This window comes from Pseudomonas fluorescens (assembly GCF_001708445.1).
Classification (GTDB): domain Bacteria; phylum Pseudomonadota; class Gammaproteobacteria; order Pseudomonadales; family Pseudomonadaceae; genus Aquipseudomonas; species Aquipseudomonas gorinensis.
Window position 1 is genome coordinate 1,992,989 of record NZ_CP015637.1, and the last position, 56,592, is coordinate 2,049,580.

At 61.4% G+C, this 56,592-nt stretch carries 55 protein-coding genes and 1 pseudogene (2 of these 56 only partly in view); 23 read left to right on the top strand and 33 right to left on the bottom strand.

The genetic code is table 11. From position 1 onward, the window contains the following. The 5 genes from kdpC to A7317_RS09105 form a co-directional block, all read right to left on the bottom strand. On the bottom strand, positions 1-311 hold the start of the coding sequence (kdpC, locus tag A7317_RS09085) for a K(+)-transporting ATPase subunit C (protein ID WP_069075607.1). It extends 349 nt beyond the left edge of the window; 311 of the gene's 660 nt are visible here — the first part of the coding sequence; the start codon lies at positions 309-311; the stop codon falls past the left edge of the window. A gap of 10 nt (positions 312-321) precedes the next feature. Continuing rightward, positions 322-2,028: a potassium-transporting ATPase subunit KdpA gene (gene kdpA, locus A7317_RS09090; protein WP_069075608.1), complete on the bottom strand. Its 1,707-nt coding sequence runs from the start codon at positions 2,026-2,028 to the stop codon at positions 322-324. Between the two features lie 107 nt (positions 2,029-2,135). Beyond that, a complete protein-coding gene (gene kdpF, locus A7317_RS09095; protein ID WP_069075609.1) occupies positions 2,136-2,234 on the bottom strand; it encodes a K(+)-transporting ATPase subunit F in 99 nt (32 codons plus the stop codon). A 740-nt stretch (positions 2,235-2,974) separates the two neighbouring features. After that, on the bottom strand, positions 2,975-4,138 hold the full coding sequence (locus A7317_RS09100; RefSeq protein WP_069075610.1) for a catalase family protein: 1,164 nt from the start codon (positions 4,136-4,138) through the stop codon (positions 2,975-2,977). Continuing rightward, positions 4,135-5,946, bottom strand: coding sequence for a di-heme-cytochrome C peroxidase (locus A7317_RS09105; RefSeq protein ID WP_069075611.1), 1,812 nt, complete (start codon positions 5,944-5,946; stop codon positions 4,135-4,137). Before A7317_RS09105 ends, A7317_RS09100 begins: the two co-directional genes overlap by 4 nt. Positions 5,947-6,204: 258 nt before the next feature. Here A7317_RS09105 and A7317_RS09110 point away from each other — a divergent pair, with 258 nt between their 5' ends. The 4 genes from A7317_RS09110 (at position 6,205) to A7317_RS09125 (ending at position 8,519) form a co-directional block, all read left to right on the top strand. Further along, complete coding sequence (locus A7317_RS09110) at positions 6,205-6,936, top strand: FKBP-type peptidyl-prolyl cis-trans isomerase (protein ID WP_024074379.1); 732 nt, start codon at positions 6,205-6,207, stop codon at positions 6,934-6,936. Between the two features lie 312 nt (positions 6,937-7,248). Next, entirely contained in the window at positions 7,249-7,704 is a 456-nt protein-coding gene (locus A7317_RS09115) for a YkvA family protein (RefSeq protein ID WP_024074380.1), read from the top strand. 108 nt (positions 7,705-7,812) lie between these two features. Further along, the gene (locus A7317_RS09120) at positions 7,813-8,151 is read left to right on the top strand and encodes a helix-turn-helix domain-containing protein (protein WP_024074381.1); all 339 of its coding nucleotides are present in this window, start codon (positions 7,813-7,815) and stop codon (positions 8,149-8,151) included. Next, on the top strand, positions 8,148-8,519 hold the full coding sequence (locus A7317_RS09125; RefSeq protein WP_005786715.1) for a hypothetical protein: 372 nt from the start codon (positions 8,148-8,150) through the stop codon (positions 8,517-8,519). Before A7317_RS09120 ends, A7317_RS09125 begins: the two co-directional genes overlap by 4 nt. On the opposite strand, the gene A7317_RS09130 is transcribed toward A7317_RS09125, so the two are convergent. Continuing rightward, positions 8,516-10,285: a bifunctional diguanylate cyclase/phosphodiesterase gene (locus A7317_RS09130; protein WP_024074382.1), complete on the bottom strand. Its 1,770-nt coding sequence runs from the start codon at positions 10,283-10,285 to the stop codon at positions 8,516-8,518. The two genes, A7317_RS09125 and A7317_RS09130, sit on opposite strands and share 4 nt — an antisense overlap. A gap of 118 nt (positions 10,286-10,403) precedes the next feature. Then, the gene (locus A7317_RS09135; protein ID WP_172831342.1) at positions 10,404-12,485 is read right to left on the bottom strand and encodes a carboxy terminal-processing peptidase; all 2,082 of its coding nucleotides are present in this window, start codon (positions 12,483-12,485) and stop codon (positions 10,404-10,406) included. Positions 12,486-12,623: 138 nt separating this feature from the next. On the opposite strand from A7317_RS09135, the gene A7317_RS09140 reads away from it, so the two are divergent. Further along, positions 12,624-13,586, top strand: a complete 963-nt coding sequence (locus A7317_RS09140) for a zinc-binding dehydrogenase (protein WP_069075612.1) — start codon at positions 12,624-12,626, stop codon at positions 13,584-13,586. A 143-nt stretch (positions 13,587-13,729) separates the two neighbouring features. Here the strand turns inward: A7317_RS09140 and A7317_RS09145 are convergent, their stop codons facing one another. The 6 genes from A7317_RS09145 to A7317_RS09170 form a co-directional block, all read right to left on the bottom strand. Next, positions 13,730-14,383 carry an HAD family hydrolase gene (locus A7317_RS09145; protein WP_069075613.1) on the bottom strand — a complete coding sequence of 218 codons (654 nt, stop codon included), beginning with the start codon at positions 14,381-14,383 and terminating at the stop codon, positions 13,730-13,732. A gap of 31 nt (positions 14,384-14,414) precedes the next feature. Continuing rightward, the gene (locus tag A7317_RS09150; protein WP_024074386.1) at positions 14,415-15,404 is read right to left on the bottom strand and encodes an ABC transporter ATP-binding protein; all 990 of its coding nucleotides are present in this window, start codon (positions 15,402-15,404) and stop codon (positions 14,415-14,417) included. Continuing rightward, a complete protein-coding gene (locus A7317_RS09155; RefSeq protein WP_024074387.1) occupies positions 15,401-16,201 on the bottom strand; it encodes an ABC transporter permease in 801 nt (266 codons plus the stop codon). The genes A7317_RS09150 and A7317_RS09155 overlap by 4 nt, the downstream gene beginning before the upstream one ends. Next, on the bottom strand, positions 16,188-17,033 hold the full coding sequence (locus A7317_RS09160) for an ABC transporter permease (protein WP_024074388.1): 846 nt from the start codon (positions 17,031-17,033) through the stop codon (positions 16,188-16,190). Before A7317_RS09160 ends, A7317_RS09155 begins: the two co-directional genes overlap by 14 nt. Next, on the bottom strand, positions 17,030-17,836 hold the full coding sequence (locus A7317_RS09165; protein ID WP_041160881.1) for an alkaline phosphatase family protein: 807 nt from the start codon (positions 17,834-17,836) through the stop codon (positions 17,030-17,032). Before A7317_RS09165 ends, A7317_RS09160 begins: the two co-directional genes overlap by 4 nt. A gap of 189 nt (positions 17,837-18,025) precedes the next feature. Beyond that, complete coding sequence (locus tag A7317_RS09170; RefSeq protein ID WP_024074390.1) at positions 18,026-19,102, bottom strand: ABC transporter substrate-binding protein; 1,077 nt, start codon at positions 19,100-19,102, stop codon at positions 18,026-18,028. A 351-nt stretch (positions 19,103-19,453) separates the two neighbouring features. Here A7317_RS09170 and A7317_RS09175 point away from each other — a divergent pair, with 351 nt between their 5' ends. Then, positions 19,454-20,167 carry a UTRA domain-containing protein gene (locus A7317_RS09175; protein ID WP_041160882.1) on the top strand — a complete coding sequence of 238 codons (714 nt, stop codon included), beginning with the start codon at positions 19,454-19,456 and terminating at the stop codon, positions 20,165-20,167. Positions 20,168-20,274: 107 nt separating this feature from the next. Here A7317_RS09175 and A7317_RS09180 read toward each other — a convergent pair whose 3' ends face one another. The 8 genes from A7317_RS09180 to A7317_RS09215 are packed head-to-tail and all read right to left on the bottom strand — an operon-like array spanning position 20,275 to position 26,398. Continuing rightward, positions 20,275-21,198 (bottom strand): metal ABC transporter substrate-binding protein, encoded by a 924-nt coding sequence (locus tag A7317_RS09180; protein ID WP_069075614.1) that lies wholly within the window; start codon positions 21,196-21,198, stop codon positions 20,275-20,277. Next, complete coding sequence (locus A7317_RS09185; RefSeq protein WP_024074393.1) at positions 21,198-22,097, bottom strand: metal ABC transporter permease; 900 nt, start codon at positions 22,095-22,097, stop codon at positions 21,198-21,200. Before A7317_RS09185 ends, A7317_RS09180 begins: the two co-directional genes overlap by 1 nt. Beyond that, positions 22,094-22,840 (bottom strand): metal ABC transporter ATP-binding protein, encoded by a 747-nt coding sequence (locus A7317_RS09190; protein ID WP_069075615.1) that lies wholly within the window; start codon positions 22,838-22,840, stop codon positions 22,094-22,096. Before A7317_RS09190 ends, A7317_RS09185 begins: the two co-directional genes overlap by 4 nt. Continuing rightward, positions 22,837-23,757: a metal ABC transporter substrate-binding protein gene (locus tag A7317_RS09195; RefSeq protein WP_024074395.1), complete on the bottom strand. Its 921-nt coding sequence runs from the start codon at positions 23,755-23,757 to the stop codon at positions 22,837-22,839. The genes A7317_RS09190 and A7317_RS09195 overlap by 4 nt, the downstream gene beginning before the upstream one ends. A gap of 19 nt (positions 23,758-23,776) precedes the next feature. Continuing rightward, positions 23,777-24,337, bottom strand: coding sequence for a DUF6162 family protein (locus tag A7317_RS09200; protein WP_024074396.1), 561 nt, complete (start codon positions 24,335-24,337; stop codon positions 23,777-23,779). Further along, positions 24,334-24,663: a hypothetical protein gene (locus A7317_RS09205; protein WP_024074397.1), complete on the bottom strand. Its 330-nt coding sequence runs from the start codon at positions 24,661-24,663 to the stop codon at positions 24,334-24,336. The genes A7317_RS09200 and A7317_RS09205 overlap by 4 nt, the downstream gene beginning before the upstream one ends. Then, on the bottom strand, positions 24,660-25,199 hold the full coding sequence (locus A7317_RS09210; protein WP_069075616.1) for a thiamine pyrophosphate-binding protein: 540 nt from the start codon (positions 25,197-25,199) through the stop codon (positions 24,660-24,662). The genes A7317_RS09205 and A7317_RS09210 overlap by 4 nt, the downstream gene beginning before the upstream one ends. Beyond that, a complete protein-coding gene (locus A7317_RS09215; protein ID WP_069075617.1) occupies positions 25,196-26,398 on the bottom strand; it encodes a PepSY-associated TM helix domain-containing protein in 1,203 nt (400 codons plus the stop codon). Before A7317_RS09215 ends, A7317_RS09210 begins: the two co-directional genes overlap by 4 nt. 210 nt (positions 26,399-26,608) lie before the next feature. On the opposite strand from A7317_RS09215, the pseudogene A7317_RS29875 reads away from it, so the two are divergent. The 5 genes and pseudogenes from A7317_RS29875 to A7317_RS09235 form a co-directional block, all read left to right on the top strand. After that, positions 26,609-26,713 (top strand): annotated as a pseudogene (locus A7317_RS29875) (3-isopropylmalate dehydratase small subunit); the annotation flags it as partial. Between the two features lie 429 nt (positions 26,714-27,142). Continuing rightward, complete coding sequence (gene rhtA / locus A7317_RS09220) at positions 27,143-28,030, top strand: threonine/homoserine exporter RhtA (protein WP_024074414.1); 888 nt, start codon at positions 27,143-27,145, stop codon at positions 28,028-28,030. Between the two features lie 166 nt (positions 28,031-28,196). Then, complete coding sequence (locus A7317_RS09225; protein WP_024074413.1) at positions 28,197-28,478, top strand: hypothetical protein; 282 nt, start codon at positions 28,197-28,199, stop codon at positions 28,476-28,478. A 106-nt stretch (positions 28,479-28,584) separates the two neighbouring features. Beyond that, positions 28,585-29,316, top strand: coding sequence for an SDR family oxidoreductase (locus tag A7317_RS09230; RefSeq protein ID WP_024074412.1), 732 nt, complete (start codon positions 28,585-28,587; stop codon positions 29,314-29,316). A gap of 37 nt (positions 29,317-29,353) precedes the next feature. Beyond that, the gene (locus A7317_RS09235) at positions 29,354-29,968 is read left to right on the top strand and encodes a 2-hydroxychromene-2-carboxylate isomerase (RefSeq protein WP_024074411.1); all 615 of its coding nucleotides are present in this window, start codon (positions 29,354-29,356) and stop codon (positions 29,966-29,968) included. A gap of 84 nt (positions 29,969-30,052) precedes the next feature. Here the strand turns inward: A7317_RS09235 and A7317_RS09240 are convergent, their stop codons facing one another. The 3 genes from A7317_RS09240 to A7317_RS09250 form a co-directional block, all read right to left on the bottom strand. Beyond that, a complete protein-coding gene (locus A7317_RS09240) occupies positions 30,053-31,861 on the bottom strand; it encodes an aminopeptidase P family protein (RefSeq protein WP_024074410.1) in 1,809 nt (602 codons plus the stop codon). A 49-nt stretch (positions 31,862-31,910) separates the two neighbouring features. Further along, positions 31,911-33,071, bottom strand: coding sequence for a cysteine desulfurase family protein (locus tag A7317_RS09245; protein ID WP_024074409.1), 1,161 nt, complete (start codon positions 33,069-33,071; stop codon positions 31,911-31,913). 233 nt (positions 33,072-33,304) lie between these two features. After that, on the bottom strand, positions 33,305-33,574 hold the full coding sequence (locus A7317_RS09250; protein ID WP_024074408.1) for a hypothetical protein: 270 nt from the start codon (positions 33,572-33,574) through the stop codon (positions 33,305-33,307). Positions 33,575-33,970: 396 nt separating this feature from the next. Between A7317_RS09250 and msuE the strand changes: the two genes are divergently transcribed. The 4 genes from msuE (at position 33,971) to A7317_RS09270 (ending at position 38,133) form a co-directional block, all read left to right on the top strand. Continuing rightward, entirely contained in the window at positions 33,971-34,534 is a 564-nt protein-coding gene (gene msuE, locus A7317_RS09255) for an FMN reductase (protein ID WP_024074407.1), read from the top strand. Between the two features lie 9 nt (positions 34,535-34,543). Beyond that, positions 34,544-35,683 (top strand): FMNH2-dependent alkanesulfonate monooxygenase, encoded by a 1,140-nt coding sequence (gene ssuD / locus A7317_RS09260; protein ID WP_069075618.1) that lies wholly within the window; start codon positions 34,544-34,546, stop codon positions 35,681-35,683. 147 nt (positions 35,684-35,830) lie between these two features. Further along, on the top strand, positions 35,831-37,018 hold the full coding sequence (locus A7317_RS09265) for an acyl-CoA dehydrogenase family protein (protein ID WP_024074405.1): 1,188 nt from the start codon (positions 35,831-35,833) through the stop codon (positions 37,016-37,018). An 11-nt stretch (positions 37,019-37,029) separates the two neighbouring features. Then, positions 37,030-38,133, top strand: a complete 1,104-nt coding sequence (locus A7317_RS09270) for a sigma-54 interaction domain-containing protein (protein ID WP_024074404.1) — start codon at positions 37,030-37,032, stop codon at positions 38,131-38,133. On the opposite strand, the gene A7317_RS09275 is transcribed toward A7317_RS09270, so the two are convergent. Next, on the bottom strand, positions 38,122-38,487 hold the full coding sequence (locus A7317_RS09275) for an antibiotic biosynthesis monooxygenase (RefSeq protein ID WP_041160883.1): 366 nt from the start codon (positions 38,485-38,487) through the stop codon (positions 38,122-38,124). The two genes, A7317_RS09270 and A7317_RS09275, sit on opposite strands and share 12 nt — an antisense overlap. Before the next feature lie 100 nt (positions 38,488-38,587). On the opposite strand from A7317_RS09275, the gene soxR reads away from it, so the two are divergent. The 3 genes from soxR to mrdA all read left to right on the top strand — a co-directional run bounded on the left by soxR (position 38,588) and on the right by mrdA (position 42,283). Continuing rightward, positions 38,588-39,037: a redox-sensitive transcriptional activator SoxR gene (soxR, locus tag A7317_RS09280; protein WP_024074402.1), complete on the top strand. Its 450-nt coding sequence runs from the start codon at positions 38,588-38,590 to the stop codon at positions 39,035-39,037. A gap of 238 nt (positions 39,038-39,275) precedes the next feature. Next, on the top strand, positions 39,276-39,734 hold the full coding sequence (locus A7317_RS09285; RefSeq protein ID WP_024074401.1) for a VOC family protein: 459 nt from the start codon (positions 39,276-39,278) through the stop codon (positions 39,732-39,734). A 656-nt stretch (positions 39,735-40,390) separates the two neighbouring features. Continuing rightward, the gene (gene mrdA / locus A7317_RS09290) at positions 40,391-42,283 is read left to right on the top strand and encodes a penicillin-binding protein 2 (RefSeq protein ID WP_024074415.1); all 1,893 of its coding nucleotides are present in this window, start codon (positions 40,391-40,393) and stop codon (positions 42,281-42,283) included. Positions 42,284-42,287: 4 nt separating this feature from the next. On the opposite strand, the gene A7317_RS09295 is transcribed toward mrdA, so the two are convergent. Continuing rightward, complete coding sequence (locus A7317_RS09295) at positions 42,288-42,689, bottom strand: GFA family protein (protein ID WP_024074416.1); 402 nt, start codon at positions 42,687-42,689, stop codon at positions 42,288-42,290. 98 nt (positions 42,690-42,787) lie between these two features. On the opposite strand from A7317_RS09295, the gene A7317_RS09300 reads away from it, so the two are divergent. From A7317_RS09300 to A7317_RS09320, 5 genes are all read left to right on the top strand, one after another. Continuing rightward, complete coding sequence (locus tag A7317_RS09300) at positions 42,788-43,255, top strand: SRPBCC family protein (RefSeq protein WP_024074417.1); 468 nt, start codon at positions 42,788-42,790, stop codon at positions 43,253-43,255. Between the two features lie 168 nt (positions 43,256-43,423). Further along, complete coding sequence (locus tag A7317_RS09305; protein WP_069075619.1) at positions 43,424-45,781, top strand: DNA polymerase II; 2,358 nt, start codon at positions 43,424-43,426, stop codon at positions 45,779-45,781. A 68-nt stretch (positions 45,782-45,849) separates the two neighbouring features. Then, positions 45,850-46,428 (top strand): GNAT family N-acetyltransferase, encoded by a 579-nt coding sequence (locus A7317_RS09310; RefSeq protein WP_024074419.1) that lies wholly within the window; start codon positions 45,850-45,852, stop codon positions 46,426-46,428. Between the two features lie 13 nt (positions 46,429-46,441). Then, positions 46,442-47,074, top strand: a complete 633-nt coding sequence (locus A7317_RS09315; RefSeq protein WP_024074420.1) for a glutathione S-transferase N-terminal domain-containing protein — start codon at positions 46,442-46,444, stop codon at positions 47,072-47,074. A 165-nt stretch (positions 47,075-47,239) separates the two neighbouring features. Continuing rightward, the gene (locus A7317_RS09320; protein WP_069075620.1) at positions 47,240-47,824 is read left to right on the top strand and encodes a DUF4174 domain-containing protein; all 585 of its coding nucleotides are present in this window, start codon (positions 47,240-47,242) and stop codon (positions 47,822-47,824) included. Positions 47,825-47,862: 38 nt separating this feature from the next. Here the strand turns inward: A7317_RS09320 and A7317_RS09325 are convergent, their stop codons facing one another. From A7317_RS09325 to A7317_RS09355, 7 genes are all read right to left on the bottom strand, one after another. After that, complete coding sequence (locus A7317_RS09325; RefSeq protein ID WP_069075621.1) at positions 47,863-48,870, bottom strand: acyltransferase family protein; 1,008 nt, start codon at positions 48,868-48,870, stop codon at positions 47,863-47,865. Positions 48,871-48,971: 101 nt separating this feature from the next. Then, positions 48,972-50,381, bottom strand: coding sequence for a murein biosynthesis integral membrane protein MurJ (gene murJ, locus A7317_RS09330; protein ID WP_024074423.1), 1,410 nt, complete (start codon positions 50,379-50,381; stop codon positions 48,972-48,974). Continuing rightward, on the bottom strand, positions 50,381-51,808 hold the full coding sequence (locus tag A7317_RS09335) for an O-antigen ligase family protein (protein ID WP_069077379.1): 1,428 nt from the start codon (positions 51,806-51,808) through the stop codon (positions 50,381-50,383). The genes murJ and A7317_RS09335 overlap by 1 nt, the downstream gene beginning before the upstream one ends. Positions 51,809-51,810: 2 nt before the next feature. Further along, positions 51,811-52,914, bottom strand: coding sequence for a glycosyltransferase family 4 protein (locus tag A7317_RS09340; protein ID WP_069075622.1), 1,104 nt, complete (start codon positions 52,912-52,914; stop codon positions 51,811-51,813). Next, on the bottom strand, positions 52,905-54,122 hold the full coding sequence (locus tag A7317_RS09345) for a glycosyltransferase family 4 protein (protein ID WP_069075623.1): 1,218 nt from the start codon (positions 54,120-54,122) through the stop codon (positions 52,905-52,907). The genes A7317_RS09340 and A7317_RS09345 overlap by 10 nt, the downstream gene beginning before the upstream one ends. Before the next feature lie 8 nt (positions 54,123-54,130). Further along, positions 54,131-55,459 (bottom strand): cellulase family glycosylhydrolase, encoded by a 1,329-nt coding sequence (locus A7317_RS09350; RefSeq protein ID WP_069075624.1) that lies wholly within the window; start codon positions 55,457-55,459, stop codon positions 54,131-54,133. Beyond that, positions 55,449-56,592, bottom strand: partial view of a glycosyltransferase gene (locus tag A7317_RS09355; protein ID WP_069075625.1) — the 3' portion only. Its footprint extends 47 nt past the window's final position; the window shows 1,144 of its 1,191 coding nt (coding positions 48-1,191); its start codon lies beyond the right edge, outside the window — the gene reads right to left on this strand; the stop codon is at positions 55,449-55,451. Before A7317_RS09355 ends, A7317_RS09350 begins: the two co-directional genes overlap by 11 nt.

The following is a 56,592-nucleotide window of genomic DNA, read 5'->3' on the forward strand; positions in this document are numbered from 1 at the left end:
TTGCTCGCGCCGCTGGAGCCTGCGTTGTACGGCTGCGAGACGCTTTTGCTCGGGTCTTGCGGGTCGGCGCCGAGGGTCATGCTCGGGCGGCCGTGGAAGTATTCCGGGCGGGTGAAGTGCTGGCCGATCAGCGCCGAGCCCATCACCAGGCCGTCGCGTTCAAGCAGCGAACCCCGGGCCTGGAACGGAAACAACAGCTGTGCGGCAACGGTGGTGAACGCCGGGTATGCGAGCCCCGTCAGCAGCATGAAAAAAACCGCCGAAACCAGCACTGGGCGCAACAGCCCTTTGAATATCGATTGAGTCGTCATCCAGGTGTCCTCAGTTGTACGTCTGGCCGGACAGCAACTGCAGTTGCTCCACCAGCGGGCCGAGCGCGAGCGCCGGCAAAAAGGTCAGGCCGCCCACCACCAGCACCACGAACACCAAAAGCAGCATGAACAGCGGGGTTGCGGTGGGGATGGTGCCGGCGCCAGCAGGCACGGTTTTTTTCATCGCCAGGGAGCCGGCCACGGCCAGCATCGGCAGCAGGGTGAAGAAGCGCCCGATCAACATCGCCAGGCCGATGGTGGTGTTGAAAAACGGCGTATTGGCGTTCAATCCGGCAAAGGCCGAACCGTTGTTGGCGGTGCCCGAGGTGTAGGCGTACAGCACCTCACTGAAACCATGCGGGCCAAGGTTATTGAGGCTGGCCATGGTGTCGGGCCAGAGGGCGGCGAGGGCGGTGAAACCAAGGATGCTGATGGGGGGCGCGAGTACCGAGAGCATCACCAGTTTCATCTCCCGGGCTTCGATTTTCTTGCCGAGGAATTCCGGGCTGCGGCCAATCATCATGCCTACCAGGAACACGGTCAGCAGGGCGTATTGGATCAGGTTGATAAAGCCCACGCCGTCGCCGCCGAACACACAGTTGAGCATCATCTGTGCCAGGGGCACGAAGCCGCCCATGGGGGTCAGCGAGTCATGCATGGTGTTGACCGAGCCGGTGGTGGCCGCCGTGGTGGTGGCGATAAACAGGCTGCTGTCGGCGATACCGAAACGCAGTTCCTTGCCTTCCATGTTGCCGCCGCTTTGTTCCAGCGACAGGGTCTGGTTGGCACCTGCCTGGGTCAGCCGCGGGTTGCCGTTTTGCTCGGCGCCGTAGACCAGTGCGAGGAAGCCGATGAACAACACCAGGAAGGTGCCGAAAAACACCCAGCCCTGACGGCGCTGCAACAGCATGCTGCCAAAGGTGTAGGTCAGCGCGGAGGGGATCAGCAACATGCTGAGGATGTGCAGGGCGTTGGTCAGCGGTGTCGGGTTTTCGAAGGGGTGGGCGGCGTTCATGCTGAAGAAGCCGCCACCGTTGGTACCAATATGCTTGATCGATTCAAAGCTGGCCACCGCACCGACAATCAGTTGCTGCTGCGCACCTTCCAGCGTTGTCGCCAGTGCCTGGGAGGCGAAGGTTTGCGGCATGCCCTGCCACACATAGACCAGCGCCATGCCCACGCACAGCGGCAGCATCACGCGGTAGAGCGTGCGGGTGAAGTCGACCCAGAAATTACCGATATCGCCCGAACTGGAACGGCTCAAACCGCGAATGAAGCCGGCTGCCGCGACCACGCCGGAGGTGGCGCCGACGCACATCAGAAAGGTGATGACCGCCATCTGGCTGAAGTTCGACAGGCTGGTTTCACCCGAATACGCCTGCCAGTTGGTATTGGTAATAAAGGACACGGCGGTGTTGAACGCCAGGTCCGGGGTTTGTGCGGCCAGCCCCAAGGGGTTGATCGGCATCACCGCCTGCAGGCGCAGGATGAAATAACCGAGCAGCATCATCGCTGCGTTCGATAACAGCAGCGCCGAACCGTAGCGAGCCCAGTTCATGCTCTCCCGTGGGTCAATGCCCAACAGGCGATAGGTACAGCGTTCCGGCAAGGCATGCTGCGTCCCGGTAAACACCCGGGTCAGCCATTTGCCCATCAATACGGCGAGCCCCGTCATCAACCCCAGGACCAGCGCAAATTCCAGCACAGTGCTTAACATGTCGTGGCTCCGTTCAAATCTTGCCCATGGCGACAATGGCCATGGCAGTCGCAACAAAAAACACCAGGGAGATGCCAATAAACATCAGGTCGTACATGGCGAACTCCCTAGAATTTTTCTGCGCGAATAAGGGCATAGCCCAAGTAAGCGAACAGCCCCACGGCACAGAAGCCGCTGGCGATATAGATGAACGTGAGTGTGAGCACGGTGTAACTCCCCTGAATGAATAAGCCGCAATGGCGGACGCGGGGGAGGTTAAGCGCTGGGGTATCAAGCTCGGGCACTGATTAGTGGCCCCGGTATTAAGACGGTATATAGACGAGGTTTTGCCGGACGAACGAAAACAAGGGATAGCCCGCCGCCCGGGTATCCCTTGAAAAACTGGGGTTCTGCTGATTTTGATGGCCTGCTTATTTGGCCTTCTTTTTCTTCTCGCTACGGGTGGCGAGGTGTTCGAAACAAAACGCGGCGGTGCCAAAGAGCGCAATCATTGACAGGACAACCATGCCTAAAGTTGAACTTTCCACGATGACTTCCTACGGGGGGTGGGGGGTAGGAAGTGACGGTAGAGTGTCCGGGGTTAGTTGCTCAATAGAGGCGACATAATCGTTATGGCGAATGGGCAAACTATACGAACTCTTTACGAAAAGCAGAACAGCACAGCCTCTGCCTGATCTAATGCAATCTAAATGCGGGAGGCTCCCCTACCCCTGTGGCGAGCGGGCTTGCCCCGCGTTGGGCTGCGCAGCAGCCCCAATAAGAGCGCTGCAGTGTGCCAGGCAGCTCCGGGGCTGTTTTTTGGGGCTGCTGCGCAGCCCAACGCGGGGCAAGCCCGCTCGCCACAACAACCCGGTCGTTTAATGGGGAGGTTTCAATTCTTAATAATCAATAAGTTATTTTTGAGGGGCGTGCTCCCACCACTTGACGGAGTCCTGCCCCCCCAACCTTACAAGTTGCGGCTGTGCCGATAATCACTCACCGCCTCATACACGGCTTTACGCAAGCGATTGATCCCCCCGATGGGCCGGTGCGCCTCTACCCCAAACCACGGGTTGAACGACTGGTTGTCGCACGCCAGGTTAAGCGCGGGTGTATCGAAATCCTGTGGCGGGATCTTCACCTTCGCCACGGTTTCATAGGGCGCATCGCTTTCCTTCCATTCGATGCTGGTGTCTTCGATCGGCATGTACTTCTGCGGGTTCTGCCGCTGGATCTGCAGCACGAAACACGCCGGTACGCGATCGGTGGACAACTGCTGGTTCAAGGCACTGCGCAGGAAATTCGGCAGGTCCTGGTTCTGTTTCGGCAGCACGTATTCCGGGCAGCTCTGCGGGTCGGGCGCGACACGGAACTTGGCGTTGGCCGCACCGAACTTATAGGGCGAAACCGAAAAGTAGGTGGTCTGCGTTGGGCTGGCCGGCGCGAGGGCCAGGGTCGCCAGGGCGATAAACAGGTGGCGCACTTGCCAACTGCGTGGGTCGGCCTTGGGGAAGAACGCCAGGACTTTCTTGCCGTCGGCCTGGGCGCCGATGTTCTGCGCGTATTCAGCCACATCGCTGACAAAGAAGTTCGGGTGGCTGAACATCACGAAGTCCTGTTCGGCCCGCGCCTGCTGGTCCGCCAGCAGCTGCTTACCTGGCACATCGAGCAGCTTGAGCGCCATGCCGCGCGCATCGCGGATGCTGTCGAACTGCGGGTAGGCGTTGCCGTTGGACAGGCGCATCATCGCCTGCCAGGTCTTGTCCGGCTCAGCGAAGACGCCCTGGCGCAATGCCGGATCGAGGTCGGCGGGCACGCTGACTTCGGCCTTCACGCAACCATGGGCCTTGGCATGGGCATCGCGCAGGTAACGCGTGCCTTCGCGGTGCTGGTCAACGATGCGCACAGCGGTCTGGATAATGCCTTGGGTCATCACCGCTTCACCGGGCGGGATCTGCTCATCCGGCGACACCGGGCCGCTGTGCTGCCAGGCAAACCACGCCGTGCTCGCCAGCCAGCCGAGCAGGCCCAGGCCCACCAGCCACAGCAGGGTCTTGCCGAGAAACGCGCCGATGCGCAGCCACAGGCGGGCAAGCAGGGAAGGTTGGTCGTATCGAGATCGGATCATCATGGCAGTTGTTGCTCCAGCGGGCCGCCCAGCACTTTCAGGTATTCCAGCAGCGCCCAGCGTTCCTGCGGCAACAAGCCACGGCCGATGACGCCATTGCCACGTTGGCCGGCACGGAATTCGTGGCCGCTGTTGTGGTTGCCGGTGATTTTGGTATCGAACAGGAAGGCATTCTTGAAGGCTGCGGTCTCAAAGCCCAGGTGACGCGGGTCGTAGTTGAAGGTGCCTTTATAGAAGGTGGTACTGCGTTCGTCCTGGGGCGAGAGCAATTGGTAGATCGTCGGCACGGAGCCGTTATGCAGGAACGGTGGGGTGGCCCATACGCCGGCTAATGGCCGCGCCTTGTAGGCGCGCAACTCGCGCACGCCGATAGGCAGGCCGTAACCGTCCAGGCGCGGCCGCTCGGCCGGGGTCACACCGGCAGCGCGGTAGGCGTGGTCCTCAACGAAGGCGGTGACGTAGGCCAGGCCCTTGGCCACCGAGACTTTTTTCAGGTCCAGTGGTTCGGTGGGCGTGGGGTGCAGTTCGACATTGAGCTTGGCCAGTTCCGCAGGGTCCCATTGCAGGGCGCTGAGGTCATAGCGCTGGTCGGCAATGTTGCTGGCGGTGCCCGGGTCGGTCCCGATGTAGTCCACCGGGAGCATCTTCAGGTGCTGCACCGGGCGGCCCTGTTCCTGGGTGACGGCCGGCACATGGCAGCCGGCGCAGTTCTCGGTGAACAGCGCGCGGCCTTGGGCCGCGAGGGGCTTGTCGATGGCGCCGAACAGATCTTCCGGCCAGGTGGGGGGCTTGAGGCGTTGCAGGGTTTCTTCGATCAGGTTCAGGTCGCGCACGCGCACGCTGGACGGGTAGCGCGCATCGCCCTGGAGCGGCTGGCCGGCGCCGTCGAAGAACGTCAGGGTCGCGCCCACGCCGAGGGCTTCGCCGATATTGCGGGCCATGGGTTGCTGGGCTGAACCGTTCCATTGCACCCAGTCGAAGGTCCAGATATCCCACAGTTGCGGGTAGTCCACAGGTGCGTTGGCAACGCGGTAATTATCCGGAGAAATGGCATCGCCGAAGCTGGCGTTGGCGATGCGGCCAAAGGCGTCGGTGCGTCCCGGGCCTTCTTCGGTGGGGTAGAGGCCGCGATGGGTGTCATTCCAGGCGACTTTGAGGAACCGGTTCAGCGACTGTTTGAAGTCCTGGCGCAGTTGCTCCTTGTTGTGATCGTCGTAATCGTGACCCAGCACGTGGCGGGCGAAACGCTCGAATTTCCACGGGTTGTAATACGTTGCCGCAAGGCTGGCCACCAGGGCCTGGCCGAAACTGCCGCCGCGCAAGGTGGGCACGCTGGAGGGCAGCACGTGCTGCGCGGAACCCCCGTCGATACGCAGGGCCTGGCCGTTGAAGTGAAGCTCGCCGGTGTGGCAGGCGGCACAGGTGATATCCAGGTATTCGCTGGGGTCGTCGGCGTTCTTGTGTCGGGCGAAACCCACGGGCAGGTTGCCGGGGTTCTGCGCGGTGGGCACTTGCTTGGGGTCTACCAGGAAACCGAAGCGCGCCAGGTACTCGGGCGTGGCAAAGCGCTGATCGGAAAACGGCAACTCCAGGGCAGTGAACCAGTCGTAATGCAGGCCCTTGACCTGGGTGCCCTGGGGCGTGAAGTAATAGGTCTGGCGGTCGGCGGCACTCCATTGATCCTGGTAGTGCACCTGCTTCACGGGGACGTAGTCCGGCAACTTGGGATTGACGGTGTAATAGATCACCACGGCCAGCAATAGGGCAAAAATGGCGAATATCAGCAGTAAAACACGGGAAAAAATGCGCAAGATGGCTATCCTTGTCTCGGCCTTGTCGAGGGGTTGCGTTGTTATGCCACTACGCCACAAGTGCGGCAAGTGGCCATGAGGCTGGTAGTAGGCGGACCCACGATCCATCGCGGGGGCCCATCATGAATGAAAATGCTTTTAAACACGTGAACTTATCAGAAGTTTCCTGCTCACATGCCGGTAGCCATTGGTCGTGGCCGCCTGATAAGCTCGCGACTTTATTCAAATGCCCTTTTGGCGCATGAACAAGGAAATAGCATGAAACAGCATCGGTTGGCGGCGGCGGTGGCCCTGGTTAGCCTGGTACTTGCGGGTTGTGATTCGCAGACCAGCGTAGAGCTGAAAACCCCGGCGCAGAAAGCTTCCTACGGCATCGGCCTGAACATGGGCAAGAGCCTTGCCCAAGAAGGCATGGATGACCTGGACTCCAAAGCGGTAGCCCAAGGCATCGAAGATGCCGTTGGCAAGAAAGAACAGAAGCTGAAAGACGACGAACTGGTTGAAGCGTTTGCCGCACTGCAGAAGCGTGCTGAAGAACGCATGGCCAAGATGAGCGAAGAGTCGGCAGCCGCCGGCAAGAAATTCCTCGAAGACAATGCCAAGAAAGACGGCGTCGTCACTACCGCTTCCGGTCTGCAGTACAAGATCGTGAAGAAGGCCGATGGCCCTCAGCCTAAGCCTACCGACGTGGTGACCGTTCACTACACCGGCAAACTCACCAACGGCACGACCTTTGACAGCTCCGTGGATCGCGGTAGCCCGATTGACCTGCCGGTCAGCGGTGTGATCCCTGGTTGGGTCGAAGGCCTGCAACTTATGCACGTTGGCGAGAAGGTCGAGTTGTACATCCCGTCCGACCTGGCTTACGGCGCCCAGAGCCCGAGCCCTGCGATTCCAGCCAACTCCGTGCTGGTATTCGACCTGGAACTGCTGGGCATCAAGGACCCGGCCAAGGCTGAAGCCCCTGACGCACCAGCCGCCAAGAAGTAATCGGCGCCTGAACACCCAACGCCCCGTCTCGACGGGGCGTTGTCGTTTCTGCGGTTCCCCCATTCACGGCTCCGCCAATCCAAACGAACGTCCGCAACGTGAAACAGTCTGATATAAGGTTCGAGTACGGCTATCCGCACGCAAGCGCCAAGTCAATGAATTCTTGGGTTTTTTTCATGTGCGCAAAAAACGCCCGATCTGACTGCAAGCCTTGTAAACCGTGGCTTTCAGCCAGGAAAACGGGCTCTGTTCACAAGGTTATCCACAATTTGTGTGGATAACCTTTTCTGTTGCCTGGAACTGGAGTGACGAATGAAACCACCCTTCAATTTCACCCGCTTCCTGCCCATGGCCGCTCGCCTGCTCGGCCGTGGACGGTTGCCGACCCTGCTGTTCGCCGTTGCCGCCAAGGGCTCAAGCCAGGGGAACCGCTTGGGCAAACTCAAGGATGACCTCAAGCTGCTCCAGTCCCTGTGCCTGGCCTACTGGCGCGGCGAGTACCGTGCGATCAGTCCCAAGGCGCTGGTTTCGGTGGTGGCGGGGCTGATGTACTTCCTCAGCCCGGTTGATGCGATCCCGGACTTTATCCCCATGTTCGGCATGCTCGACGACATTGCGGTGCTGGCATGGGTCATGAAGACCCTGGAAGGCGAACTCAGCGCTTTTCGTGCCTGGCGTGAGGCGCAGCGCCCGGAAAAGCTCGCCGTGGTCGAGCGGCTGCCTGCGACACCGGCCTTGCTGGCCAATGAAAACCCGCAAAAAAACTGACGACAGTGCTATCCCCCTGCGACCTTTGTGGCTGTTAGGATTACACTCTTAAGAAGGTGCTTAAGGAAAGTGCTTACTTAGTAAGTGTTGTTATCCTACGGGGCGGTCATGGATATTCAGATAATTTCACGGAATGGCGAACCCGAATATGCGGTGTTGCCATGGGATCAGTACCAGGCGCTGCTAAAAGCTGCCGGTCAGCAACAGCCTACGTCACCTTCGCCTTCTACTGCCCAAGCCGCTGTCGCCCAGGACCTGCGCCCGCTCGCTGACCTGCGCGGCTTGCGCGAAGCCAAGGGCCTGGCCATCGAGACCCTGGCGCGTACCGTGGGTATCAGCCCCTCGTATCTTGGATTGATCGAAAGTGGTGAACGCCAGCCGGATGCCGCGATCCGCCGCAGCCTGGCCTGGGAACTGGGCGTTGCAGGTTGGAGGGACGAGTCTTGAGCTTACGTATCAGCCGTCAACACTGGGATGGGTTATTGAATGAACTGGACCAGGCGCGCCGCCAGCGCCATCTGCTGACCTACCGCGCACTGCTGGAGCGCCTGCAATTTCCCACGCCGGCCATGCAAACCCTGGCCGCCGCGCTGGAACACCTGGCTGCGCTGGACGCCAAGGCCGAGCAGCCGTTACGCAGCTCCCTGGTGATCAGCCAGGGCGCCAGCCGCCTGCCGCGCACCGGCTTCTTTGAGTGCGTGGAGCGCCTGGGGCGTTTCAGCGGGCCATCCGATGGGGTGGCCGCCGCCTCCTGGCACGCCTCGGAAGTGGTGCGCGTATTCGAATACGAGTACCCGGAGTCCGCCGAGGCCTAAAGCGCCTGTGGCAGTAAATCCAGGCTGTCGATCACATGGATGCTGTAGCCGGCCACATCCTTGGCGTGGTGTTTGGCCTGGGATGCCAGTTCGGCCAACTGGCTGGCATCGAGTTGTCCACAGGCCTGTGGATATAAATGCACCACGCCGATGGACAGCGACAGCAACGCAAACTCCTGGCGTATACCTTGGCGGTTCAGGGCCACGAAGCAGCCTGCATCCAGGTGCTCGGCGCGGTAGAAACGTCGGCATTGGGTGTGAAAGTCGTCCAGCAGTTGGTTGAGCCGCTTGCGCCAATCCTGCGGCCCCAGCACCAGCAAAAAGTCATCGCCACCGATATGCCCGACGAAGTCGCGGCTGGGGTCGACCCGGTCGTTCAGGCATTGTGCCAGGCACAACAACACCTCATCCCCACGCCCGTAGCCGTAGATATCGTTGAACGGCTTGAAGCTGTCGATATCCACATAGCAAATCACCGACTCCCGTTGCTGTTGCAACAGCCGCGTCAGGCACTGCTGGATCGGCACATTGCCCGGCAACAGGGTCAACGGGTTGGCGTAGCGCGCTTGCTGGATTTTCAGTTCGGTGATCAGCTTGAGCACGTCGATCACCCGGCCCAGGCCCAGGTAGTCGCCGTTGAGCGTGATGATGAAATCCTCTTCGATGCGTTGCCGGGCGCGGCTGGTGAGCAGCCGGCTGACTTGCTGCAAGGATTGGCTCAGTTCCACCGCCAGAAAATCAGTGCTCATCAGGCGGCTGATCGGCTTGCGCGCGAAGAGGTCGGTGGCAAACGGCTTGAGCAGCGCATCGGACAACGAATGCCGATGCACGATACCGACCGGATGGCCACGCCCATCCAGCACCGCCAGCGAATTGAGGTTGGCCTGGCGCCGGAAAGATTCCAGCACTTGGGCGGTGGCGGTGTCCTGATCCACCGCCGGTTGTTCGTTGAGCAGCGCGCTGAGGTCGCTGGCTTCCTCGCTGAGGGCAATATTGGCGTTGTCGGGCTTGGGCAGCATCAGGCGTGCTTCTTGCGGCGGGTGTTCCTGCGGGCGGCAAAGCAGGTACCCCTGGACCAGGTCGACCCCCATCTCGGTCAGCACCGCCAGCTCCTCGGGCAATTCGATGCCCTCGGCGATCACCTGGGCACGAGAGGCCCGGGCGATCTGCAGGATGGAGCCGACAAACTCACGTTTGAGCGCGTCCTGATGAATACCGTCGATGAAGTGCCGGTCGATTTTCACGTAATCCGGGCGTAACTCCGACCACAGCCGCAGGCTGGAATACCCGGCACCCAGGTCATCAAGGGCGATGGCGAAGCCCATGTCACGGTAATGATGCAGGGCGGTTTGCAGCACGTCGAAATCGTCGGTGGGTGTCTGCTCGGTGAGTTCGATCACCACCTGGCTCGGTGGAATGCCGAAGTCGCGCAGCAGTTGCAGGGTGCGTCCTGGTTGGTGCGCCGTTTCCATCAGGGATTCCGGCGAGATATTGAGAAACAGCTTGCCCGGCAGCTTCTGGTCGCTGAAGCGGCGGCAGGCGCTCTCGCGGCAGGCCATTTCCAGTTCACTGAGGCGCCCTGCGTGGCTGGCCACGGCGAACAAGGCGACAGGGGAGTGCAGCGGGCTGTTGGACGGGCCACGACTGAGGGCTTCGTAGCCGAGGATGCGCCGTTCTGACAGGCAGATGATCGGTTGGAACAGGCTGTGCAAACTGCCTTGAGCCAGGATAGAGCCCAATGCATTCAGCTGTTCGGTCATGGTCATGGCGATCTCGATCGAAAAAAAAGGACCGCAGGCATTAAGCCTACGGTCCTTCATTTCACGACAGAATGATGTCTATATGATGACACTCTGCTGAGCGATCACATTAAATCGCCATCATTTACTGCTTGGCCACCTGCTTGCTGACTTTCAGGTAGTCCAGCAGGATCCGGCCTGTCTCGGCCAGGTAGGCGTCGTCTTCCGGCTTGGTTTTATCCGCCTCGGTCGGCAGCGCATCTTCATCTTCTTTCTTCAGCTCCTTGAGTGGCTCTTCGCCCTTGGCCTTGCGGCGGACGTTTTCCAGCACCAGTTGCTGATTCTCGATGTCGCTGTGCTGCTTGCGGCGATCCACTTCGTTGAGGCTGACGGTTTTCTCTTCCATCAACTTCTTGGCCAAAGCCAGTTTGTCGCGGATAAACACGAACTCGGCATCCTTGGCGGAGCGGATGTCGTGGTCGGCCTTCAACTGCGCCAGGAACGGTTTGAACGGGTCTGACGCGGGCTTGATCGCGGGACGGATGGTGTCCCACGGCATGGCCTCAGGCAGTGCGCTCTCGCCGATTTCCTTGGTATCGATGATCGATGGGAAGTCGATGTCCGGCAGTACGCCCTGATGCTGGGTGCTCTGCCCGGAAACCCGGTAGAACTTGGCCAGGGTCAGTTTCAGCTCGCCATGGTTGAGCGGCTGGATGGTCTGCACGGTGCCTTTACCGAAGGTCTGGCCGCCGATGATCAACGCGCGGTGATAGTCCTGCATGGCGCCAGCGAAAATCTCCGAAGCCGAGGCCGAGAGGCGGTTGACCAGCAACGCCATCGGGCCTTTGTAGAAGGCGCCCGGGTTCTCGTCTTCGAGCACGTCGACACGGCCGTCAGCATTGCGTACCAACACGGTCGGGCCCTTGTCGATAAACAGGCTGGTCAGCTCGGTGGCTTCCTGCAGGGAACCGCCGCCGTTGTTGCGTAGGTCGATGACCACGCCGTCGACTTTTTCCTTCTGCAGCTCGGTAAGGATTTTCTTCACGTCGCGGGTGGTGGACTTGTAGTCCGGGTCGCCGGCACGGAAGGCCTTGAAGTCCAGGTAGAAGGCCGGGATTTCAATCACGCCCAGCTTGTAGTCCTTGCCATCCTGCTTGAGGTTGAGGACTTTCTTCTGCACGGCCTGGTCTTCGAGCTTCACCGCTTCGCGGGTGATGGACACGATCTTGCTGGTCTGGTCGTTCGGCGCATTGGTGTGCGGAATCACTTCCAGGCGCACCACGCTGCCTTTCGGCCCACGGATCAGCTTGACCACTTCGTCCAGGCGCCAGCCGACCACATCGACCATCTCTTTGTCGGCCTGGGCCACACCGATGATCTTGTCGGCCGGAGCCACTTGCTTGGTCTTGTCTGCCGGACCCGCCGGCACCAGGCGCACGATCTTGACCTGGTCATTGTCGCTTTGCAGGACGGCACCGATGCCTTCCAGCGACAGACTCATATTGATATCGAAGTTTTCCGCGTTATCTGGCGACAGATAATTGGTGTGCGGGTCGTAGGACATCGCAAAGGTATTGATGTAGGCCTGGAAGATATCTTCGGCACGGGTCTGGTCCAGGCGCGCCAACTGGTTCTTGTAGCGCTTGGTCAACAGTTCCTGGATGGCCTTGGGGTCTTTGCCGGCGATCTTCAGGCGCAGCACTTCGTCCTTGACGCGTTTGCGCCACAGGTCGTCGAGCGCGGCAGTACTGGTCAGCCAAGGGGCGTCCTTGCGATCCACCAGAAGGGATTCCTTCTCGGTGAAGTCGAGCTTGTCGACGCCTTTGTTCAGCTCCGCCAAGGCGAAGTCCAGACGCGCTTTGACGCGGTCCAGGTAGCGCTTGTAGATGGTGAAGCCGGGTTGCAGGTCGCCGCTCTTGAGGAAGTCGTCGAACTGGGTCTTCCACTTATCGAACTCAGCGATATCGCTGGCCAGGAAGTAGCTGCGCGACGGATCCAGCAGCTTGAGGTAGCTGTCATAGATGATCACCGAGCGCGCGTCGTCCAGCGGCGGCTTGCTGTAGTGATGGCGCTTGAGCAACTCGACGACGTTAAGGCTGGCAATCACCTCATCGCGATCAGGCTGAAGATTGTCCCAGCTATTGGCTGCGAACGTATTGGTCGACATCGACGAGAGGCCGAGACCAATGAAAAGAGCGAGGGCGGTGCTGGGGAACAAATGCTTCATGCTGATTCGACGCGGGGGCAATTGATAACGCATATTAGGCCGTCTTTGAAGTCGCCGGTTCCATATGGGCCGGTCGCATAATGCAAAAAGCCCGACGCTACAGCTACGGGCTCAGTCCAGACTCACTATGGAGGCACTGTGAAAGCATTGCAAGGCGTTGAAGGTCATGTGGAGTGGGTTGAGGCGCCAAGTCCTACGTGCGATGTAGGCCAAGTTCGCATTCGCGTGGCGGCTGCGGGGCTCAATCGCGCCGATTTATTGCAGCGGGCGGGGCTCTATCCGCCGCCGCCGGGCGTCAGCCATGTGCTGGGCCTGGAGTGTTCCGGGGTGATCAGCGAAGTCGGGGCCGGCTCGTCCTGGCAAGTGGGCGACCGGGTCTGCGCGCTGCTGGCCGGTGGCGGCATGGCGGAAGAAGTGGTGGTGGATGCTCGCCATGTACTGCCCGTGCCCGAAGGCCTGTCGCTGGCCGAAGCGGCGGCGTTGCCTGAGGTGTACAGCACGGCGTGGCTCAATCTGTTCCAGCTGGCAGGGCTCAAGCCCGGTGAAAAAGTGTTGCTGCACGCGGGCGCCAGCGGCGTGGGTTCGGCGGCGATCCAGCTGTGCAAGGCGTTTGGCAGCCCGTGCTGGGTCAGCGTCGGTTCGGCGCAGCGCCTGGCCTACTGCGAAGACCTCGGGGCCCAGGGCGGTGTGGTGCGCACCGACGGTATCGAAGGGTTGCGCGATTTCGGGCCGTTCGATGTGATCCTCGACCCGGTCGGCGGCAGCTACGCGGCGTTGGACCTCAAGCTGCTGGCCCTGGACGGGCGCTGGGTGTTGATCGGCCTGATGGGTGGCCGCGAGGCGCAGCTGGACCTGGCACAGGTGCTGGGCAAGCGTATTCAGTTGTTGGGCTCGACCCTGCGCAGCCGTGATGATCAGTTCAAGGCTGACCTGTTCAGTGATCTGAGCCAGCAGGTGTGGCCGCTGTTCGCCGAAGGGCGCTTGAGCCCGCAGTTGGCCAAGACTTTCCCGATCAAGGATGCCGAGGCGGCGTTTGCCGAGTTGGCGACCAACCAGATTGCCGGGAAGTTGGTGTTGGTGATTGACGAAAGCCTGACCTGATCCGGGATTGAAATAGGGTCAAGGTGGGTGGAGGCTCGCTCCCGATGGCGGTGGGTCAGTGAAGAATTCTTCATCTGGCACACCGCCATCGGGAGCAAGTCGAATCGTCGCACCGCCCCACCCACATTTGGATTTCGGTCGAATCAGACCCAGTGGTGGATCGGCCAGCCGGCCTTCTCGGCGTGCTCGCGCAGCACCGGATCCGGGTTCACCACCTGCGGGTGATCGACTTTCAGCAGTAACGGCAGATCATTGCGCGAATCCGAATAAAAGTACGCCCCTTCCAGGGTTTCTCCTTCCCGTTCCAACCAATCCAGCAAACGCGTGATCTTGCCTTCGCGGTAGGTCAGCACACCGACGGTACGGCCGCTGTACGCGCCATGGCCGACGTCCAGATCGATCCCGAGCACCTCATCGATACCGATACGCGCCGCAATGGGCGTGACCAGGTGGGTGCCCGATGCGGAAATCACCAGGACTCGGTCGCCGTTCGCCCGGTGGCGGGCGATGGTTTTGGTGGCGTCGCTGTAGATCAGCGGCTCGATCACATCTTCGACCCACGGTTCGACCAGATGCTCGATTTCCTCCGGCGTGCGGCCAATCATCGGCTCCAGGCTGAAGTCCATGAAGTCTTCCATGGCCAGCTCGCCCCGGCTGTAGGCGTCCATCAGTTCGTTGTTCTTGCGCATGAACGACTCCGGGTCGACCCAGCCGAGGCGGCCCATCTGCTCGCTCCACAGGGTGGCGCAGTCACCGTGGATCAGCGTGTCGTCCAAATCAAAAATTACCAATGCCATCCGTCATGCTCTCTCAGTCAATCGTTGTTGCTCAGGCTACTTCACACAGCGCACTGGGGTCGATGGAAAGTGCCAGGCGCTGGCCGTCCGGGTGCAGGTCGTCCGCCGAGCGGTTGAGCACGTCCACCACCAGTTCCACGCCACGGGCTTCGATGCGGTAACGGATCACGTTACCCAGCAGGCTGTGGCTGCGCACCAAGGCGTCGAGTTCGCCGCTGCGGCTCAGTTCGATGGCTTCGGGGCGAATCGCGATACGCCCACTGATCGGGCGTTGCAGCAGTTGGCTGGCCTTGTCGGCATCGAGCAGGTTGTAGTTGCCGATAAACCCGGCGGCAAATACGTCCACGGGTGCGGTGTAGAGGGTTTCGGCGTCGCCGCTTTGCACGATCTTGCCCTGGTTCATCAGGAAGATGCGGTCGGACATGGTCAGTGCTTCCTCCTGGTCATGGGTCACGAAAATCGTGGTCAGCCCCAGTTCGCGCTGGATCTGACGGATCTGTTCGCGCAGGTGCTTGCGAATGCGTGCATCCAGTGCCGACAGCGGCTCATCGAGCAGCAACAGGCGCGGGCGCGTGACCAGCGAGCGGGCCAGGGCTACGCGCTGGCACTGGCCGCCGGACATCTGGTGCGGATAACGTCCGGCCAGGTCCTTGAGTTCCACCAGTTGCAGTACTTCCTGCACGCGCTTGTGGCTGTCGTCGGCATTGACTTTCTGCATGCGCAGGCCGAAGGCGACGTTCTGTTCCACGGTCATGTTGGGGAACAGCGCATAGCTCTGGAACACCATGCCGATCTGCCGCTTCTGCGGGCTCAGCGGTACGATGTCCTGGCCGTCGAGGAGAATCTGGCCGCTGTCCACCGAGGTCAGGCCGGCGATGCAACGCAGCAGGGTGGATTTGCCGCAGCCGGACGGGCCAAGCAGGGTGACGAACTCGCCCTTGGCGATCTCGCAGTTGATGTCGCTGAACACCGGAGTGCCGGCGTAGCCTTTTTGCAGGTGTTGGACGCTCACGAAGCTCATTGGCTTTTGTCCTTGTTCAAGATATTGGCGGCCCAGGTCAGCACCAGCACAAAGAAGAAATAGGAAATCACGACGGCACTGGTGAAGTGGCCGCTGCTGTTACGCATGTTGTTGAGGTACACCTGTAGGGTCTCGTAGCGTGTCCCCACGAGGATATTGGCGAACACGAACTCACCGAACAGGAACGAGAACGACAGCAGCAGGGCGACCATCAAGCCTTTGCGCAGGTTCGGCAGCACCACCAGGATCGCCGCCTGCCAGGTGCTGGCGCCGAGCAGTTGCGAGGCGTCCATCAGGTCCCGCAGGTTGATGGCTTGCAGGTTGTTGGTGATCGCGCGGTACATGAACGGCAAGGCCACGGTGAAGTAGCAGCCGATCAGAATCCACGGCGTGCCCACCATCGCGAATGGGCCGGAACCATACAGTTGCAGCAGGCCCACCGACGACACCACCGGCGGCACCGCGAAGGGCAGCAGGATCAGGATATTCATCAGCGCATCGAGCCGGGGGAAGTGGTAATGCACCACAAACAGCAACGGCAAAATCAACACCACCGACAGGATCAGCGCACCCACGCATACCAGCAAGGATTGCCCGAAGGCCATCAGGAAGCGCGGGTCACTCCACAACTGCACATACCATTTCACCGTGAAGCCGGCGGGCAGGATGGTGGCCGACCAACTGCTGGCGATGGAATAGACGAAGGTGCCGATCAGCGGCAATACCAGGATCGCGAACAACAGGTACACCACTACGCGATGGTAGAGGGCGGCAGGGCCGGCTTCAGCGCGAGACATGGTAGCTCCTCTTGAGCAGCAGTTGATGGACTACCGTGACCACGGTCATCAGTGCCACCAGCACGACGGCCAGGGCACTGGCCAGGTTCGGGTCGAGTGACACGTCGCCGGACACCAGGCCCGCGATGCGGATCGGCAGCACGTTGAAGTTACCGGTGGTCAAGGCATAGACGGTGGCATAGGCACCCAGGGCGTTGGCCAGCAGGATCACGAACGTGCCGAGCAGCGCCGGCGCCAATACCGGCAAGCCGATATGCCGCCAGAACTGCCAGCCATTTGCGCCCAGCAACGCCGCCGATTCGCGCCAGTCTTCGCGCAGCGCATCAAACGCCGGGTAGAGCAGCAGTACGCCGAGGGGGATCTGGAAGTAGGTGTAGAGGATGATCAACCCGGTCTTGGAGTACAGGTTGAAGTCCTGGATAAGCCCGGCCTGCTTGAGCATCAAGGTGATGCTGCCGTTGAACCCCAGCAGGATGATGAAGGCAAACGCCAAGGGCACGCCGGCGAAGTTGCTGGTCATGTTGGCGAAGGCGGTGACGAAGTTACGCAGCGGCGAATCGACGCGGCGCAGGGAGTAACTGCCCAGGGTGGCGATGATGATCCCGAAGATGCTGGAGTAGAAGCTGATCTCCAGGCTGAACTGGATCGCTTGCCGGTAGAACTTCGAACTGAAGATGCGCGTGAAGTTGTCCACGCCCCAGCCGGACTCTTCCGTTTGCAGGCTGTTGATCAGCACCCACACCAGTGGGGCAATCTCGAACACGATGAAAAACAGTGCGAATGGCACCAGGCATAGCAACGCCAGCCATTTGCCGCGGGTCATAGCGTTCATTTAAGCAGCTCCCGGCATACCGGTTTGTCGTGGGGGACGCCCAGCAGTTCGCAGACGGTGCCGCACAGCTCGGTCTGTTTCGGTGCGGCGCCGGCGTCCAGGCTGAAGGCGTCGCCGATGACGAACAGCGGCACTTCGCGTTCTTCCGGCAGCAGGCCATTGTGGGAACGGTCGTTGTTCATGCCGTGGTCGGCGGTCACCAGCACCTGGTAACCGGCATCGAGCCAGGCTTGCAGGTAGTCGGCCAGGATGATGTCGGCCGCGCGTGCGCTGTTGCGGTACTGCGGTGTGTCGAGGCCGTGCTTGTGGCCGGCGTCGTCGATGTTCATCGGGTGCACCACCAGGAGGTGCGGCGCGTGCTTGAGCCGCAGGCTCTCGGCGTCGGCAAACAGGTGTGAATCCGGGTAATGGTCATTCCAGTAGAAATGCCCGTGCTGGATCGCCAGCGCCTTGTCGTCGGTATGACGGTCACGGGCGGCGATAAAGGGCGTGCGGTTATACAACTCGCTGACCCAGTGATAGGCCGCTGCCGCCGTGGTGAGACCGGCGTCGGTGGCGTAGTGAAAGATACTGCGCTGGTTGGACAGGCGTGAAACGTTGTTGTGCACGATGCCGCTCTGGATCGGTGGCACGCCGGTGAGGATGCATTCATACAGCGGACGGGACAGGGCAGGCAGTTCACATTCCAGCTTGTAGAGGGCTGCGCGTCCTGCGCCGACATAGGCCTGCAAGTGCCCCATGGCGTGCCTCGCAACCTCAAAGTTGAGGCCGTCGAGCACGACAAGGATGACAGTGTGCTTCATGGGGGAGAACGCTCCGCGGCAATAGACTTGACTCAATTTCCCTGGAGGAACGAGGTCAAAAGTGTGGGAGGGGGCTTGCCCCCGATAGCGGTGTGTCATTCAACGGATTGGTTAGCTGATCCACCGTCATCGGGGGCTAGCCCCCTCCCACATTGGATCTCCACTGGAGCTCCAATGTGGGATAAACCCTTACTTCATTTCTACGATGACCTGCTCATTCCACAACTGCGGCAATTTCTTGGAAGTCGCTTCCCAGGCATCGGCATCCTTGATCGGCTGCGGGTTGGCCTTGGTGTACTGCTCGCCCGGGATCAGGTTCTTGGCGATGTCGGCCGGCAGTTTCAGGTCGGTTTCGGCACGGATCGGACGTGCGTTGCCACGCGCCAGGTTGAGTTGGCCGGCATCGCTGAAGATGTATTCGCGGGTCAGCTTGGCGGCGTTCGGGTGCTTGGCGTATTTGTTGATGATGGTGGTGTAGCCGGATTTCACTGAGCCGTCCGATGGGATCAGCACCACGTAGTCAGCCGGGTTGGCCATCTTGGCCTTGTAGCTCAGGCCGTTGAAGTCCCAGACCACACCCACTTCGACTTCGCCTTTTTCCATGGTGGCGATGGTCGGGTTGGACAGTGACAGGCGGCCTTGCTGGGCGATCTTGGTGAAGAATTGCAGGCCAGGGGCGATGTTCTTCTCGTCGCCTTTATTGGCGATGGCGGCGGCCAGCACGCCGTTGGCGGCTTGTGCCGCGGTGCTTACGTCACCGATGGAGACCTTGTATTTGCCGGTCTGCAGGTCGGCCCAGCTGGTGGGGATTTCAGACCCGTGCAGCAACTTCTTGTTCACGATAAAGGCGATGGTGCCGGTGTAGGCCAGGGCCCAGTGACCGTCTTTGTCTTTCGCCCAATCCGGAACCTGGGCCCAGGTGGACGGTTTGTACGGCTGGGTGACTTCCTGTTTCACCGCGATCGGGCCGAAGGCCGCGCCCACGTCGCCGATATCGGCGCTGGCGTTGTCTTTTTCGGCCTTGAACTTGGCGATTTCCTGGGCCGAGCTCATATCCGTGTCGATGTGCTTGAGGCCGTAGGTCTTGGCCAGGTCTTCCCAGGTGCCTTTCCAGTTGGCCCAGTCATCGGGCATGCCGACGCTGTTGACGGCGCCTTCCGCTTTCGCGGCGGCTTCAAGGGTTTTTAAATCGGTATCAGCGGCCATGGCGGCGGTGCACATGGCAATGGTCGAGCCTAACAGTGATGCCAGGAAAAGCTGTTTCATCCGAAGCTCCTTTGGGCGTTTTCAACGCGGCGTTTTATACGAACGTTAGCGGTGGTGTTGGTCTAGGTCAGCAATACCTGAGCCAATCTAGGCTCGATGGATGACAGTTTCATGTCGATGTCGTTTTTAAAGCGCTGATGTCGCACAGTGCAGACTTAGCGTAGACCATGCTCAAGTGCCCGCAGACTCTGGACTTGGCCGATGTATTGCAGGGTGGGGCAGGGGGCACGATGCGGACTGTCATCTGTCGGTCATCTGTAATGCCTAGGCTGGCACGTAACAACAGAAGCCCAAATAACGCGCGGTTTATGCACCTGAACGGTGCTGGTCTAGTCCAGATAGGTAACGTTGATGCGTGATGAGGCAATCAAGGCGGTGACATCCATCGGCCTGGCGCTGCAAGAGCAGATCGACCACGGTTTGTTGCCGCCTGCAAGCAAACTGCCCGCCGAGCGCAAACTCAGCGAGTTGTTTGGTACCACTCGAATTACCGTGCGGGAAGCCTTGTTACAACTGGAGGCCCAGGGGCAGATCTATCGCGAGGAGCGTCGTGGCTGGTTTGTCTCGCCACCCCGGCTGGCCTACAACCTGATGCAGCGCAGCCACTTTCACGCCATGGTCAATGACCAGGGACGCGTGGCGTCGACCGAGGTCATCAGCGCGCGGCTGCAACCGGCGTCTGCGGCAGTGTGTGCGTGGTTGCAGCTGCCGGCCTTGTCCAGCGTGATCCAGATTTGCCGGAGCCGACGGATCGATGGGCGGCTGGTGTTGTATGTGGAGCACTACCTGAACCCGCACTATTTCCCGGGGATTCTGGAGTGCGACCTGAATCAGTCGATGACCGAGCTGTATGCGCGCAAGTACGACCTGCACTACGGGCGGGTGCGTTTCGAGATTGTGCCAACCTCATTGCCGGTGGAAGCCGCCGCGGCGTTGCGCGTGTCGGTGGGCAGCCCGGGCCTGCGGATTGCCCGGGTCAACTATGACCAGCACCAGCGCTTGATCGACTGCGACCTAGAGTTCTGGCGGCATGATGCGATTCATGTCGGCGTGGATGTGGTGTGATCGGGAGCTTCCTGTAGGAGCGAGCTCGCTCGCGAAAAACCTGAGGGCGCCGAGGTGGATCAGGCTGTCCGCGTTAGCGTTGACGTCTTTCGCGAGCAATCTCGCTCCTACAGTGAGTGCTTTGTGAGTGCCTTGATCACTTGATCCACATTGGTTTCCAACTCCGATACCGGGTCCGCGCCGTCGACGTTCAACACCAGCAACTTCGAGCCGCCTGCCGTGACGGCGGCGTTCACGGCGTCACTCGGCTGACGATGATGCAGCACCACGGCCACGTCGTTTTCCTTCAGCTCGGCACTGAGTTTTTGTAATGCCTCAGGCGTCCAATCCGCATCGGGCCGGGCATCGGTGCTGAGCAGTTCCAGATTCAAACTGCTGATCAGATACCCAAAGTGATCGCTCAAGCTCACCACGCTCAGGTTGTCCGCCTGGGCCAGTCGCGCTTCGCTGTCGGCAGTGAGCTTGAGCAGGCGTTGCTTGAGGGCGGCGAGGTTGGCGTCGATCTTTGGCTTGGCGGCGGGGGCCAGGCGGCTGAGGTCGGCGGCCATTACGTCGGCCATGCGCCCCATGTTATTGCTCGATTGCCAGGGTTGGCTGTTCAAGCCGTCGGTGACGCCCGGTTGCACGGCGATCCCCGGCAAGCCGCCGTCCACCGGGCGTGCGGCGTCCACTTCGACAATACGGATATTGCTGCGCCGCGCCACGGGGTAGAGCGGATCATCGGCCCACAGCGAGCGCAGGCCGATGGCGGCGTCGGCGTCCTGGGCCAGCGTATTGAGCGCCGGTGCGCCACGGCCGGTGAAGTAGGACACCTGGCGCGAGCCTGGCAGGTTGGCCGGGGCGGCACGTTCCAACTGCACGTCGGTGCCCTTGAGCAGCACCGCTGCCAAGCCATAGGTGATGGGCAGCGAGGCCAGGACCTTGATGGGTTTGGCCGCGTGCATGGCCGGCCTGGCGACGTCGGCGGCTATCAGCGGCGGGGTGATCAAGCAGGCGATGGCCAGGGTCAGGGGGGGGAAGAACGCGCGCATTATCCAAGGTTCCCTTTGAGACTGGGCACGGTGCCGCGCGCAATGGCGGCACAGGCGAAGGCGATACCGGCCACGAGGATGATCGCGGCGCCGGAGGGGATCGGCAGGTCGAAGATGATGGGCAGCAGGATCCCGCAGAGGGTGCTGAGGGTAGCGATCACCACTGAGATCCAGAAGAATCCCTTGAGCGATTGGCTCAACAGGCGGGCCGCCGCGGCCGGGATCACCAGCAGCGCACCGACCAGGATCGCGCCGATGACCTTGACTGCCGCCACGGTGATCAGGGTCACCAGGATCACGAACAGGTAGTCCAGGGTCTTCACCGCCACACCGCGTACCGCGGCCAATTGCGGGTTGAAGCTGGCGAGCATGATGCGGTTGTACAGCGGCAGCGCCAGGGCCATTACCAGCGAACCTACGACTGCCAGTACCAGCAGGTCATTGCCGTTGACCGTCAGTACCGAGCCAAACAGCACGTTCTCCAGGATATGCACGTTGATCTTGCCTGCCAGGATCAGCAGCAGGCTCGCGCCCAACGCCAGGGACACCGACAGGAACACCCCGATCAACGTATCCGGCGCCAGGCCGGTGCGGTTGCGCAGGTAGTTGAGCAGGATGCCGAACAACAGGCAGTAGCCAAACAGGCTGCCGTACGGTCCGGTATAGGGTTCTCCGAGCAGGATGCCCACCGCAACGCCGGTCAGCGCCGCATGGCCGACCGCTTCGGAGAAAAACGCAAAGCGCTTGACCACCACCAGCGTGCCCAGGCCGCCCAGCACCGGGCCGATCAGCAGGCCGGCGAGCAACGCGTTGACCACAAAACCATAGGCCAGGGCTTCCGGCAGGTAACCGGAAGAGGCCCAGCCCTGGACCATCAAGCGAAACGCTTCATAACTCATTGCGCCGGGCTCCGAGGGTGGGTAGAGAACAGGGTCAGCAGGCGATCCGGGGTCAGAGCCTCCTTTGGCGTGGCGTCGAACAGCACACGGCGGTTCAACCCGGTGACGCGGTCGGCCAGGCGACCCACGGCCTCCAGGTCGTGCTCGATCCACAGCACGGTGATCCCGGCCAGGCGCCAGTCGCTCAGCAGCCGTTCGAACACTTGGATACCGGCTTCATCGAGGGCCGACATCGGTTCGTCCAGCACCAGCAAGTGCGGGGCCGGAATCAGCCCTTGGGCCAGCAGCACGCGCTGACGCTCACCGCCGGACAGCGCACCCATGCGGCGCTTGCGCTTGTCTTGCATGCCGACCCGTTCCAGCGCCTCGCCGATGGTGCCGGCGTAATGCTTCGACAACCCAAGGAACGCCGGGCGCCGCTGGCACATGGCAGCCATGAAATCATCCACGGTCATCGGCAAGCCCCGGTCGAATTCCAGGGCCTGGGGCACATAACCGATGGTGCCGGGCACCGTTGGCCATTGCAGGCTCAAGTGGCCCTGATGCGGCGTCTGCCCCAGCAGGGTCTTGATCAGCGAGCTTTTACCGCCGCCGTTGGGGCCTACCAGTGCGTGGATGCTGCCCGGCTGCACCTGGAAACTCACGCGATCGAGAATCGCCGTGCGGCCGAGGGTCAGCGTCACCTGGTCGAAGTCGATCGTTGGCCCGACGCTGGCCACTTTCAGGTGTTCCGCCACCGTCATGCCCCCGACTCCTGGATCGCCCGTACCACGGTGTTGAGGTTGCCGGTCATTTCCACTTCGTACTTCTCAGCGCTGTATTCACCGTAGGAAATATGCGAAAGCGGGTAGAGCTTGACCCCGGATTCGCGTTGGATGGTGTCGACATAGGTGGACGGGAAATCCATTTCCGAGAAGATCACCTTCACGTCCAGCGCCCGCAGTTCATCGATGGTTTTCTTCAACTGGCTGGGGCTGGGTTCGATCCCGTGGGCCGGTTCGACCACCGCGGTGATTTCCAGGCCGAACTCGCGCAGCAGGTAGTCGTAGGCCGCGTGCACGGTGGCGACACGCAGGTCCGGGTTGGGCGCGCGGGTCAGCTTGGCCAGGGCGTCGGCGCGCATCTGGCGTAGGCGTTTGCCGTAGGCACGGGCGTTCTGGGTGTAGGTCTTGGCGTTGTCCGGGTCGAGCTTGCCCAGCTCGCGGGCGATGTTGTTGACCTGGGCAATCGAGGCACTGATCGACAGGAAGGTGTGCGGGTTGACCACCTTGCCGGCACCGCGCGCCGCATTGCCGGTGGCGGCCAGCAACGGCACGTTGGCGTTGGCCTCGATCACCGGGATAGCCGGGCGCTCGCTGGTGGCAATCATGCGGTCGGCGAAATCGTCATGGCCGACGCCATTGAGCACGATCACATCCAGGGTGCCGATGCGCTTGATGTCTTCGGCGCGCGGCTCGTAGGCATGGGGGTTGAAACCGGCCGGAATCAGCGGCACCACCTCGGCCTTGTCGCCGACGATATTCGCCACGTAGCTGTAGTAAGGGTGCAGGGTGATGCCGATCCGCAGGCGTTTGGCGGCCTCGGCGTTAGCGAGGGGCGCGAGCATCAGGCTGAACAGGCCAACCAGCAACAGGCGTAACAGGGGAGATGAAATAGACATGGGCAATCGATCTTCTCGTTCAGTGACGGTGCTGGCGGGTGACGCCGGCATCGAATTGCGCGACCACCTGCTGCCAGCCGGCTGCGATCAGCGCCTGGTCAGTGAGGTCGGAAGGGGCGGCGAGGTCTGCGCGGCGGTTGAGCCAGATGTCCGGCTCGGCGCCGTGCACGCGCATCAGCAGCGAGCCACTGGTGGTCGGCGCCTGGCTCAGTCCCAGGTAGGCCGTATTCGCCAGCAACTGCCAGCGATGGTCGCCACGACTGACCGAACTGGCGTCGCGGGCAAACGGCGCAAAGCCTTCTTCGGCCAGTTGTTCGGGGCCAGGCAGGGCGCTTTGCTCTTGTTGCAGCACGTGGATTTCATCCAGCGTTACCCGCAGGTCGGCGTAGATGCCTTGTTCGGCGGCGCTCAGGTCACGGCGGGCATCCAGTTGATGGCTGGACACGGCGGCCACCACCTGGGTTTCACCGTGCAGGGCCACCACCGTGCCGGCCACCGCGAGGATGATCAGGCACAGCAGCAGGACGTAGAGGGTTTCATGGCCGGCACCGGCGGGGCGTACAACCTGTGTGGTACTCATTGAGGCTGGATATCCGCTTGGTCGATTTCCACCACGTGGCCGGGGCCCGCATCAAACAGCACATAGAACTCGGCCGCGGGCTTCTTGAAGGTCAGGGTCGAGTCCTGGCCGAGCTTGCCGGGCAGCAGGATGGTCTCGTCGTAGCCGATCACGTCCAGGGTCACGCCGGGGGCGCCACTGCCGTCGGAAAAGCCGCCGGTACACTGGATCTGCTCACCGGGGATTTCCTTGCATTCGCACATCGGGTTGTGGGCCAGGGCAACCGTACTGAAGCCGGCGCTCAGCAACAGAACGCCACAGGCGCGGGTCAGGCGCATCAAAGTCATGGTTTAACTCCTTGCTTGTTCAGCCAGGCAATGGTTGCAGGCGAGGCCTGGCTCAAAGGAACGGAACCCTGGTGCATCGTGCCGTCCCAGCCTTCCATGGTGACCCACAGTTCGGCGTCGACCGGCGTGCGCTCAGGGATGGGCAGGGCGGCGCCCATGCGGTAGGGCGTGCCGAAGAAGATCACCCCGGCGGCCCGCAGGCTGCGTGGCTTGCCGATACGCAGGTAGGTGGCCTTGACCTGCTCGGCGCAGGTCGCGCACAGGGCGGCATTGAAGGACTTCATCGGGCCGGCCGGGTCCGGGCGCGGGCCTTCGTTGCGGAATTCGGCGAGCTTCAGGCTCCATGGCCCGACCTGCACGTCACCGACCACCCGTTCGCCAAGGCCGGTGTCGCCACGAAACAGCGCGGCATCGGCAAAGTACTTGGGCATAAAGCCCAGGGGCACCAGTAACAGCAGGACGTTGATGTGGAAACGCCATTTCAGCCAAAAGGCCCGCAGCGGTGAAGGCGGGGGCGCGGCAGCGGGCTTGCTCATAGGTTGGCCTCCGAGGTTTCGGCTGGCATGGCCGGGATAGACGCCGGCGCACGTTGGGTCTTGGCTTCGCGCTTGAGGGCATTGAGGGTGGCCAGGGCGGTGCGCTTGGTCCAGATCAGCAGGCCGCTCAGGACCATCATGCTCATGATCAGGCCGAAGAACGCCCAGATCAGCTTGATCCACAGCCCGCCAAAGTCGCCGGTGTGCAGCGGGCGCATGGATTCGGTGACGAACTCCAGCTTCGAGCGGTCGGACAACAAGTGCGCGGCGGCGATTTCCCCGTCATAGGGGTTGATCTGCGCGGTCTGGTACATCAGCGGGTACCAGCCGCGCCCGCCGATCTGCAGGTGGCTGTAGGCATTGAGAGGCAGGCTGACGAAACTCGCCTCCAGGCCGGGAATACGCTGGGTGGCGATCTTGATCGCCTCGTCCACCGGAATCATGGGGGCCGGTACACCGGGTGCAGACAGCGGCACCTTCTCGCGGGCAATCACCGGGATCACCGGTTCAGTGGAAATCGAAATCTGGTTGTCCCCCAGGATCGCCCGGATCAAGAACCAGATACCGGTGATGGAGATCACCGCAATGAACCAGATCGACCAGATACCGCTCAAGCGATGGAAATCACCCCAGAAGATCCGCGCACCGTGGCGGATACGCAGGGTCGGGCGCAGGAAGCCTTTCCAGAACCGCTTGTACACCACCAGCCCGGTGACCAGCGACGCCAGCAGCGGAATACCGAGCGCCGACACCAGGTACCAGCCCCAGCTGTAGCCATTGGTGAACGGCACCAACCACCAGCCGTGCAGGGCACGGGTAAATTGCTGGAAGTTGAAGGCCGGGCTGATCCCCTGGATGACCCCGGTGTACGGGTTGACGTAGACCTCGACGGAGCGCCCGTCGGGGTAGCTGAGGTTGACACTCAGGGCAAAGTGCGACTCATCCGGGCGGCTGATCGACTGCACGATCACCTCGGGCGCGTCACGCTGGATGGCGGCGATCACCTGGTCGTAACTCAGCAGTTCGGCGTCGTCCGACGGCTGGCTGGCACGGATATCCGGGTTGGCCAGCCAGACGATCTCCTGGCTGACCACCGCCAGGGTGCCGGTGACGCAGACGATCAGTACAAAGAACCAGATGGGCAACGCGAGCCAGCTGTGTACAAGAAACCAGAGTTTTGAGCGTGACTTCTTCGACATGTGAATGAGGGTCTTGATCGGAGGGGGCATTGAAGGCCCGGAAAAGGCCGGTCGTAGCTTTTGCTGACGCGACAGGCTGTATCTAAGTTAAGACGGATGAGAATGAGAAATCCCTAAGCGGGATATGAAAGAAAATGTTTCAGGTTCACATTCAGGGCGCTTTATCGCCTCCATCGAACACGAAACATGTTCCAAGCCATCACCCAGGCGCCCTTGCTGCTGGGCCTGGATGCAGTTGGCAGCACCTTGCAGTGCAGCGAAGCGATCAAGGCATTCGAACGCGGCCACCTGCAAGCCAACCCGTGGCTTAACTGACCCACGGCCAAACAAATGTGGGAGGTCCCGCTCAATATCCGACTTAGCGCTGTCGCGCAGCAAACTGGAACCCCTGTGGCGAGCGGGCTTGTTGTGGCAAGCCCTAATGCCGTTCAGTTAAGGCTTTTTTGTAGGAGCGAGCTTGCTCGCGAAGAACTTACAGGCGCCGCGTGTCGAATCTTGCGTAACTCTTTGTTTACCAAGGAGTTTTCCGTTTCGACTGCGCCGGAAGTGGGGCGAATTATAGACTTCCAGAATCTGCCGTCAACTCTTTATTTGGAATTTCTATCAAACCACCGAAAACACCTGACATTCCTTCTATATAGGACGTGTGGCAGCGATAGTTGGGCAATATATTGCTCATTACTCAACAGTTCAGCATCATAGCGACCTCTGCTTCTCTACTATGACCTTGGACGACACACCTCAATGACCACCCCACCCCGCAGCCTGGCCTCGGCATTGTTTCCAGTAGGCCTGCTGTTAATCGCCATGGCCTCCATACAGTCCGGCGCTTCGCTGGCCAAGAGCATGTTCCCTATCATCGGCGCACAAGGCACCACGACCCTGCGCCTGATTTTCGCCAGCGTGATCATGCTGCTTCTATTGCGCCCCTGGCGCGCAAAGCTGACGGCCAAGTCCCTGCGCACCGTAATCGTCTACGGAATGGCGCTGGGCGGCATGAACTTCCTCTTCTATATGTCCTTGCGCACCGTCCCCCTGGGCATTGCAGTAGCACTCGAATTTACGGGCCCCCTCGCCGTGGCTATCTATGCATCACGGCGAGCGATGGACTTCCTGTGGATTGCCCTCGCGATCATTGGCCTGCTCCTGCTGATCCCGATGGGGGAAGCCAGCAGTGGCATTGACTTGATCGGCGCGGGCTACGCATTGGGTGCGGGCGTCTGCTGGGCGCTGTATATCCTGTTTGGCCAAAAAGCCGGCAACGACAACGGCGTACAAACCGCCGCGCTGGGCGTCATGATTGCCGCCCTCTTCGTCGCACCGATTGGTATCGTCCATGCCGGTACTGCATTGCTGACACCCGCCCTGATCCCTATCGCCATTGGCGTCGCCATTCTGTCCACCGCCTTGCCCTATACCCTTGAAATGGTCGCACTGACCCGACTACCCGCCCGCACCTTCGGTACGTTGATGAGCATCGAGCCCGCGTTCGGCGCGCTTTCCGGCCTGTTTTTCCTGCATGAGCACTTATCCCTCGCCCAATGGCTGGCCATCACCTGCATCATCCTGGCCTCCGTAGGCGCCACATTGACCATGCGCAATGAATCCAAACCACTGGTGCCCGCCGACTAATCATCTTTCGAGGTAGCTCTGGTATTTGCCGCTCATTTAGGCCATGTTTAGTCGGTAAACCAATGTCATTCATGGAGAATTTCGACAAGGACAGCCCGAACGCTACAATCGAGAGCGAGTAAGGCCAGCTCCAGGCTTTTTTGCGGAGCGGCTATTAAGGATAGGAATGAAGCGAATTTTGATACTGTTCATGGTCGTGGCCATTGCTGGCTGTGCCGCGACCACCAAGACAGAAGTGAAGCGGGGCAAAAAAGGGCTGCATATCAACTGTTCGGGCCTGTCGTCCTCCTGGGACCAGTGCTACACCAGTGCCACCAATTCTTGCGGAGCCAAGGGCTACCGGGTTATCGCCAAATCCGGTGACAATTCCGAGGAGCCTGGGGACTACCCCTTCGGCCTCAACCCTGCTGGCTACACCAGCCGCAGCATGATCGTCATCTGTAAGTAGTCACCCGAGCAGTCCCCGACTGCTCCGATCAAATTCCTGACACAAACCTGCCCTTTGCGATGCTGTGGCTACACTCCTGCTTGATCACCGAGCCAAAGGAGTTCCCATGACGCACAACAAGAAAATCGTTTTGGTAGTGGGTGCGGGCGATGCAACCGGCAGCGCCATTGCCAAACGCTTTGCCCGCGAGGGGTATGTGGCCTGCGTCACCCGTCGCAGCGCCGACAAACTGCAGCCGCTGGTGGACAGCATCCAGCTGGCGGGCGGCCAAGCCCATGGTTTTGCTTGCGATGCGCGCAAAGAAGAAGGCGTTATCGCACTGATCGAACAGATCGAAAGCGAACTGGGCCCTATCGAAGTCCTCGTCTTCAATATCGGCGCCAACGTCCCCTGCAGCATCCTGGAAGAAACGGCGCGCAAATACTTCAAGATCTGGGAGATGGCGTGTTTCTCCGGTTTCCTGAATGCCCGCGAAGTCGCCAAACGCATGGTTACGCGCAACCGCGGCACCATCCTGTTCACCGGCGCCACGGCAGGTCTGCGTGGAGCTGCAGGGTTTGCCGCGTTCGCCGGCGCCAAGCACGGAATTCGCGCCCTCGCCCAAAGTATGGCGAGGGAATTAGGCCCCCGAGGTATCCACGTCGCCCACGTGGTGGTGGACGGCGCTATCGATACCGCGTTCATTCGCGACAATTTTCCGCAGAAATATGCCCTCAAGGATCAGGACGGCATTCTCAACCCCGACCATATCGCCGATAACTATTGGTTCCTACATAGCCAGCCACGGGACGCCTGGACTTTCGAACTGGACCTGCGCCCCTGGAACGAGCCCTGGTAGTCACGCCTCCCATAACAATAAGCAGCGAGCAGCAACCATGAATAAGCCCCTGGAGTTCTTCTTCGACCTCGGCAGTCCCGCCACTTACCTGGCGTATACCCAACTCCCTGCCCTGTGCGCCGAAACCGGCGCACTGCTGGTGTATCGGCCAATACTATTAGGGGGCGTATTCAAGGCGACCGGCAACGCTTCCCCGATCACCGTCCCCGCCAAAGGTCGCTACCTGTTGGATGACCTGGCGCGATATGCCCGACGCTACAAGGTTGTGCTCAAGTTCAGCCCGCACTTCCCTATCAATACGCTGGTATTGATGAGGGCAGTTACCGGCATGCAAATGCACCAACCTGAACGCTTCCAGGCCTTCATCGACTGCCTGTTCCACGCCCTCTGGGTAGAAGGCCGTCATTTGGGAGACCCCGCCGTCGTGGCCACAGTCCTCACTGAGCAGGGTTTCGATCCGGAACAAATATTGGCCCTGTCCAACGATGAAGTCGTAAAAGCCGCCCTCAAGGACAACACCGAACGAGCCGTTCAACGCGGGGTGTTTGGTGCGCCCAGCCTGTTTGTAGGAGATCAGTTGTTTTTCGGCCAAGACCGTCTGGAGTTTGTACGGGAAGCCCTTGGCAACATTTCGATCGTCGACCGCCCTTGAACGTCCCCTTGCGAACCCGTCTTAGGCGGCAACGATTGAATGGGGGCTCGGCATTGCGCTGTCGCCCCCCTGAACCGCAACCGATCAAATAGCGGCAGTGCGGACCTGCAACCACTCCAGCGCGGCACCGCTTAGCAATGGGCTCAAACGCTCCCGCACCTCGGCGTGGTAGGCGTTGAACCACTGGCGCTCATCAGCCGTCAACAACGATGGCTCCAGGCAACGTGTATCGATGGGGCACAAGGTCAGGGTTTCGAACGAGAGGAACTCACCAAACTCGGTCTTGCCCGCTTCACGGTTCAATACCAGGTTCTCGATGCGCACGCCCCAACGGCCTGGGCGATATGTACCGGGCTCAATCGAGGTGATCATGCCAGGCTGCATCGCGGTTTGCGGTGCGGTCGCGGCCTGATAGGCGATCACCTGTGGGCCCTCATGCACATTGAGGAAATAGCCTACGCCGTGACCGGTACCGTGGCCGTAGTCCACGCCCTCAGCCCAGATCGGCGCCCGCGCGATCGAATCCAACAGCGGCGAGAGGATACCCTTGGGGAAATGCGCACGGGACAGGGCGATCACACCTTTGAGTACCCGGGTACAGTCGCGCTTCTGCTCCTCGCTCGGCGTACCGATGGGCACCATCCGCGTGATATCCGTCGTGCCGCCCAGGTACTGGCCGCCCGAGTCGATCAACAGCAGGCCATCACCTTCGATCAGCGCGTGCTCTTCTTCAGTGGCATGGTAATGCGGCATGGCGCCATTGGCGTTGAAGGCCGCAATAGTGTTGAAACTCAGTGAAACATAACCCGGGCGACGGGCGCGTGCAGCCGTTAAATGTTCGTCGATGGTCAGCTCGGTAATGCGTTCACGCCCCAGGGCGCTGTCGAGCCAGGCGAAGAATTCGCACAACGCCGCGCCATCCTGTTCCATGGCCTGGCGGATATGTTCAGCATCGGCCAAGCTCTTGCGAGACTTGGCCAGCGTGGTCGGGTTCAATCCTTCGACCAACTTGACCCCCGCATCGAGATGCTCAAGCAAACCGGCAGTCACACGTGCTGGATCAACCTGCAAACTGGCGCCCGGCGGCACAGCACGCAATGCATCAGCCACTTCGCTGTAATCGCGTAGCGTCACCCCATCCCGCGCCAACGTGGCACGCAACTCGGCATCGACCTTGCCCAGTGCCACGAACAAGGTGGCCTGCTGCTGATTGACCAGGGCAAAGGACACAAACACCGGGTTGAACGACACATCGCCGCCGCGCAGATTGAACAGCCACGCAATGTCGTCCAGCGTCGCAATGAAGTGCCAGTCGGCGCCCCGCTCTTTCAAGCTGCTGCGCAGTGCGGCAAGTTTCTCGCCACGGCTAACGGTGGCCTGGGGCGGCAGATGCGGGTAGATCGGTTGATTCGGCAACGGCGGCCGGTCTTGCCAGACCTCATTCAACAGGTCGATATCGGTACGCAAGCGCGCGCCACGCTCCGCCAGCTTGCTGCCCAGGGTTCGCGCCGAGGCCACGGCCATGACCGCACCGTCGACCGCCACCACACCGCCTTCCGGGGTTTGTTCGGCCAGCCATTCCAACGGACCGGGTTGGCCGGGTTGCAGTTTTACCAACTCGATACCGCTGCCCTTGAGCTCCTTGCTCGCCTGTTCCCAGTAACGGCTGTCAGCCCAGACACCGGCGAAGTCCGCGGTGACAATCAGTGTCCCGACCGAACCATGAAACCCCGACAACCACTGGCGACCCTGCCAGTAGCCGGGCAGGTATTCGGACAAGTGTGGGTCGGCCGACGGCACCAGCAGGGCGTGAATGCCCTCGCGGCTCATCAGTTCACGGGTATGCGCAAGGCGCTGGGGCACCGTTCCATGGGTCAAAGGCTGCGTACTCATTGTGTCTCCTGCTAACCACGAATAATTGTTATGTGCTGCAAATGGATAATCAGACCGCCCAGAACGCCGGTGCACTGGCAAGGGCGGCCTTGATCAATTGCACAGCCTGGTCGATATCCTGTTCGGTGGTAAACCGGCCCAGGCTCAGGCGAATGGTTCGAGCGGCGGAGCGTGCATCATGGCCCAGGGCCAGAAGGACGTGGGACGGTGCATTGCTGGCCGAGTTGCAGGCCGACGTCGCCGAAAAGGCGATACCGGCACTCAGGGCGGCAGAATTGAATTCGCCTTCGCCGAACGTCAGGCTGAGGGTGTGCGGAATACGCTGCGCCGGGCTGCCATTGAGGCGTACGCCTGCCACCGGTGCCAACTGATCCAGCAGGCGCTGGCGCAAAGCCACGATCCGGGCCTTCTCCTCCGCAAAAGACTCCGCCGCCAAGGCAAACGCCGCCCCCATGCCCGCGATTTGATGCGTCGCCAGGGTGCCGGAACGCAAACCGCCCTCATGGCCACCGCCATGAATCTGCGCAGATACCTTCTGCTGGGCCCGAGGCCCGACATACAACGCGCCGATGCCCTTGGGACCGTACAGCTTGTGGGCGGAAAATGACATCAGGTCCACCGGCCATTGCGTCAGGTCGATAGCCACCTTGCCCGCCCCTTGCGCCGCGTCCACATGCAGCAACGCACCCTGCGCCCGCACTCGCGCGCCAATCGCCGGAATGTCATTGAGGGTACCCAGTTCGTTGTTCACCAGCATCAGCGACACCAGGAAGGTGTCCTCACGCAAGGCTTCGCTGACCGCCTCGACACTGATCAAGCCATCGGCATCCGGCACCAGGTAGGTCACGGCCACCCCGGCGTCCTGCAACTGCCGCGCGGTATCCAGGGTTGCCTTGTGCTCGATCTGGCTGGTGATGATATGCCCGCCCGCCACGCCACGCGCCTGGGCCACGCCCTTGATCGCAAGGTTGTTGGATTCAGTGGCTCCGGAGGTCCAGACGATCTGTCCTGGCTCGGCGCCCACCAGCTCGGCCACCTGGCGACGTGCCTGTTCAACCGTTTGCCGGGCCGCTTGGCCGAACGCATGGGAACTGGACGCAGGGTTGCCAAAGTTGGCATTGAAGCCCAGGCACTCGACCATCACCTGGATGACCCGCTCATCCACCGGCGTGGTGGCGGCGTAGTCGAAATACAGCGGACGTTTATTCATGACGTTAAAGACTCGCAGAGCAGGTTCCCGAGAGCAGCGTCTCAGGGGCATCGACCGGAACAGAGGTGGTCAGGTTTACCTGGTCAAATGCCATTAGAAAAGGATGACTTTATGTAAATGTGCGTAGGAACGCTCCTGAAATTCAGCTTAACAGGCTGAAGTCGCTCCATGGCAAACAAAAAACCCGAGATTCCTTAAGGGAAACCTCGGGTTCTTCAGCACGGCGCAGCCACTCAACTGGGGCGCCCATGCAAGGTCACGCTGCGCTCGGCATTCATTTCACCCTGGCGATCAAAACCGAAGGGCTTCTGTGGCTGGCCGGTCAGTGCGGCGCGCTGCTGTTGGTATTCATCAAACGACAAGCCGCGACGGCTCAGCGCTTCCAGAGCCAATTGCTTGGTTTCTTCAGCGGTGTAAGGACGTGATTCCGGTGAGGGATGTGTCGCACAGCCGGTGAGGAAGGAAGCGACAAGTAATACGCAAACAGCGAGTGACTGGTTCATGGCGAAGGCTCTGCGAAGGAGGTGTAAGTCAATGAACACAGGCTACTCCCGCCCCCGCACAGTGAAAAATCATCGTCCGTGATAGTCGCTATCACCCGCCGCGACACCCTCGATAACCAGGCCAACATATTCTTTTACGATCTATTAATATGGAAATACGTTCATTTACGGAATAAAAACAACCCACTATAACTAGCTGCACGCCGGGCCCCAGTGTTCGCCAGGCAACTGTTGCGCAGGCAACAGTCATTCAACAATTCACCAGGCAGACAACAGCAACACTTTTCAGCAGTGAGCCTGTAACCCGCAGCCGGCAAGGCCTGCGCCCATTGGTACAGCTCTTGCTCAGCCCACGTACTTCACTCGCAATGAACCACTGTTGAAAAGGAACTGTTCATGACCCGTCCCCTGAATGTCGTTGCCCTCTCCGGCGGAACCTGGCGCCCGTCCCGTACCCTGGTGCTGACCCAAGCGGTACTCGCCGAACTGGCCAGCCTGCTGCCGATCCAGACCACCCTGATCGAACTGGGCGACATTGCCCGGCCACTGGGCGGCGCGCTGTCGCGCGATGAGCTGCCAGCAGAGATCGAAGCGCAACTGGTGACCATCGAGCAAGCCGACCTGCTGATCGTCGCCGCACCGGTCTATCGCGGCTCTTATCCCGGCCTGCTCAAGCACCTGTTCGACCTGGTCGGCCTCAACTCGCTGATCAACACGCCGGTATTGCTCGCAGCCACCGGCGGCAGCGATCGCCATGCACTGGTCCTCGATCACCAACTGCGGCCGTTATTCAGCTTCTTCCAGGCCTTGACCTTGCCGATTGGCGTGTATGCCACCGAAGCCGACTTCACCGACTACCAAATAACCAGCGAGCCCTTGAAGGGCCGTATTCGTCTTGCTGCAGAACGCGCGGCGCCCTTGTTTGCCGCGCACTCCACTTCTCTGCTGAAAATCGCTTAAGGATCTGTCATGGATGTTTTCTGGTTCCTGCCAACACATGGCGACGGTCATTACCTGGGCACAACCCAAGGTGCGCGGCCAGTCACCCTCAACTATCTGAAACAGGTCGCCCAAGCGGCTGACAGCCTTGGCTACTACGGCGTACTGATTCCAACCGGCCGCTCGTGCGAAGACTCCTGGGTCATCGCCTCGGCGTTGGCCCCCCTGACAGAACGCCTGCGCTACCTGGTGGCGATTCGTCCGGGCATCATCTCGCCCACGGTGTCGGCGCGCATGGCGGCGACCCTCGATCGCCTGTCCAATGGCCGCTTGCTGATCAACGTGGTGACTGGCGGTGACCCTGACGAAAACCGTGGCGACGGCAGCTTCCTCGATCACAGCGAGCGCTATGAAGTCAGCGACGAATTCCTCAAGATCTGGCGCCGTGTGTTGCAGGGCGAATCGGTGGACTTTGAGGGTAAGCACCTGCGCGTGCAGAATGCCAAGGCGCTTTACCCGCCCGTGCAGAAGCCGTACCCACCGCTGTATTTCGGCGGTTCTTCGGACGCCGCCCATGACCTCGCCGCCGAACAGGTGGACGTGTACCTGACCTGGGGTGAACCCCCGGCCGCCGTCGCGGAAAAACTCGCGGATGTGCGTGAACGGGCCGCGCGTCATGGCCGCACCGTGAAGTTCGGCATCCGCCTGCATGTGATCGTGCGCGAGACCGAAGAAGACGCCTGGAAAGCCGCCGACAAACTGATCGAGCACATCAGCGACGACACCATCGCCGCGGCACAAAAATCGTTTTCGCGCTTTGACTCCGAAGGTCAGCGCCGCATGGCCGCCCTGCACGACGGGCGCCGCGACAACCTGGAAATCGCCCCCAACCTGTGGGCCGGTGTCGGCCTGGTACGCGGTGGTGCCGGCACCGCGCTGGTGGGCAACCCGCAGCAAGTGGCCGAGCGCATCAAGGAATACGCAGACCTGGGCATCGAGAGCTTTATCTTCTCCGGCTACCCGCACCTGGAAGAGGCGTATCGCTTTGCCGAGTTGGTGTTCCCGTTATTGCCGGAACCTTATGCCAGCCTGGCCGGGCACGGCATCACCAACCTGACGGGGCCGTTCGGCGAAATGATCGCCAACGATGTACTGCCCGCCAAGCCCTGAGATCAATGAAGCCTGCCTTAGGTGGGAGGCGGCTTGCCCCCGATTGCGGCGGGTCAGCCCCGTAACTGGCAACTGACACACCGCTATCGGGGCAAGCCCGCTCCCACCTTTGGCCTTCATTGCCAAATAGACATTGAGGAACACCGCGTGACAGCCAAACCCCACAGCGTCCTGCCCTCCCCTTTGCAGACCGCCAAGTTGCTGGCCGCCGATTTCGCCCTCACCGCCGTCGAACGCGACGAACGCGGTGGCACGCCGAAAACCGAACGGGATGCCCTGCGCCAAAGCGGCCTGCTGGCCCTGAGTATTCCCACCCAATACGGTGGCCTCGGCGCACGTTGGAGTGACACCCTGGGCATCGTGCGCGAGTTCGCCAAGGTCGACAGCTCAATCGCCCATGTCTTCGGCTTCCACCACCTGATGCTCGCCACCGTGCGCCTGTTTTCGCGCCAGGACCAATGGCAACCCTGGTTCGAACAGACCGCGCGCCAGAACTGGTTCTGGGGCAACGCCCTCAACCCGCTGGACACACGCACGGTAGTCAAGGATTTCGGCGGCTGGCGCGAATTTTCCGGCAAGAAGAGCTTCTGCTCCGGCGCCAGCGATTCAGAAATGCTCATCGCCTCGGCCGTGGATGAAAGCGCTGGCGGCAAGTTGCTGATCGCCGCCATCCCCAGCGGGCGCAGCGGCATCACCCTGCACAACGACTGGAACAATATCGGCCAGCGCCAGACCGACAGCGGCAGCGCCAGCTTCGAACGGGTACGCGTGGAGGAATCGGAACTGCTGCTCGACCCCGGCCCGCTGAGCACACCCTTCGCCTGTCTGCGCCCACTGATCGCCCAGCTGACCTTTACCCATATGTTCCTCGGGATTGCCGAAGGGGCCTTCGAAGAAGCACGCCATTACACCCTGACCGAAACCCGTTCGTGGCACAAATCCAGCGCCGAGGACGTGCGCCAGGACCCTTACGTGCTGCACCACTACGGTGAGTTCTGGGTGGCCCTGGAAGGTGTGCGCCTGCTGGTGGAACGCGCCGCCGAATTGCTCGACCGCGCCTGGGCCAAAGGCCCCGGCCTCAGCGAAAACGAACGCGGCCAACTGGCCATCGCGATCGCCACCGCCAAGGTTGCCGCCAGCCGCCAAGGCCTGGAGCTGTGCAGCCGCCTGTTTGAAGTCACCGGCGCGCGGTCCACCCATGCTTCGCTGCGCCTGGACCGCCACTGGCGCAACCTGCGCACGCAAACCCTGCACGACCCCGTGGACTACAAACTCCACGAACTCGGGGACTGGGCATTGAACCAATCCCTGCCGACTCCCACGTTCTATTCCTAAGAGAGGTGCCCATGCAGCTTTTAACCCTACCGCCCTCGCCCGCCCTCGCGACCTCGATCCGCGCCACAGCCCAGGTCTTCGAAGACCCGAAATCCCAGGCGCTGCTCGACCATATCCAGCAAGTGGCGCCCAGCGAAGCCAGCGTGCTGATCATCGGCGAGACCGGCACCGGTAAAGAGCTGGTGGCGCGCCATATTCATAACCTCAGCGCACGACGCAACCGGCCGTTCGTGGCGGTGAACTGCGGGGCTTTCTCTGAATCCCTGGTGGAGGCCGAATTGTTCGGCCATGAAAAAGGCGCCTTTACCGGTGCCCTCAGCGCCAAGGCCGGCTGGTTCGAAGAGGCTGACGGCGGCACCTTGTTCCTCGATGAAATCGGCGATTTGCCGATGGCGATCCAGGTCAAATTGTTGCGGGTATTGCAGGAACGGGAAGTGGTGCGCCTCGGTTCGCGCAAAAGCATTCCCATTGATGTGCGTGTGCTCGCCGCGACCAACGTGCAACTGGAAAAAGCCATCAATGCCGGGCATTTCCGCGAAGACCTCTACTACCGGCTCGATGTGGTCAGCCTGGAACTCAGCCCGCTGCGCGAGCGGCCCGGCGATATCCTGCCGCTGACCCGTCATTTTATCGAAGCCTATAGCCAGCGCCTGGGCTATGGCCCGATCACCATCAGCCGCGAAGCCGAGCACAAACTCAAAAGCTACAGCTGGCCGGGCAACATCCGCGAACTGGAAAACGTGATCCACCACACTCTGCTGATCTGCCGCAATGGCGTGATCGAACGCGACGACCTGCGCCTGTCGAACATGCGTATCGAGCGTCAGGACGACAGCCAGCACAACACCGACAACAGTGCCGAAGCCTTGCTCGAACGGGCCTTTCAAAAACTGTTCGAAGAACAGGCCGGCGCCCTGCATGAAAAGGTCGAAGACGCGTTACTACGCGCCGCCTACCGGTTCAGCCATTACAACCAGGTCCATACCGCCAACCTGCTGGGTCTGAGCCGCAACGTCACACGCACGCGCCTGATCAAGATCGGCGAGTTGGCGGTAAACAAGCGCCGCCCCGGCGAAAACGTGCAAGGCGAGCGCATGCTGCACCTATCCATTTAGGCGACAGTGCAACGCGTTGTCATGGCTGCGCTCGAAACTGCGCAGCACCTGGAACGAACCGAAGGTCACGGCCGTGGCCTGGTGGGCGCGAATCAATGTCCAGAAATCTTCCTCTCCATGCTCGAAACACTTGAAGGCCGCCTCGCCGTCTTCACGCGAGCGCCATTGCAGGTAATTGAGCACCCGTCGTCCGTCATCGCTGACTTGCACACTCGCATTGATAAAGCCGCCATGGCCCTGGGCCAGACGTTCGCTCTGAATAGTCAGGGCTGCCACCAGGGCAGATTGTTGCCGGGGTTCGATCTGAAACTCGATCAATTGAGTGAAGCTGCGATTTTTCTCTGATACCTGCATGAACACTCCCCTTTCTCTGTAGGCAGAATCTTGCGATTCGATGCCACGCAGGGTAAAACCTCTAGTTAAGTCAAGGTCAAGCGCTTCTCTGGAGTTTTTCATGCTCAACAAGGAACTCACCGTCGGCCAATTGGCCGCGCGCAGTGGCGTTGCGGTCACGGCGCTGCACTTCTATGAATCCAAAGGGTTGATCAAGAGCAACCGTAACGCTGGCAACCAGCGCCGTTACCCACGGGATGTATTGCGGCGCGTGGTGGTGATCAAGATCGCCCAGCGCTTGGGCATTCCCCTGGCGACGATTGGCCAGGCATTACAGACGCTGCCGGATGGTCGTACGCCGACCACTGAGGATTGGGAGCGTTTGTCGGCGCTGTGGCGAGAGGATCTGGATGAGCGCATCAACAAGTTGATACTGCTGCGCGACAAGCTCAGTGGTTGTATTGGCTGCGGGTGTTTGTCGCTGCAAGCGTGCCCGCTGCGTAATCAGGCTGACCAGCTCGGTGAACATGGGCCTGGGGCCCAGCTGTTGGAACCCACGCCGCAATCCTGAGTTGGGAATGCGCCCCCCCTTTGATCGCCATGGGTTTTAGAAACCCGGTGCGATATCACTTTCGTCACGCGTCAGGATGAACTGGCGCAGTTCACCGCGATTGAACGCCTTGCCGCCACGGCATGCACAGGTCGCCGATGCTGTCCGGCCGACACCTCGTCGGCTGCCTGCAAGCCACGATCGGCGTGGCCTATAGTGAAAAGGCCGTCCCTCCACAACCACAATCAAGGAGAACGATATGAGCGTTAAGCCTATTCCCGAGGGCTACCACAGCGTCACGCCTTATATGGGCATCGACAAAGCGAGTGATGCCATCGATTTCTACAAAAAAGCCTTTGGCGCCACACAGGTCATGCGCCTGGATATGCCCGATGGCAAAGTCGGCCATGCCGAGCTGCGCATTGGCGACTCGGCGATCATGCTGGGCTCACCCTGCGAGGAAATGGCCCTGCGTAATCCGGGCGAGCACACCAGTGTCGGTTTGCACCTGTATGTGAACGATGTGGACGCGCAATTCAAGCAAGCCGTGGCGGCAGGCGCCACCGTAGTGTCCGAACCGAAGGACCAGTTTTATGGCGACCGGTCGGCGAGCGTGAAGGATCCGTTCGGTCACCTGTGGTTCCTGGCCACGCGCAAGGAGGATTTGACCGAAGCACAGATCCGCGAACGTGCCATGGACATGTTCAAGCAAGGCTGAAGTCTATGAGGCGATACAACTTGCTCCTGATAACGGTGGATCAGTTGACATTTAATTGACTGATGTACGGCCATCGGGAGCAAACCTCCTCTTATAAAACAAAATAACTTATTGATTATTAAGAATTAAAATCCTCCCTTAAACGACCGAATTTTTGTGGCAAGCGGGCTTGCCCTAATGCCATTCAGTTAAGCGTACATCGCCTTCTGTAGGAGCGAGCTTGCTCGCGAAAAACGTCAACGGTAGTGAAACGATGCATCGCCGATGGTAGTGTGGGGTTTCCCCATGTGAGAGTAGGTCATCGTCAAGATTAAATTCCGAAACCCCATTTGCGAAAGCAGATGGGGTTTTGTTTTGGGCGGTCGAAAAGCGCAGGCGCAAGCGTGCTCACGCAGGACGACAACGCTGACGCGCACCCTCGGGTTGGCATCCCACCATCCTGATGGCATGTTGGCCCGAGTGACGCCTGGCTGTTGGAGCATAGATACCCATCTGAATTTTGACTCAACTACACAAAACAACTCTTCCAGAGTGCCGTTGGGGAAATCGATGCAAAGTGTTTCTTCATTTTTGGTATGGTGCAGCACATTTTCACAAGGATTGATTTTTCATCCGCAGGACGCGGCGTCGACCTTCTTCAACGAGATGCTGTAGAAATGCCTGAACCCATACCGATTAAAGATCACGAAAAAGAAAACCGTTTGGTCAACAAACGTCTGCTCGCCTGCGCGCTGTTGGTGATTGGCATCACCTGTGCCTTGGTGGGCCGCATGTATTTCCTGCAGGTAGTGCAGTTCGACTATCACTCGACGATTTCTGAAAACAACCGGGTCCATGTCCTGCCCATTACGCCCACCCGCGGCCTTATTTATGACCGCAACGGGGTTGTGCTGGCTGACAACCGTCCCAGCTACAACCTGACCATTACCCGCGAGCGCACCACGGATCTCAAAGGTGAACTCGACGCCATCGTCAACCTGCTGCACCTGCCCGCCGAAGACCGTGCCGTGTTCGATAAGGCACTCAAGCAAGCACGCCACCCCTTCGTCCCTGTCACACTGTTTTACGAGTTGACGGAAGAGCAGATAGCCGTATTGGCGGTGAATGAATTCCGGCTTCCCGGGGTCGATGTGGAGCCACAGTTCGTTCGCCACTACCCGCTGGGTGCGCACTTCGCTCACTCCATCGGCTATGTCGGCCGTATCAACGAAAAAGAATCCAAGGCCCTGGATTCGGTGGAGTACCGCGGTACGCAATCCATTGGTAAAACCGGCATCGAGCGCTTCTACGAGTCTGAACTGCATGGTCATGTCGGCTATGAAGAAGTCGAGACCAATGCTCAGGGCCGGGTATTGCGCGTGCTGAAGCATACGGACCCGATCCCCGGCAAAAACATCGTCCTGAGCCTGGACGTCAAACTCCAGGAAGCGGCTGAAGAAGCCCTGGGCGATCGTCGTGGTTCGGTGGTCGCCCTTGACCCGCAAACCGGCGAAGTACTGGCCATGGTCAGCAAACCGAGCTTCGACCCGAATCTGTTCGTTACCGGTATCAGCTTCAAGGAATACGCCGCGCTGCACGACTCGATCGACCGGCCACTGTTCAACCGCGTATTGCGCGGGCTCTATGCCCCAGGCTCAACCATCAAGCCGGAAGTGGCGATTGCCGGTCTCGACAGTGGCGTCGTCACAGCCCAAACCCGCGTCTTCGACCCCGGTTACTACCAACTGCCGGACTTTGACCATAAATACCGCAACTGGAACCACAGTGGCGACGGCTGGGTGGACATGGACGCGGCCATCATGCGTTCCAACGATACCTACTTCTACGACCTTGCCCACAAGCTGGGGATCGACCGCTTGCACGACTATCTGGCCGAATTCGGCCTTGGCCAGAAGGTCTCACTGGACATGTTCGAAGAGTCCGCTGGCTTGATGCCATCCCAGGCCTGGAAGCGTGCAACAAGGCGCCAACCCTGGTTCCCGGGTGAAACCGTGATCCTCGGAATCGGCCAGGGCTATATGCAGGTCACGCCGCTGCAACTGGCTCAAGCCACCGCGTTGATCGCCAACAAAGGTGTGTGGAACCGACCGCACTTGGCCAAGACCATCAATGGCGTGCCGCCGGTGGATGAGAACCCCATGCCCAACGTGGTCCTCAAGGATCCGCGCGATTGGGAGCAGGTCAACCACGGTATGCAATTGGTAATGCACGACCCGCGCGGTATCGCCCGGGCTGCTGCGCTTGGCGCCCAATATCGTATTGCTGGTAAGAGCGGTACCGCGCAGGTAGTGGCAATCAAGCAGGGGGAGCGCTACAACCGCAACAAGACCCTGGAGCGCCATCGCGACAACGCCTTGTTCGTCGGCTTCGCACCAGCGGAACACCCGAAAATCGTGATCTCGGTGATGATCGAAAACGGCGAGGCGGGCGGACGTGTGGCAGGCCCTGTAGTGCGCCAGATCATGGACGCCTGGCTACTCGACCAGGAAGGCCACTTGAAGCCGCAATATGCGACCCCGAGCAAGGCACCGGGCGACCCGCACGTCTGACGAATCAGGTCTTCCACTCATCCCACTGTTCCACGCCCTCATAAGTCAGCCACGGCACATCATGGGCCGTCCAGATGTGCGAGGTGGGCCTGACGCCCGGATCATCATCCAGCGTCGCCACCCGCACAATCACATGCGGCTGAAACTCACGTTCAGCGATCAGATGTGAGCCGCAGCGCGAGCAGAAATGCCGGTGCTTGCCCGGCGAAGACTCAAACGACGACAGCAGGTCCTCACCTTGCGTCCAGCGAAAATGCTTGCGCATCACGCCGGCTGTGGCCACGAACGCAGCCGCGTGCACTTTGCGGCAGCTGTCGCAGTGGCAGTGGCTGATGGGCATGTCCAGGCTGTCCACTTGATAGCGCACGCCTTTACAGAAGCAACTTCCATTCAACGGGTCAGTCATAACCTATGGCCGGGTCAAGGATGGGGTCATCATCATCGCGCACAACCGAAGTTTGCGCATTGGTCGATGTCGCCTACTGTCAATGGAGGAGGTGACTTATGCATGTATTAGATCGCATAGAACGAAAAGTCCTGCTGAACGCTTCACGTAAACAAGTGTGGGCGGCACTGACCGATGCCGAACAATTCGGTCGCTGGTTTGGCATTGCCCTCAAGGGCAAGACCTTTGTTGCCGGGGAGACCATCGAAGCACCGATTACCTATCCTGGTTACGAACATGTGGTGTGGAAAGCCAAGATCGAGCGCATCCTGCCGCAAACGTTGTTCTCTTTCTGGTGGCATCCGTTCGCGGTCGATAAGACTGTCGACTACGACCAGGAGACACCCACCCTGGTGGAGTTCACGATTGAAGACCGCGCGCCTGGCATTCTGCTGCGGGTCGTTGAGTCGGGCTTCGACGCCATTCCCGAGGCTCGCCGTCAGAAAGCCTTCAAGATGAACTCCCGTGGATGGGATGAGCAGATGGGTAATATCGAAAACTATCTCAGCCAAGCCCGGCAGGCTTGACCCAAACGGGCATCATGGGCGATGCCCGTTTCCAGCTTCTTGTAGACGTCGATGGCTGCCGACACCGTGGCCACCCTCTGATCACCGGTTGTTCGCCGCAAACGTTCGGCGTTTAGACGTATGACAGGTAGAATCACGCCCTGAAAGCGATTCCTGAGGTGCGGTACGGTGGATTTACAGCAGGGTTTTGTCCTGACCCGGCATTGGCGCGACACCCCTGGGGGCACGGAGGTCAGCTTCTGGCTGGCCACGGACCTTGGGCCACGGTTTATCCGCCTCCCCGTGCAAACCTCGGTGATGTTCATTCCCGAGGCCCACCGCAAGCCGCTGGATTGGTTGCTCAAGGATGAGCGCGATATCGAGTTGCGGCCGTTGCAACTGTGCGACTTCCATCACCGCCCGGTCCTGGGCCTGTACACCCGTCAGCATCGTCAGGCGATGGATCTGGAAAAACGCTTGCGCACCGCCGGGGTGGATGTCTACGAAGGCGATGTACGGCCCCCCGAGCGCTACATGATGGAACGCTTCATCACCGCCCCGGTGTGGTTCGGCGGCACGCCGGATGCCAGCGGCACGCTGCTCGACGCGCAGATGAAACCCGCGCCGGACTACCGCCCCTCGCTCAAGCTGGTATCCCTCGACATCGAGACCACGGCCCAGGGCGATCTCTACTCCATCGCCCTCGAAGGTTGCGGCGAACGCCAGGTGTACATGCTCGGTCCACCGAACAACACCGACGCAGTCGACTTCAAGCTCGACTACTGCGAGACCCGCGCCCAATTGCTCGAACGCCTCAATCAATGGCTCGCCACCCATGATCCCGATGCCATCATCGGCTGGAACCTGGTGCAGTTCGACCTGCGCGTGCTCCACGAACATGCCAAGCGCCTCAATGTGCCGCTGCTGCTTGGCCGTGGCGCCGAGCCCATGGCCTGGCGCGAACATGGCAGCCGCAATCACTATTTCGCCGCGGCGGCGGGGCGCTTGATCATCGATGGTATCGAAGCCCTGCGCTCCGCTACCTGGAGCTTTGAATCCTTCAGCCTGGAAAACGTCGCGCAAACCCTGCTTGGCGAGGGCAAGGACATCTCCACGCCGTACCAGCGCATGGACGAAATCAACCGCATGTTCGCCGAAGACAAGCCCGCCCTGGCGCGCTACAACCTCAAGGACTGCGAGCTGGTCACGCGGATTTTCGAGAAGACCGAGCTGCTCAAGTTCCTGCTCGAACGCGCCAGCGTCACCGGGTTGCCGGCCGATCGCAACGGTGGCTCGGTGGCCGCCTTCACGCACTTGTACCTGCCGCTGATGCACCGCCAGGGTTTCGTCGCGCCGAACCTGGGCGACAAGCCGCCCCAGGCCAGCCCCGGCGGTTTTGTCATGGACTCGCGCCCCGGCCTCTACGAATCGGTACTGGTGCTCGATTACAAAAGCCTCTATCCGTCGATTATCCGCAGCTTCCTGATCGATCCGGTGGGCCTGATCGAGGGCCTCAAGCACCCGGACGACAGCGAGTCCGTGGAAGGCTTTCGCGGTGCGCGCTTTTCCCGCACCCGGCATTGCCTGCCGTCCATCGTTGCTCGTGTTTCCGAAGGTCGCGAAGAGGCCAAGCGTGAACACAATGCGCCGCTGTCCCAGGCGCTGAAAATCATTATGAACGCCTTCTATGGCGTACTCGGCTCCAGCGGTTGTCGCTTTTTCGATACACGGCTGGCCTCGTCGATCACGATGCGCGGCCACCAGATCATGCGCCAAACCCGCGCGCTGGTCGAAGCCCAGGGCTATGAAGTGATCTACGGCGACACCGACTCCACCTTTGTCTGGCTCGGCAGCGCTCATTCCCAGGCCGATGCCAGCCGCATCGGCCGGGCACTGGTGCAGCACGTCAACGCATGGTGGCGCACGCATTTGCACGATGCGTTCGGCCTGCAAAGCGCCCTGGAACTGCAGTACGAAACCCACTTCACCCGCTTCCTGATGCCCACCATCCGTGGCGCGGAGGAGGGCAGCAAGAAGCGCTACGCCGGCTTGGTGGTGCGCGCCGATGGTAGCGAGGAGATGGTCTACAAGGGCCTCGAAACCGTGCGCAGCGACTGGTCGCCCCTGGCCCGGCAATTCCAGCAGGAACTCTACCAGCGCATCTTCCATCGCCAGCCCCACCAGGACTATGTGCGCGACTACGTGCGGCGCACATTGAACGGCGAGCTCGACGAATTGCTCATCTACCGCAAGCGCCTGCGCCGCCAGCTTGATGACTACGAACGCAACGTTCCGCCTCACGTGCGTGCTGCGCGCCTGGCCGACGACTACAACGACCGCCTGAACCGCCCACGCCAATACCAGCGCGGCGGCTGGATCAGCTACGTGATCAGCGTCAATGGCCCCGAACCACTGGAAGTGCGCCAGGCGCCGATCGACTACGACCACTACGTTACCCGCCAGTTACAGCCGGTGGCCGATGCTATTTTGCCGTTCGTGAATGATGATTTCAGCACCCTGGTCGGTGGGCAAATGGGCCTGTTCTAAAACACTTGCCTCGTCCGGGTGAGAGCCTGCACTCTTGTTCTCTGACGACCATCCGACGGCGCCGCCCCATGACCCACATCACCCTGACCGGCCACACGGTCGAGCTCTTGCCCCTGCAGCGTGAACACGCGGCCGCCTTGCTCGACGCAGCCGCCGACGGCGAGCTGTGGAACCTCAAGGTCACCCATGTACCGGGCCCGCACACGGTCGATCAATACATCGACACGGCCTTGGCCGGACGTGATGCCGGCACGGTTATCCCATTTGCCGTCGTGCGCCGGGACACCGGCCGGATCGTCGGCAGCACGCGGTTCTGGAAGGTTGACCGGGCCAATCGCAAGCTGGAAATCGGCCATACCTGGCTGGCGCAGTCCACCCAAAAAACCGCGATCAACACCGAAGCCAAGCTCTTGCTGCTGACTTACGCTTTCGAAGTCCTCGATTGCGTGCGCGTGCAATTCACCACCGACGAACTCAACGAAAAATCCCGAGCCGCGATTCTGCGCCTGGGCGCCGTCCAGGAAGGCATCGTGCGCCACGAACGCATCATGCCCGACGGGCGCAAGCGCAACTCGGTACGCTTCAGCATCATTGATTCGGAATGGTCGCAGGTGAAGGCCAACTTGCAGGCAAAGCTGCTGCGATAAGGAGGAAGCACCTATGTACACGCTCTATGGCACAGACGAGTCGGGCTCCTGCATGATCGAAATCGCCCTGCAACGTTGCGCGGTGCCCTGGCAACGGGTGGACGCCAGTTCCTGGCAGGACGGTGCGGGCAGCGAAGCCCTGGCGCGCATCAACCCGCTCAAGCAGATCCCCACCCTGGTCACGCCCGATGGCCAGGTGTTGACCGAAAGTGCGGCGATCCTGATCCACCTGGGCCTGGAGTATCCCGACTCGCACCTGCTCAGCGGCGACCGTGCCCAGATCATCAGGGGCCTGGTATACATCGCTGCCAATTGCTACTCGGCCATCGGCATCCTCGACTACCCACAGCGTTGGCTGGGGGATGCGGACCCGGCAGCACAAGCACAATTGACCAGCGGCACGCGTCGCTACCTGCACCATGCCTGGGTGGTGTTTGCCAATCAGTTCGCCGGCCAGTTGTTTGCCCCGAACCAGGCGCCGAATGCCCTGGGCATCATGGCGGCGGCGGTGTCGCGCTGGGACGAGGCGCGGGAGGCCCTGAACTCCCTGGCTCCAGGCTTTGCCCAGACCCTCGTGCGGGTGGATGCCGACCCCATTGTCGCGCCTGTCTTTGCGCGACATTGGCCCGAGTGGAAGGTCTCGTAATGTTTCCGCAATCAAAGGAAACAATGAGCATTGAACAGGCCAAAACCCTTGCGTAGCGGGCGCCCTGACCTACGCTTTCTTAAAGTGACGTAGGAATCATCCTTGAATTTGACTGTCGCAGACATGAAACTCAAGAACCCTGCATGGAATTCAAAGGAGGTGCGCATGCTCATCCGGTCGCTGACCCTGGCTACCTTGATGGCTTTTACGGGGCCGCTGTTGGCTGCTGATGATATCAACCCGCTCAAGCAGGACTTGGGCAAAGCCCGGCCACTGGTGGTGGTGGAGCTTGATTCCGGTAATGCCACCTTGGCAGACCTGAAGAGACAACTGGACGAGCCTGCCACCAAGCAGTCGTTTGAAGAGCGCAACATGGTGTTCTACACCATCAAGTTCGGCAGCATCGGTGCCGAAGGGGAGAAGTTCGCCAAGGATCCCAAGGACAACAAGAAGCTCACTCCACCTGAAACCAATGCGCTGATCCGTGCCCTCAAACTGGGTGCCGGCAGCGGCACCAAAGTGATCCTGATCGGCAAGGACGGCGAGAAGAAAGTCGAGAAGACCGTGCCACCGGATACCCTCGACCTGAAGGCGTTTTTCAGCGCCATCGACCAGATGCCCCAGGCTGAAAAAGAAGCCGCTGCCGTCGCAGAGCCCGAACCTGTGGCGCCCACTCCGGCCAAGGGCACCAAGCCAGCCAAGCCAGCCAAGCCCGGCAGCAAGCCTGCTCCGCAACAACTGGATGACTGATCCAAAAAACCTGTGGGCGCTCGCGCCTACGGGTTTTTTTACGCCTTGCGCAGGGCAAACGGAAAGTAGAAAAACCGCAAGAACGCCACCCGCTTGATCACTTCCCCAATCAGCAACGGCGCCCCCACCGCCACCACAAACCCCACGCACGCCGCAAAAAATGCAGGCAGGCCCAGGCGCTCCATCAGGTCGAAGGTCTTGTGCTGGATTTCCCCATGGAAGATCAACAGGATCAGGGTCGACTGGCCGATGTAGGTCATCGCCCGGGTGATCAACGGCGACACCATCAGCACCCGCGCCAATGCCCAGCACAGGTAGACGCCAATCACCGCCAGCAAGCTGGTCCATAGCCAGTGGTCGTAGCGCCGTTGCGCCAGGTCCATGGTGTCGTGGCTATAAATGAACACCGCTGCGAACAGCACCACCGAAATCAGCAGCGTCAGCAGCGAGCCCTGATGCCTGCGTAACCTGTCGCGCAGCAGGTAACCGTAAATGAAACACGTGCTGCTGATCAGGGTGATATCGAGGCTGAACGGCAAGCCGGGCAACACCCAGGTTTGCCCTCCGACGTTGACTGGCAGTTGCCAGAAGAAGGGCAACATCCAGATGCCGATCAGCAAGGGCACCAGCATCAGCACGCAGCTCACCGCCAGCGACAGGCGTTCGATCAGCCGCAGCACGACCCAACTGAACAGGATCGCCACCCAGAAATGCGGCAGGAACCACAACGCTTGCCAGGGGATAGTGTCCACCGAGGCATACAGCACACCGCCGATATCCGGCAGCAGTGGTTGGCCACGCAGCAGGTCGCGCACGATGACGTAGGTCAGCAGGGTGAAGAAAAACGGCTTGAGCAGGCCGTCCGCCTTGCGGACCGCCATCTGCGTGAAGGCTTGCTCCGGCTTGAAAAATACCCCGGACAAAAAGAAGAACAGCGGCAGCACGAACGACGCCAGGATCGGGTATAGCAGGTCCGGGGACGAGGCGACGAACCAGCCATGGGCGTAGACGATTATCAGGATGCCAATGCCCTTGGCGATATCCATTTGAATCCAACGATGTTTCACCTGACCACCCCCTATTCATAAACCCCACATTCCTGGGAGCGCTTCGCACCCTCAGGCAAGCGTGCTCGCCACAATTGGCGTCATGCCTTGCGCCACGGCTTGAGCCACAGGCCCATGGCCAACAACACTGTGGCACCGGCCAGGGTGCCCAGCGCCAATTGCAGCCACACGCCGTCAATCCGAAACAGCCACAGCGCCGCCAGCCCCATCACCAGCGTACTGAGCAACCCGTGTCGCACCCACGGCAAGGCGCCGAGCAACCCCTGGCGCTGCATCAGCAACAGCGCGGTGCCGATCACCCCGGCCAGTGCCGCCAACGGAATACCCGCCAGTCCGAACACAAAGGGCAGGGCACCCAGCAACAGCACATTGACCAGGCTGCCAAGCACCTCGCAACGCAGCGGCTGGCGCGTATCGCCAGCGGCATAGGCATACCGCGCAAGCAAGGCGTTCCATGCCCCGAACACCAGCGGCGCGGCGAACCATGCCAGCAACCAGGGCAGCGGCGAGTCGGCCGATTGCCTGGGCAACAGCAACGCCACCAGACTCGGCGCCGCGGCCACCAGGCCGACGCCAGCGGGCAGGGTCAACATGCTGGCGGTTTCCAGGCCGCGCTTGAGCAGGGCCAGGCGCTCATCGCCCTGGCGCCGGCTCATCATGCCCAGCAGCACCTGGTTGAGGCTCATCAGCGCAATCAACGGCAGGTTCATCAGCTTGCGTGCCAGGTTGACCCACGTCACCGCGCCTTCGCCCAGCAGCGACGCCACCAGCCGCTCGATCAGCGCCAGGCCCTGGCTGGCACCATTGCTCAGCAATAATGGCCCGATGCGCTGGCCCAACTCCCGCAGCGGTGCAACCGACAACTGCCAGCGCCACGGTCGCCAGCCCTGGCGCCACACCGAGGGCAACAGCGCCAACGGCATCAACAGGCTGCCCGCCAGGCACGCCAGGGCCAGCGTGTGCGGCTGCGTCGAGGTGCCTGCCAGGGCTAGATAAATCACCGGCGGCAGGTTGAACAGCAGCGAGCCCAGCCCCGCCAGCACAAAGCGCTCGCTGGCCTGCAACGGAATACTGAACAACCCATGCAACATCAGCCCAGGCACGCACCAGGCGACAATCTGCAGGTTACTGCCAGCCAGCGTCGTGGCGCTCGCCGCCAACCCCGGGCCCAGTACCTGCACCAGCCAGGGCGCCAGCAGCGTCAGCAGCAGGCTGGTGCACAGGGCAATCAGCAGCAGCGCTGGGAACAATGCCGCCAGCCAAGCCAGCCGCTCAGCGGCCTTGCGCGCCAGGTACAGCGGCAGTGCGGCGGCACTTAACACGCCCCCGGCCAACGACATGCGCAACGCCTCGGGCAAGAACAGCGCGATCAGGAACGCATCGCTGCGCTCCCCTGCGCCCCAGGCCGCCACCAACAACCATTCGCGGGCGAACCCCAGGCACAGGCCGAGCAAGGTCGCCAGGGTCAGCCACGCCGCAGAGCCGAGCATCAGGGACGCACGCCATCGAGCAGCGGCTTGCGATAAGCCACGCCCTTGAGCGGCGGCAGGCGCGCCGGAAACAACCGGCGCGCCTCCAGCACATTGATCCCCACCATCAGCCAGAACAACGCCACCATCACCACCGCAAAGCTGAAGTAGTGGTCAAACAAGCCGCTGACCAGCGCTGAGAGAATCCCGGCGGTGGTGCCTAACCACAGCGCATTGTCCTTGGTCAGGCGGATCGGGCCTTTTTCCGGGCGAGCTTCGCGCCACCAGCGCACGGTCACGGCGACAAACAGCAACATGCCCACCAGGCCGATCTTGTAGATGTAGTTCAGCCACAGGTTGGAGATCCCCAGCAGGTGCGTGCCCGGCACCGGTGGGTCGACCTTGAAGCCGATACCCAGCGGGTACGCGGCAACCGCCTGGGGGAACAGGCGGTATTCATCGAAACGCACTTCGGTACTGGCGTTGTCCGATGAGAAAATCGTCGCCAGGCGCTCCTGCAACGGCGGATACGCCATCACCAGCGCCACCGTCAGTGCCGCGCCGATCATCAACAGGCGGCCGGTATACGGCACGCGACGCGTGGCCATCCACATCAGCACCAACGCCAGGCTGACCATCGCCCCCCGACTGCTGGCCAACAGCAACGCGGCCGCGCCCAGGCACGCCACAGCCAGGCCCAGTGCGCGTTTCCAGCCTCGTTCAGTCATGCCATAGCAGAACGCCAACGGCAGCAGCAACGCCATGATCCCGCCGATGGCATTCGGGTGAGTCCACGGCGAGCCCATGCGCGATGACATGGCCTCCAGGCCGAACTTCAACATGTCGTAGTTGGCGTAGTTGAACAGCCCCAGGAGCGGCGCAATCCCCGCCCCCGAACGTGTGCGCACGAACACCGCAATCGACAGCACCAGCATCGCCAGGGTGCCCAGCAGCAAGGCGATCACCAGGGATTCACGCTGCTTCTGGTCCACCAGCAATTTGGCGGCAAGGAACACCCCGGACAGGTTCAACAGCCAACGCAGCCAGTTGGCCAGGCCGCTGGCATCGGCGTGGGTGATGACCTGGCCGACGATAAACGGGAACACGCTGAACAGCATCAGCCCCAGCAGCATCTGGTCGGTGGGCCGCCGCGCCAAACCGGGGGGGTCGGGCAGGCGCGACAGAAACCCGTGCCACATCACCGCGCCCCAGGTCAGGGCCAGGATCGCCTCGCTGACGGTGGTGCGAATGCCCAGGTTGACCGTCGAGTACGGCATGAAGGTTGCCATCGCGGCGAACAGCAGCAGGCCCCAGAGCGGAAAACGCAAGATGGTCACCGCCGCCGCCAGGCCGATCACTGCGAGAAAGGCCTTGGCCGGTGACAACAGCAGGGCCAGGGCGCCGAACAGCACGCCAAAGAGGACGGCGACGAGACCGGTCAGGTTCAGCCTCACGTCAATTCCTCGATCAATTCGGCGAGGCGCTGGCGATAGGCACGCTGATTGAAGCGCGCAGCCCATTGACGCCGCTGCTCGGGTGGCTCTTCATCGGGCCGCTCGGCCAGCGTCACCATCAACTGCACCAGCGCCGGTGCATCGGTGGGCGAAAAACGCGGCGCCGACGGCGGGGTGATTTCATCCAGTGAGGTACCGCTGGCCACGGCCACCGGCGTGCCGACGCTCAGGGCTTCGATCACCGGCAAGCCAAAGCCTTCGGCATAGGACGGCTGCCACAGGCGCGACGCCTGGCGGTACAGCGCCTGCAACTCGGCATCCGACACGCCGCTCAAGGCGCGAACCCCCGGCAAGCTGCGCTGGGCCTCGGGCAAATGATCGAGGCTGCCCACCAGTACCAGCTCAGGCACGCCAGGGGATTGGCGGCGCGCCTGCAGCCAGGCGTCCACCAGGAACGGTACGTTCTTACGCAGTTCCCGGGTGCCCACCAGCAGCCAGTAGCGTTCGGGCAGTTGGCGGGCGGCCAGGTCCGCCGCCCGTTCGGTAAAGCCATCGACCTGGTTGGGCAGCACACGAACCTTGCCCGCCGCGTTGGGAAATAACCGCACGGTTTCATCGGTGCTGTACTGCGACGGTGTCCACACCCGGTCAGCGCTGTGGACTGCGTAGGCAATCGACAGGCGATCGCTGGTCTTGTAGATCAGCGCCTTCAAGCGGTTGGCGTGGTAGTTGTCCAAGGTGATCTGGAACAGGTCATGCAGCAGCACCACCGTGCGCAACCCCCTGGGCTTGGGCGGCAGTGGCAGGCCCATATTGAAGGTGCTGATGTACACATCGATGTGCTGTTCACGTAATGCCCGGGGCAAAAAGCCGGCTTCGAAACGCAGGCGATTGTGCGGCTGGTGCATCGCGGTCTTGGCGCAGCCCCAGTCGGGGCAGTGGGCCTGCAAGCGGGTTTGATCGCCCAGCGGCGCCACGGTAAAGCGTTCCAGCTCGATACCCGGCAGCGTGCGCAGGGCGCTTTCCAGCGCATACACCTGGCGACTGATGCCCGATTGCGGCGAGGTGCCGACGGTGCGGTAATCCAGGCCTACGCGCATGCGGGCTCCTTTTGATTCAGCGGCGACAGCGTGGCGTACACCTTTTCCAATTGGCTGGCGGCGACGCTCCAGTCATGGGCGCGGCGCACGTAGGTGCGGCCGGCTTCCCCCATGGGCGCGGCAGCGCCGGGAAATTGCAGCAGGCGCACCACGGCATCCGCCAGGCTGGTCGCGCTTTGCCCGCCGAGGTAATCCAACCCCTCTACCAGATCGAGGCCCGACACGCCCTGATCGGTGCTCGCCAACGGCAACCCGGCCGCGAGCGCCTCCAACACCTTGAGCTTGGAGCCGCCGCCATGACGCAACGGCGCGAGAAACACCGAACAGCTCGATTGCAGGGCCAGCAGGTTCGGCACAAAGCCTTGCCATTCGATACGCGGGTCCTGCCAGCGTTCGCGCCAGCGTGTGGGCATGCCGAAACCACACACGCTCATGCGCGCGTCCGGGCAGTGCTCCCAGACCTTGGGCAGGATCTCATCCAGCGCCCACTCAATCGCATCCACATTGGGGGCGTATTCATAGTTGCCGAGGAACAGCACGCGACGCGCCGACGGGTCGGGCCGGGCGCTGGCGAAGTATTGGCAGTCCACGCCATTGACCACCACGGGCACCGGCTTGCCAGCGATTTTTTCCAGGACCTGGGCATCGCTGTCGGTCACCGCCACTACCTGCGTTGCCTGGCGCATCACCCGGCGTTCCCAGCGGGTGTAGCGCCATTGGTCGTAGCGAATAAACGGCAGCGCCCATCGCGGCAAGCGGTCGTAGGTCGCCGCACCCAGGGCCGATTCGACATTGTGTTCGGTCAGTACAAAGGGTTGGGACTTTCGCGCCAGCGCCTCTTCATAGGGCTGGAAGCTGTAGCTGTGCTCGATCTGCACCACGTCCCAATGTTCATTGAGCAATTGGCTGAAGGTGTCCTGCAAGGCTCCCGACAGGCCATTCACGCTCGCCAGCAACGGGTAGGGCGCCAACAATCCGGCCACCAGGGTCTTCACGCTGCGCAATGGGCGGCGCGGCAGGATGATCAGTTGTTCGAGGAAGGCTTCCAGCACCTGGCGATCGGCCAGCGACACCGGGTGCTTGTCATGCAGCAGCAAGGTGATCCGATGCCCGCGCGCCGCCAGGCTGCGCAACAGGTGGAACTGGCGCGTCTTGCCGCCGCTGGTGGCGGGCCAGGGCGAGTAGGGCAGGATCCATAAAATGCGCATGGCTGGCCTCAATCCCATAACAGAATTTGCAGGTTTGGCTTGACCGGGAGGGTCAGCCCATTGGTGCCGCTCACCGGGGTTTGCGTGCCGCGCAGCGGGTCATAGAGGGTTGCGCTGGCAAGGTTTGGCAGGTGTGCGTTACCCCCCTGGGCCGACCAGAAGAACCACAGCTTGCGCCCGTCGGCGCGGGTCCAGCCGATGCTGAACAGACCGTCGGGCCATGCGTCGGTGGTGGGCGGGTCGCCGGGGGTGAGCGTTGGCCCGCTGACCTCGAGGAAGTGTTTCAAGGCGGTGTAGACCGGCTTGGGGTTGGCGTCGATGTCGAGCAAACCATAAGACTGATCGCGCACGCTGGCGCGCGGGTCGAGGTCGCTCAAGGTAAACAGGAAGGTTCGGTCGTAATCCAGCGCGCTCATCAGCGCCAGGCGGCGCACCACGTAATCCGCTTGGCCTTGGAGGGTAACGAGGTCCTGGGCGTCTTTGGGCCCGGTGTAGGTTGACCAGCCCCATTCGGTGCTCCACAGGGTTTGCACGCCGCTGTTTCGCAGGGCCTGGTTGAGCGCGCGGGTCTTGGCGATAAAGTCCAGGTTGGCGGGGTCGTTGCCCTCGGGCAATTGGGTGTAGGGGTGATAGGCGATCACCGTGTTCAAACTTGCGACGCCCAGGGCACCGAGGGCGCTGAACAGGTTCTGGCCGTTGGGCATTTCACCGAAGAACGCCATGCCGGCGGCCACCACCGGTTTATTCGGGTCGACCGCCCTTAGCGCGGCGGCGGTGGCGGTAAGCAGTGTGGCGTAGCCGGCCGGGTCTGCCGCAGGGCGCCAGAAACCCAGCAGGTTCGGCTCGTTCCACACCTGCCAGGCGTCGACGCTGGGGTAACGCTGGGCCAGCAGCGCCATGCGTTTGGCGAATACGTTCGGGTCTTTGGGCGGGTACTGGTCCTGGTAAGGCGCACCGGCGGGCGCGGTGGTGGCGAAGGGTGCCGAACCGACCAGGTAGAACACCGACTTGAGTTGGTTGTCTTGCAGCTTGCCGACCAGTTGATCCAGCGTCGCGACCTGGTACTGGTTCTCGGCCGGCTCCAGTTGGTCCCAATGCAGGTCAAGGCGCACCCACTCCAGCCCGAGCGCCTTGAGGCGGTCGATCTGCTTCTGGTAACGCTCAGGGGCAAACCACAGGAACTGCGCGTTCACTCCCAGGAAGTCCTTCCACACCACCACCTTGCTGCCCTTGAGCACATGGCTCTCGGCGTCGGCCTGGCGGTCCCACAAAAACGCGCTCAGGCCCAGGGCGGCGACCACGGCCAGGGTGGCAAGGCAGGTACGTTTACGCGCCATGGTCGGCTCCTGCAACGGCCTCATCGAACAGCTGTACAAACTTTTGCGCGGTCAACGGCCACAGGCGCTCGCGGCCGATTTCCCCGGCGCGTTCGGCCCAGTCCCGAGCCAGCGACGGCGTGTGTGCCAGGCGCAACAATTGCGCGCTCAGCGCGGCCACATCGCCCTGGGGATAGATCGCCCCGTTGCCGCTGGCGACTTCTTCGGCAAACGCCCGCGCATCCGACGTGATCGCGCCGCGCCCACAGGCGGCCGCCCAGGACAACGCGCCACTGGTGCCACGCTGGCGCCCCAGCAGCCCGAGTTTTTTCGATTCGCGATAGGGCAGCACCATCACATGGTGCGCCTGGATCGTCTGGGCAATCTCGCTGGCCGGCAGGTTCAGTCGCCAGTCGATGGTTCCCGCCAGGCCGAGGTCGGCGATCTGGCGGGTCAGTTGCTCCAGGTAATTGCCGCCTGCGCCAAATGCCATTTCGGCGGCGGTGCCACCGGCCAGGGTCAGGCGAATACGCTCACGCCATTCGGGGGCTTGCTGGAACACGGCGGCCAAGGCCTGCAACAAGTCCTCAATACCTTTGCCTCGGTAGATAAAACCGAAATACAGCAGGCGCAGTGTCTCCAGCGGCGGCAAAGGGGCCGCGGCAATGGACAGGTTGGCATGGTTGATCACCGCCACTTTACCCGCCGGCAGTTGCATGCGTTGGCTCAGGCACTCGGCGCCCAGTCGGGTCAGGGTCACCAGGCGGGTCAGGCCCTGGGCAACCTGGCGTTCTTCGCGCAAGGTCAACGGGTCTGCCAGCACCACGGCCGCCTGCGGCAAGGGGCTGGGCAAACGTGCCAGCAGGTTGAGCGGGAAGGGCAGGTGCTCACGCCGCCAGACCAGGCGTTCCGGGTCGTGCACGGTGGCGGTCAGTGCCAGGTGGGGGTAGGCCCGGCGCAGTGCGCCCAGGGCCAGGAACTCGCCCAGGCGTCCACCGCCCAATTCGGCGTGGACCAGGTCCACCCGGCGCCAGTCGAACGCGGCGACGGCCTGCCGGATCGCTTCGCCAGTGCCGGCCACGCCGCTCAACGGGGTCAACACCTCCACACCCAACTGCTCCAGTGCCGTCTTGAAATGGTTCGCGTAGTCGGCG

Excerpts from the sequence above, each read along its gene's own strand:
- kdpA (WP_069075608.1), bottom strand. The coding sequence starts at position 2,028 with ATGTTAAGCACTGTGCTGGAATTTGCGCTGGTCCTGGGGTTGATGACG.
- A7317_RS09100 (WP_069075610.1), bottom strand. The coding sequence starts at position 4,138 with ATGATGATCCGATCTCGATACGACCAACCTTCCCTGCTTGCCCGCCTG.
- A7317_RS09110 (WP_024074379.1), top strand. The coding sequence starts at position 6,205 with ATGAAACAGCATCGGTTGGCGGCGGCGGTGGCCCTGGTTAGCCTGGTA.
- A7317_RS09115 (WP_024074380.1), top strand. The coding sequence starts at position 7,249 with ATGAAACCACCCTTCAATTTCACCCGCTTCCTGCCCATGGCCGCTCGC.
- A7317_RS09120 (WP_024074381.1), top strand. The coding sequence starts at position 7,813 with ATGGATATTCAGATAATTTCACGGAATGGCGAACCCGAATATGCGGTG.
- A7317_RS09130 (WP_024074382.1), bottom strand. The coding sequence starts at position 10,285 with ATGACCATGACCGAACAGCTGAATGCATTGGGCTCTATCCTGGCTCAA.
- A7317_RS09135 (WP_172831342.1), bottom strand. The coding sequence starts at position 12,485 with ATGAAGCATTTGTTCCCCAGCACCGCCCTCGCTCTTTTCATTGGTCTC.
- A7317_RS09145 (WP_069075613.1), bottom strand. The coding sequence starts at position 14,383 with ATGGCATTGGTAATTTTTGATTTGGACGACACGCTGATCCACGGTGAC.
- A7317_RS09150 (WP_024074386.1), bottom strand. The coding sequence starts at position 15,404 with ATGAGCTTCGTGAGCGTCCAACACCTGCAAAAAGGCTACGCCGGCACT.
- A7317_RS09155 (WP_024074387.1), bottom strand. The coding sequence starts at position 16,201 with ATGTCTCGCGCTGAAGCCGGCCCTGCCGCCCTCTACCATCGCGTAGTG.
- A7317_RS09160 (WP_024074388.1), bottom strand. The coding sequence starts at position 17,033 with ATGAACGCTATGACCCGCGGCAAATGGCTGGCGTTGCTATGCCTGGTG.
- A7317_RS09165 (WP_041160881.1), bottom strand. The coding sequence starts at position 17,836 with ATGAAGCACACTGTCATCCTTGTCGTGCTCGACGGCCTCAACTTTGAG.
- A7317_RS09170 (WP_024074390.1), bottom strand. The coding sequence starts at position 19,102 with ATGAAACAGCTTTTCCTGGCATCACTGTTAGGCTCGACCATTGCCATG.
- A7317_RS09175 (WP_041160882.1), top strand. The coding sequence starts at position 19,454 with ATGCGTGATGAGGCAATCAAGGCGGTGACATCCATCGGCCTGGCGCTG.
- A7317_RS09180 (WP_069075614.1), bottom strand. The coding sequence starts at position 21,198 with ATGCGCGCGTTCTTCCCCCCCCTGACCCTGGCCATCGCCTGCTTGATC.
- A7317_RS09185 (WP_024074393.1), bottom strand. The coding sequence starts at position 22,097 with ATGAGTTATGAAGCGTTTCGCTTGATGGTCCAGGGCTGGGCCTCTTCC.
- A7317_RS09190 (WP_069075615.1), bottom strand. The coding sequence starts at position 22,840 with ATGACGGTGGCGGAACACCTGAAAGTGGCCAGCGTCGGGCCAACGATC.
- A7317_RS09195 (WP_024074395.1), bottom strand. The coding sequence starts at position 23,757 with ATGTCTATTTCATCTCCCCTGTTACGCCTGTTGCTGGTTGGCCTGTTC.
- A7317_RS09200 (WP_024074396.1), bottom strand. The coding sequence starts at position 24,337 with ATGAGTACCACACAGGTTGTACGCCCCGCCGGTGCCGGCCATGAAACC.
- A7317_RS09205 (WP_024074397.1), bottom strand. The coding sequence starts at position 24,663 with ATGACTTTGATGCGCCTGACCCGCGCCTGTGGCGTTCTGTTGCTGAGC.
- A7317_RS09210 (WP_069075616.1), bottom strand. The coding sequence starts at position 25,199 with ATGAGCAAGCCCGCTGCCGCGCCCCCGCCTTCACCGCTGCGGGCCTTT.
- A7317_RS09215 (WP_069075617.1), bottom strand. The coding sequence starts at position 26,398 with ATGTCGAAGAAGTCACGCTCAAAACTCTGGTTTCTTGTACACAGCTGG.
- rhtA (WP_024074414.1), top strand. The coding sequence starts at position 27,143 with ATGACCACCCCACCCCGCAGCCTGGCCTCGGCATTGTTTCCAGTAGGC.
- A7317_RS09225 (WP_024074413.1), top strand. The coding sequence starts at position 28,197 with ATGAAGCGAATTTTGATACTGTTCATGGTCGTGGCCATTGCTGGCTGT.
- A7317_RS09230 (WP_024074412.1), top strand. The coding sequence starts at position 28,585 with ATGACGCACAACAAGAAAATCGTTTTGGTAGTGGGTGCGGGCGATGCA.
- A7317_RS09235 (WP_024074411.1), top strand. The coding sequence starts at position 29,354 with ATGAATAAGCCCCTGGAGTTCTTCTTCGACCTCGGCAGTCCCGCCACT.
- A7317_RS09240 (WP_024074410.1), bottom strand. The coding sequence starts at position 31,861 with ATGAGTACGCAGCCTTTGACCCATGGAACGGTGCCCCAGCGCCTTGCG.
- A7317_RS09245 (WP_024074409.1), bottom strand. The coding sequence starts at position 33,071 with ATGAATAAACGTCCGCTGTATTTCGACTACGCCGCCACCACGCCGGTG.
- A7317_RS09250 (WP_024074408.1), bottom strand. The coding sequence starts at position 33,574 with ATGAACCAGTCACTCGCTGTTTGCGTATTACTTGTCGCTTCCTTCCTC.
- msuE (WP_024074407.1), top strand. The coding sequence starts at position 33,971 with ATGACCCGTCCCCTGAATGTCGTTGCCCTCTCCGGCGGAACCTGGCGC.
- ssuD (WP_069075618.1), top strand. The coding sequence starts at position 34,544 with ATGGATGTTTTCTGGTTCCTGCCAACACATGGCGACGGTCATTACCTG.
- A7317_RS09270 (WP_024074404.1), top strand. The coding sequence starts at position 37,030 with ATGCAGCTTTTAACCCTACCGCCCTCGCCCGCCCTCGCGACCTCGATC.
- A7317_RS09275 (WP_041160883.1), bottom strand. The coding sequence starts at position 38,487 with ATGCAGGTATCAGAGAAAAATCGCAGCTTCACTCAATTGATCGAGTTT.
- soxR (WP_024074402.1), top strand. The coding sequence starts at position 38,588 with ATGCTCAACAAGGAACTCACCGTCGGCCAATTGGCCGCGCGCAGTGGC.
- A7317_RS09285 (WP_024074401.1), top strand. The coding sequence starts at position 39,276 with ATGAGCGTTAAGCCTATTCCCGAGGGCTACCACAGCGTCACGCCTTAT.
- mrdA (WP_024074415.1), top strand. The coding sequence starts at position 40,391 with ATGCCTGAACCCATACCGATTAAAGATCACGAAAAAGAAAACCGTTTG.
- A7317_RS09295 (WP_024074416.1), bottom strand. The coding sequence starts at position 42,689 with ATGACTGACCCGTTGAATGGAAGTTGCTTCTGTAAAGGCGTGCGCTAT.
- A7317_RS09300 (WP_024074417.1), top strand. The coding sequence starts at position 42,788 with ATGCATGTATTAGATCGCATAGAACGAAAAGTCCTGCTGAACGCTTCA.
- A7317_RS09310 (WP_024074419.1), top strand. The coding sequence starts at position 45,850 with ATGACCCACATCACCCTGACCGGCCACACGGTCGAGCTCTTGCCCCTG.
- A7317_RS09315 (WP_024074420.1), top strand. The coding sequence starts at position 46,442 with ATGTACACGCTCTATGGCACAGACGAGTCGGGCTCCTGCATGATCGAA.
- A7317_RS09320 (WP_069075620.1), top strand. The coding sequence starts at position 47,240 with ATGCTCATCCGGTCGCTGACCCTGGCTACCTTGATGGCTTTTACGGGG.
- A7317_RS09325 (WP_069075621.1), bottom strand. The coding sequence starts at position 48,870 with ATGGATATCGCCAAGGGCATTGGCATCCTGATAATCGTCTACGCCCAT.
- murJ (WP_024074423.1), bottom strand. The coding sequence starts at position 50,381 with ATGCTCGGCTCTGCGGCGTGGCTGACCCTGGCGACCTTGCTCGGCCTG.
- A7317_RS09340 (WP_069075622.1), bottom strand. The coding sequence starts at position 52,914 with ATGCGCGTAGGCCTGGATTACCGCACCGTCGGCACCTCGCCGCAATCG.
- A7317_RS09345 (WP_069075623.1), bottom strand. The coding sequence starts at position 54,122 with ATGCGCATTTTATGGATCCTGCCCTACTCGCCCTGGCCCGCCACCAGC.
- A7317_RS09350 (WP_069075624.1), bottom strand. The coding sequence starts at position 55,459 with ATGGCGCGTAAACGTACCTGCCTTGCCACCCTGGCCGTGGTCGCCGCC.